Source organism: Nocardia sp. NPDC058705 (genome assembly GCF_042749305.1).
Lineage (GTDB): Bacteria > Actinomycetota > Actinomycetes > Mycobacteriales > Mycobacteriaceae > Nocardia.
Window position 1 is genome coordinate 1 of sequence record NZ_JBHYRN010000030.1, and the last position, 55,049, is coordinate 55,049.

At 67.4% G+C, this 55,049-nt stretch carries 59 protein-coding genes and 1 riboswitch (1 of these 60 running past the window's edge); of the genes, 34 read left to right on the forward strand and 25 right to left on the reverse strand.

Features of this window, described 5'->3' with window-relative positions; translation table 11 throughout:
* On the forward strand, positions 1–583 hold a 583-nt coding region (locus tag ACFW6D_RS26695; protein ID WP_379332522.1), incomplete at its 5' end, for an SRPBCC domain-containing protein.
* Between the two features lie 30 nt (positions 584–613).
* Here the strand turns inward: ACFW6D_RS26695 and ACFW6D_RS26700 are convergent.
* The 3 genes from ACFW6D_RS26700 to ACFW6D_RS26710 form a co-directional block, all read right to left on the reverse strand.
* Positions 614–1,645: an ABC transporter substrate-binding protein gene (locus ACFW6D_RS26700; RefSeq protein ID WP_379332524.1), complete on the reverse strand. Its 1,032-nt coding sequence runs from the start codon at positions 1,643–1,645 to the stop codon at positions 614–616.
* Complete coding sequence (locus tag ACFW6D_RS26705) at positions 1,645–2,394, reverse strand: ABC transporter ATP-binding protein (RefSeq protein WP_379332526.1); 750 nt, start codon at positions 2,392–2,394, stop codon at positions 1,645–1,647. The genes ACFW6D_RS26700 and ACFW6D_RS26705 overlap by 1 nt, the downstream gene beginning before the upstream one ends.
* 71 nt (positions 2,395–2,465) lie before the next feature.
* Positions 2,466–3,497 (reverse strand): FecCD family ABC transporter permease, encoded by a 1,032-nt coding sequence (locus ACFW6D_RS26710; RefSeq protein ID WP_379332528.1) that lies wholly within the window; start codon positions 3,495–3,497, stop codon positions 2,466–2,468.
* 33 nt (positions 3,498–3,530) lie between these two features.
* A riboswitch (cobalamin riboswitch) is annotated at positions 3,531–3,653 on the reverse strand.
* Positions 3,654–3,738: 85 nt separating this feature from the next.
* On the opposite strand from ACFW6D_RS26710, the gene ACFW6D_RS26715 reads away from it, so the two are divergent.
* From ACFW6D_RS26715 to ACFW6D_RS26735, 5 genes are read left to right on the forward strand one after another with little or no spacing between them, the layout of a single operon-like run.
* Complete coding sequence (locus ACFW6D_RS26715) at positions 3,739–4,830, forward strand: ABC transporter substrate-binding protein (RefSeq protein ID WP_379332530.1); 1,092 nt, start codon at positions 3,739–3,741, stop codon at positions 4,828–4,830.
* Positions 4,830–5,690: an ABC transporter permease gene (locus ACFW6D_RS26720; RefSeq protein WP_379332532.1), complete on the forward strand. Its 861-nt coding sequence runs from the start codon at positions 4,830–4,832 to the stop codon at positions 5,688–5,690. Before ACFW6D_RS26715 ends, ACFW6D_RS26720 begins: the two co-directional genes overlap by 1 nt.
* Positions 5,666–6,430 carry an ABC transporter ATP-binding protein gene (locus ACFW6D_RS26725; protein ID WP_379332534.1) on the forward strand — a complete coding sequence of 255 codons (765 nt, stop codon included), beginning with the start codon at positions 5,666–5,668 and terminating at the stop codon, positions 6,428–6,430. Before ACFW6D_RS26720 ends, ACFW6D_RS26725 begins: the two co-directional genes overlap by 25 nt.
* Positions 6,427–7,776 (forward strand): LLM class flavin-dependent oxidoreductase, encoded by a 1,350-nt coding sequence (locus tag ACFW6D_RS26730; protein WP_379332536.1) that lies wholly within the window; start codon positions 6,427–6,429, stop codon positions 7,774–7,776. Before ACFW6D_RS26725 ends, ACFW6D_RS26730 begins: the two co-directional genes overlap by 4 nt.
* Before the next feature lie 55 nt (positions 7,777–7,831).
* Complete coding sequence (locus ACFW6D_RS26735) at positions 7,832–9,076, forward strand: MFS transporter (RefSeq protein ID WP_379332538.1); 1,245 nt, start codon at positions 7,832–7,834, stop codon at positions 9,074–9,076.
* A gap of 140 nt (positions 9,077–9,216) precedes the next feature.
* Here ACFW6D_RS26735 and ACFW6D_RS26740 read toward each other — a convergent pair whose 3' ends face one another.
* Positions 9,217–9,798, reverse strand: coding sequence for a TIGR03086 family metal-binding protein (locus ACFW6D_RS26740; RefSeq protein ID WP_379332540.1), 582 nt, complete (start codon positions 9,796–9,798; stop codon positions 9,217–9,219).
* 61 nt (positions 9,799–9,859) lie between these two features.
* On the opposite strand from ACFW6D_RS26740, the gene ACFW6D_RS26745 reads away from it, so the two are divergent.
* Positions 9,860–10,612, forward strand: coding sequence for a helix-turn-helix domain-containing protein (locus tag ACFW6D_RS26745; protein ID WP_379332542.1), 753 nt, complete (start codon positions 9,860–9,862; stop codon positions 10,610–10,612).
* An 83-nt stretch (positions 10,613–10,695) separates the two neighbouring features.
* Positions 10,696–11,841: an alpha/beta fold hydrolase gene (locus ACFW6D_RS26750; RefSeq protein ID WP_379332544.1), complete on the forward strand. Its 1,146-nt coding sequence runs from the start codon at positions 10,696–10,698 to the stop codon at positions 11,839–11,841.
* Here ACFW6D_RS26750 and ACFW6D_RS26755 read toward each other — a convergent pair whose 3' ends face one another.
* Complete coding sequence (locus ACFW6D_RS26755; protein ID WP_379332546.1) at positions 11,842–12,426, reverse strand: TetR/AcrR family transcriptional regulator C-terminal domain-containing protein; 585 nt, start codon at positions 12,424–12,426, stop codon at positions 11,842–11,844.
* 151 nt (positions 12,427–12,577) lie between these two features.
* On the opposite strand from ACFW6D_RS26755, the gene bioB reads away from it, so the two are divergent.
* From bioB to ACFW6D_RS26785, 6 genes are all read left to right on the forward strand, one after another.
* A complete protein-coding gene (bioB, locus tag ACFW6D_RS26760; protein WP_379332548.1) occupies positions 12,578–13,591 on the forward strand; it encodes a biotin synthase BioB in 1,014 nt (337 codons plus the stop codon).
* 81 nt (positions 13,592–13,672) lie between these two features.
* Positions 13,673–13,903 (forward strand): hypothetical protein, encoded by a 231-nt coding sequence (locus tag ACFW6D_RS26765; protein WP_379332550.1) that lies wholly within the window; start codon positions 13,673–13,675, stop codon positions 13,901–13,903.
* Positions 13,904–13,929: 26 nt separating this feature from the next.
* The gene (locus ACFW6D_RS26770; protein WP_379332551.1) at positions 13,930–14,550 is read left to right on the forward strand and encodes a DUF2567 domain-containing protein; all 621 of its coding nucleotides are present in this window, start codon (positions 13,930–13,932) and stop codon (positions 14,548–14,550) included.
* 70 nt (positions 14,551–14,620) lie between these two features.
* Positions 14,621–15,154, forward strand: a complete 534-nt coding sequence (locus ACFW6D_RS26775; protein ID WP_379332553.1) for a DUF1353 domain-containing protein — start codon at positions 14,621–14,623, stop codon at positions 15,152–15,154.
* A 61-nt stretch (positions 15,155–15,215) separates the two neighbouring features.
* Positions 15,216–16,328, forward strand: a complete 1,113-nt coding sequence (locus tag ACFW6D_RS26780; RefSeq protein WP_379332554.1) for an AI-2E family transporter — start codon at positions 15,216–15,218, stop codon at positions 16,326–16,328.
* Positions 16,329–16,413: 85 nt separating this feature from the next.
* Entirely contained in the window at positions 16,414–16,581 is a 168-nt protein-coding gene (locus tag ACFW6D_RS26785) for a hypothetical protein (RefSeq protein ID WP_379332556.1), read from the forward strand.
* Between the two features lie 4 nt (positions 16,582–16,585).
* Here the strand turns inward: ACFW6D_RS26785 and ACFW6D_RS26790 are convergent, their stop codons facing one another.
* Both ACFW6D_RS26790 and ACFW6D_RS26795 read right to left on the reverse strand, forming a co-directional pair.
* Positions 16,586–17,395, reverse strand: a complete 810-nt coding sequence (locus ACFW6D_RS26790; RefSeq protein ID WP_379332558.1) for an ABC transporter permease — start codon at positions 17,393–17,395, stop codon at positions 16,586–16,588.
* Positions 17,392–18,378 (reverse strand): ATP-binding cassette domain-containing protein, encoded by a 987-nt coding sequence (locus tag ACFW6D_RS26795; protein ID WP_379332560.1) that lies wholly within the window; start codon positions 18,376–18,378, stop codon positions 17,392–17,394. The genes ACFW6D_RS26790 and ACFW6D_RS26795 overlap by 4 nt, the downstream gene beginning before the upstream one ends.
* A gap of 96 nt (positions 18,379–18,474) precedes the next feature.
* Here ACFW6D_RS26795 and ACFW6D_RS26800 point away from each other — a divergent pair, with 96 nt between their 5' ends.
* Positions 18,475–19,158, forward strand: coding sequence for a TetR/AcrR family transcriptional regulator (locus tag ACFW6D_RS26800; RefSeq protein WP_379332562.1), 684 nt, complete (start codon positions 18,475–18,477; stop codon positions 19,156–19,158).
* Between the two features lie 70 nt (positions 19,159–19,228).
* Here the strand turns inward: ACFW6D_RS26800 and ACFW6D_RS26805 are convergent, their stop codons facing one another.
* The 4 genes from ACFW6D_RS26805 to ACFW6D_RS26820 are packed head-to-tail and all read right to left on the reverse strand — an operon-like array spanning position 19,229 to position 21,757.
* A complete protein-coding gene (locus ACFW6D_RS26805; protein ID WP_379332564.1) occupies positions 19,229–19,717 on the reverse strand; it encodes a nitroreductase/quinone reductase family protein in 489 nt (162 codons plus the stop codon).
* A 39-nt stretch (positions 19,718–19,756) separates the two neighbouring features.
* On the reverse strand, positions 19,757–20,146 hold the full coding sequence (locus tag ACFW6D_RS26810) for a hypothetical protein (protein ID WP_379332566.1): 390 nt from the start codon (positions 20,144–20,146) through the stop codon (positions 19,757–19,759).
* A 43-nt stretch (positions 20,147–20,189) separates the two neighbouring features.
* Positions 20,190–20,981, reverse strand: coding sequence for an alpha/beta hydrolase family protein (locus tag ACFW6D_RS26815; protein WP_379332568.1), 792 nt, complete (start codon positions 20,979–20,981; stop codon positions 20,190–20,192).
* A gap of 59 nt (positions 20,982–21,040) precedes the next feature.
* The gene (locus tag ACFW6D_RS26820) at positions 21,041–21,757 is read right to left on the reverse strand and encodes an NUDIX domain-containing protein (protein ID WP_379332570.1); all 717 of its coding nucleotides are present in this window, start codon (positions 21,755–21,757) and stop codon (positions 21,041–21,043) included.
* Between the two features lie 78 nt (positions 21,758–21,835).
* Here ACFW6D_RS26820 and nadA point away from each other — a divergent pair, with 78 nt between their 5' ends.
* The 4 genes from nadA to ACFW6D_RS26840 all read left to right on the forward strand — a co-directional run bounded on the left by nadA (position 21,836) and on the right by ACFW6D_RS26840 (position 26,811).
* Positions 21,836–22,873, forward strand: coding sequence for a quinolinate synthase NadA (nadA, locus tag ACFW6D_RS26825; RefSeq protein WP_379332572.1), 1,038 nt, complete (start codon positions 21,836–21,838; stop codon positions 22,871–22,873).
* 32 nt (positions 22,874–22,905) lie between these two features.
* Positions 22,906–24,576 (forward strand): L-aspartate oxidase, encoded by a 1,671-nt coding sequence (locus ACFW6D_RS26830; protein WP_379332574.1) that lies wholly within the window; start codon positions 22,906–22,908, stop codon positions 24,574–24,576.
* Positions 24,577–24,735: 159 nt separating this feature from the next.
* Positions 24,736–25,596, forward strand: a complete 861-nt coding sequence (nadC, locus tag ACFW6D_RS26835) for a carboxylating nicotinate-nucleotide diphosphorylase (RefSeq protein ID WP_379332576.1) — start codon at positions 24,736–24,738, stop codon at positions 25,594–25,596.
* 81 nt (positions 25,597–25,677) lie between these two features.
* Positions 25,678–26,811: a hypothetical protein gene (locus ACFW6D_RS26840; protein WP_379332578.1), complete on the forward strand. Its 1,134-nt coding sequence runs from the start codon at positions 25,678–25,680 to the stop codon at positions 26,809–26,811.
* Positions 26,812–26,828: 17 nt separating this feature from the next.
* On the opposite strand, the gene ACFW6D_RS26845 is transcribed toward ACFW6D_RS26840, so the two are convergent.
* The 5 genes from ACFW6D_RS26845 to ACFW6D_RS26865 form a co-directional block, all read right to left on the reverse strand.
* Entirely contained in the window at positions 26,829–27,026 is a 198-nt protein-coding gene (locus ACFW6D_RS26845) for a hypothetical protein (protein WP_379235062.1), read from the reverse strand.
* 175 nt (positions 27,027–27,201) lie between these two features.
* Complete coding sequence (locus tag ACFW6D_RS26850; RefSeq protein WP_379332580.1) at positions 27,202–28,395, reverse strand: type II toxin-antitoxin system HipA family toxin; 1,194 nt, start codon at positions 28,393–28,395, stop codon at positions 27,202–27,204.
* A complete protein-coding gene (locus ACFW6D_RS26855) occupies positions 28,392–28,664 on the reverse strand; it encodes a helix-turn-helix transcriptional regulator (protein WP_379332582.1) in 273 nt (90 codons plus the stop codon). The genes ACFW6D_RS26850 and ACFW6D_RS26855 overlap by 4 nt, the downstream gene beginning before the upstream one ends.
* A 538-nt stretch (positions 28,665–29,202) precedes the next feature.
* Positions 29,203–30,381, reverse strand: coding sequence for a winged helix DNA-binding domain-containing protein (locus ACFW6D_RS26860; protein ID WP_379332584.1), 1,179 nt, complete (start codon positions 30,379–30,381; stop codon positions 29,203–29,205).
* A 52-nt stretch (positions 30,382–30,433) separates the two neighbouring features.
* Positions 30,434–30,958 (reverse strand): hypothetical protein, encoded by a 525-nt coding sequence (locus tag ACFW6D_RS26865; RefSeq protein WP_379332586.1) that lies wholly within the window; start codon positions 30,956–30,958, stop codon positions 30,434–30,436.
* A gap of 125 nt (positions 30,959–31,083) precedes the next feature.
* On the opposite strand from ACFW6D_RS26865, the gene ACFW6D_RS26870 reads away from it, so the two are divergent.
* The 11 genes from ACFW6D_RS26870 to hisH all read left to right on the forward strand — a co-directional run bounded on the left by ACFW6D_RS26870 (position 31,084) and on the right by hisH (position 44,951).
* Entirely contained in the window at positions 31,084–33,300 is a 2,217-nt protein-coding gene (locus tag ACFW6D_RS26870; RefSeq protein WP_379332588.1) for a TRAP transporter permease, read from the forward strand.
* A 44-nt stretch (positions 33,301–33,344) separates the two neighbouring features.
* Entirely contained in the window at positions 33,345–34,325 is a 981-nt protein-coding gene (locus ACFW6D_RS26875; protein ID WP_379332590.1) for a TAXI family TRAP transporter solute-binding subunit, read from the forward strand.
* Positions 34,326–34,476: 151 nt separating this feature from the next.
* The gene (locus ACFW6D_RS26880) at positions 34,477–34,845 is read left to right on the forward strand and encodes an arylamine N-acetyltransferase (protein ID WP_379332592.1); all 369 of its coding nucleotides are present in this window, start codon (positions 34,477–34,479) and stop codon (positions 34,843–34,845) included.
* Positions 34,794–35,321 carry an arylamine N-acetyltransferase gene (locus tag ACFW6D_RS26885; protein WP_379332594.1) on the forward strand — a complete coding sequence of 176 codons (528 nt, stop codon included), beginning with the start codon at positions 34,794–34,796 and terminating at the stop codon, positions 35,319–35,321. Before ACFW6D_RS26880 ends, ACFW6D_RS26885 begins: the two co-directional genes overlap by 52 nt.
* A gap of 150 nt (positions 35,322–35,471) precedes the next feature.
* Entirely contained in the window at positions 35,472–37,490 is a 2,019-nt protein-coding gene (locus tag ACFW6D_RS26890) for an acyltransferase family protein (protein WP_379332670.1), read from the forward strand.
* Positions 37,491–37,558: 68 nt separating this feature from the next.
* On the forward strand, positions 37,559–39,301 hold the full coding sequence (locus ACFW6D_RS26895; RefSeq protein ID WP_379332596.1) for a penicillin-binding transpeptidase domain-containing protein: 1,743 nt from the start codon (positions 37,559–37,561) through the stop codon (positions 39,299–39,301).
* Between the two features lie 88 nt (positions 39,302–39,389).
* The gene (locus ACFW6D_RS26900; RefSeq protein ID WP_379332598.1) at positions 39,390–40,997 is read left to right on the forward strand and encodes a serine/threonine-protein kinase; all 1,608 of its coding nucleotides are present in this window, start codon (positions 39,390–39,392) and stop codon (positions 40,995–40,997) included.
* Between the two features lie 151 nt (positions 40,998–41,148).
* Positions 41,149–42,486: a histidinol dehydrogenase gene (hisD, locus tag ACFW6D_RS26905; protein ID WP_379332600.1), complete on the forward strand. Its 1,338-nt coding sequence runs from the start codon at positions 41,149–41,151 to the stop codon at positions 42,484–42,486.
* A gap of 73 nt (positions 42,487–42,559) precedes the next feature.
* Positions 42,560–43,687: a histidinol-phosphate transaminase gene (locus ACFW6D_RS26910; protein ID WP_379332602.1), complete on the forward strand. Its 1,128-nt coding sequence runs from the start codon at positions 42,560–42,562 to the stop codon at positions 43,685–43,687.
* Between the two features lie 23 nt (positions 43,688–43,710).
* Positions 43,711–44,325: an imidazoleglycerol-phosphate dehydratase HisB gene (gene hisB, locus ACFW6D_RS26915; RefSeq protein WP_379332604.1), complete on the forward strand. Its 615-nt coding sequence runs from the start codon at positions 43,711–43,713 to the stop codon at positions 44,323–44,325.
* Positions 44,322–44,951, forward strand: coding sequence for an imidazole glycerol phosphate synthase subunit HisH (hisH, locus tag ACFW6D_RS26920; RefSeq protein WP_379244423.1), 630 nt, complete (start codon positions 44,322–44,324; stop codon positions 44,949–44,951). The genes hisB and hisH overlap by 4 nt, the downstream gene beginning before the upstream one ends.
* Position 44,952: 1 nt before the next feature.
* Here hisH and ACFW6D_RS26925 read toward each other — a convergent pair whose 3' ends face one another.
* From ACFW6D_RS26925 to ACFW6D_RS26935, 3 genes are read right to left on the reverse strand one after another with little or no spacing between them, the layout of a single operon-like run.
* Positions 44,953–45,306: a cupin domain-containing protein gene (locus tag ACFW6D_RS26925; RefSeq protein ID WP_379332606.1), complete on the reverse strand. Its 354-nt coding sequence runs from the start codon at positions 45,304–45,306 to the stop codon at positions 44,953–44,955.
* Positions 45,299–46,255: an alpha/beta fold hydrolase gene (locus ACFW6D_RS26930; RefSeq protein WP_379332608.1), complete on the reverse strand. Its 957-nt coding sequence runs from the start codon at positions 46,253–46,255 to the stop codon at positions 45,299–45,301. Before ACFW6D_RS26930 ends, ACFW6D_RS26925 begins: the two co-directional genes overlap by 8 nt.
* Positions 46,256–46,307: 52 nt before the next feature.
* Entirely contained in the window at positions 46,308–46,973 is a 666-nt protein-coding gene (locus tag ACFW6D_RS26935; protein ID WP_379332610.1) for a helix-turn-helix domain-containing protein, read from the reverse strand.
* A gap of 216 nt (positions 46,974–47,189) precedes the next feature.
* Here ACFW6D_RS26935 and ACFW6D_RS26940 point away from each other — a divergent pair, with 216 nt between their 5' ends.
* Both ACFW6D_RS26940 and ACFW6D_RS26945 read left to right on the forward strand, forming a co-directional pair.
* Positions 47,190–47,807 carry a TetR/AcrR family transcriptional regulator gene (locus ACFW6D_RS26940; protein ID WP_379332611.1) on the forward strand — a complete coding sequence of 206 codons (618 nt, stop codon included), beginning with the start codon at positions 47,190–47,192 and terminating at the stop codon, positions 47,805–47,807.
* Positions 47,804–48,634, forward strand: a complete 831-nt coding sequence (locus tag ACFW6D_RS26945; protein ID WP_379332613.1) for an SDR family oxidoreductase — start codon at positions 47,804–47,806, stop codon at positions 48,632–48,634. Before ACFW6D_RS26940 ends, ACFW6D_RS26945 begins: the two co-directional genes overlap by 4 nt.
* Before the next feature lie 37 nt (positions 48,635–48,671).
* On the opposite strand, the gene ACFW6D_RS26950 is transcribed toward ACFW6D_RS26945, so the two are convergent.
* Together ACFW6D_RS26950 and ACFW6D_RS26955 are read right to left on the reverse strand one after the other, a co-directional pair.
* Entirely contained in the window at positions 48,672–49,256 is a 585-nt protein-coding gene (locus ACFW6D_RS26950; protein ID WP_379332615.1) for a Uma2 family endonuclease, read from the reverse strand.
* 107 nt (positions 49,257–49,363) lie between these two features.
* Positions 49,364–50,596, reverse strand: a complete 1,233-nt coding sequence (locus tag ACFW6D_RS26955; protein WP_379332617.1) for a DUF2786 domain-containing protein — start codon at positions 50,594–50,596, stop codon at positions 49,364–49,366.
* A 233-nt stretch (positions 50,597–50,829) separates the two neighbouring features.
* Between ACFW6D_RS26955 and ACFW6D_RS26960 the strand changes: the two genes are divergently transcribed.
* Positions 50,830–51,432, forward strand: coding sequence for a maleylpyruvate isomerase family mycothiol-dependent enzyme (locus tag ACFW6D_RS26960; protein WP_379332619.1), 603 nt, complete (start codon positions 50,830–50,832; stop codon positions 51,430–51,432).
* Here ACFW6D_RS26960 and ACFW6D_RS26965 read toward each other — a convergent pair.
* Together ACFW6D_RS26965 and ACFW6D_RS26970 are read right to left on the reverse strand one after the other, a co-directional pair.
* A complete protein-coding gene (locus tag ACFW6D_RS26965; RefSeq protein WP_379332621.1) occupies positions 51,425–52,078 on the reverse strand; it encodes a class I SAM-dependent methyltransferase in 654 nt (217 codons plus the stop codon). The two genes, ACFW6D_RS26960 and ACFW6D_RS26965, sit on opposite strands and share 8 nt — an antisense overlap.
* Positions 52,079–52,097: 19 nt before the next feature.
* Positions 52,098–52,991, reverse strand: coding sequence for an RNA polymerase sigma-70 factor (locus ACFW6D_RS26970; RefSeq protein WP_379332623.1), 894 nt, complete (start codon positions 52,989–52,991; stop codon positions 52,098–52,100).
* 166 nt (positions 52,992–53,157) lie between these two features.
* Here ACFW6D_RS26970 and ACFW6D_RS26975 point away from each other — a divergent pair, with 166 nt between their 5' ends.
* On the forward strand, positions 53,158–53,643 hold the full coding sequence (locus ACFW6D_RS26975; protein WP_379332625.1) for a carboxymuconolactone decarboxylase family protein: 486 nt from the start codon (positions 53,158–53,160) through the stop codon (positions 53,641–53,643).
* Between the two features lie 40 nt (positions 53,644–53,683).
* Here ACFW6D_RS26975 and ACFW6D_RS26980 read toward each other — a convergent pair whose 3' ends face one another.
* Together ACFW6D_RS26980 and ACFW6D_RS26985 are read right to left on the reverse strand one after the other, a co-directional pair.
* The gene (locus ACFW6D_RS26980) at positions 53,684–54,616 is read right to left on the reverse strand and encodes a LysR family transcriptional regulator (protein ID WP_379332626.1); all 933 of its coding nucleotides are present in this window, start codon (positions 54,614–54,616) and stop codon (positions 53,684–53,686) included.
* Positions 54,613–55,049, reverse strand: the 3' end of a protein-coding gene (locus ACFW6D_RS26985; protein ID WP_379332629.1) for a LysR family transcriptional regulator. The gene runs 457 nt beyond the window's last position; only the last 437 of its 894 coding nucleotides appear in the window; its start codon lies beyond the right edge, outside the window; its stop codon occupies positions 54,613–54,615. Before ACFW6D_RS26985 ends, ACFW6D_RS26980 begins: the two co-directional genes overlap by 4 nt.

Genomic DNA, 55,049 nt, shown 5'->3' on the forward strand with positions numbered 1-55,049 from the left:
CGATGGTACTGCACTCGACAGGGTGTGGGAGAGTAGGACACTGCCGGAACATCATTGCGAAAGGCCCCCAGCATTGCTGGGGGCCTTTTTGCGTTCCCTGTACTGTGAATCCATGGCGACGACCAAGATCGGTACGCATATCAACGCGCCTCGTTCGACCGTCTATCGGCTCTTGCTGGACGGCGACGCGGTGGCCGCTTGGATGCCACCACCCGGGATCACGGCCGAAGTGCACCGGTTCGAGCCGAAAGAGGGTGGATCGTTCTCGATCACCCTCGCCTATGACGAGCCGACGGAATCGGGCGATACGCAGCCGATACAGCGCAGCGCCTGCTTCGGAACGTTCCGCACACTGGTGCCGGACGAACAGATCGTCGAGGTGCTGGAATGGGTCACCGTGCAGCCGGAGATGACCGGTGCGCAAACTCTCACGTACACGCTGACCGACGCCGACGGCGGCACCCAGCTCGATATTCTGCACGAGAATCTCCCGCAGGCACTGAGCCTGGCTGACAACGAAAGAACCTGGTACCAGTCGCTGGCGAATCTGGCGGCACTGGCCGAGCGAGAATCCGCCAGCTGACTATCGCCCCCGCTGATCGGTGTACCCAGGTCAGCGCACGGCGTCGTCCGCACGGGGCGTGATTTCCGACGCGGGCACAAGGGCCCACGTTTCGAGCTGCTTGCGGATCTGTTCCGCAGCGTCGATATTGAGCGGCCCGCTCGTCCACAGTGCGTAGGGCAGGTTGAAGAATCGGCTGTCGCGGACTGCGCGCAGACCGTTGATGCCGGGCTTGGAACGCAGCAGCTCGACCTTCTGGGTGTAGCTCTGGCCGGGGTAGTCGACGAACATGATTGCGTCCGGGTCCGCTGCCGCGAGACGTTCCCACGAGACCTTGGTCCAGGTGTCGTCGACATCGTCAAGGATGTTGCGGGCACCTGCGGCTTCTAGGATCGCTTGGGGCGCACCGAATTTGCCGCTGGAGAAGATGGTGTCGGTGCCGCTGTCGAACAGGAAGACGGTCGGGGTTTTCGCCGGCTTCGGTGCGGCGGTCAAGGCGGCGAGTCTGCGGTCGAGGTCGGCGGTGACCTCGGTGGCGCGGTCGGGGTGGCCGGTGATCGTGCCGAGGTCGGTCAGGTCGGTGCGCAACGCGGTCCACGGTTCGACGGTGCCGCGGGCGGCCGCGCCGTCGAGTTGGCGGCAGCTCTCGGTGAGGACGTAGGCGGCGATGCCGTCCTTGTGCAGTGATGCGGGGGTGAGGTTGCTCGCTTCGTCGTAGCCGTAGCTCCAGCCGGCGACCATGACGTCCGGGCGGTTGGCGAGCACCGTTTCGCGCGAGGGGTATTCGGGGGCAACGTCGTTCAAGCCGTCGACGATGTCGGCGCCGTAGTGTGCGCGCAGGGTGGCCGCGTCGCGCTGGATGCTCGAGACTGCGGCGACCTGGTCTTGTGCGCCGAGGGCGAGCACCATCGAGATGAGGTTGCCGTCGTTGACGAACAGCCGCTGTGCGGGGGCGGGGAACTGGGATTCCTTGCCGCAGTTGCGGATCGGGATTGTCGTCGCGGCGGGTGTGGTGGTGCCGGTGCATGCCGCCAGGGTGACGGCGAGGGCGGTGGTGGCCAGGATTCGGCCGGGGTTGTTCATTATCGTGCCTCTCGCGGGGTGATCAACAGGTGGTCGTCGCCGGTGACGGGATGTCGGACGCGGGTCGCGTCGACACCGAATACCTCGGCGATGACCTCGGGTGCCAAGGTCTCTGCGGGCGGCCGCGTGGAACCGTTGTGCAGCACAATGATTCGGTCGCAGTAGCGGTCGGCCAGCGCGAGATCGTGCAGGGCGGCGACGACGGTGCGGTTCAGGGTCCGCATCAGGGTGAGCAGTTCGAGTTGATGGGTGACGTCGAGATGGTTCGTCGGCTCGTCGAGCAGCAGGACCGGGGTGTCCTGGAGCAGCGCCCGAGCCAGCAGCACCCGCTGCCGCTCGCCGCCGGACAGTTGATGCACCTGCCTGCCCGCGAAACCGGCCAGATCGACGGCGTCCAGAGCCTGCGCCACCTGCTGTTGTTCACGCGGGGCGCCGAGACCCCATGGCGGTAGATAGGGCGTCAGACCGAGGGCGACCACTTCGCCGACCAGCATGTCGGCGGGCGGACTCTCGTCCTGCGCCACGAGCGCCACCGCTGCTGCCCGGCGACGGGGCCGGAGCGCGTGCAGTACCTGCCCGTCCACGAGGACCTGGCCGTGTTTCGGCTTGTCGACCCCGGCCAGCACCCGTAGCAGCGTCGACTTGCCGCTGCCGTTGGGCCCGACGATGCCGACGATCTCGCCGGGTCTGATCGAGAAGTCCGCCTCGGCAACGATATTCCGGCGCCCGATCGCGCAGGTCAGGGCCACGGCCCGCAGTTCGCCTTGCGGCCTCGCGCTGTGCGAGGAACCAGGCTCGTGCGGTCGGCCGAATGCCCGAATCATGACGCGCCGAAGTGGTAGCGGCGTCTGCCCATCAGCAGGAGGAAGATCGGCGCGCCGATGAGGCCGGTGAGGACGCCGACGGGGATTTCGGTGGGGCGGACCAGGATTCGGGTCGCGGCGTCGGCGATCACCAGGAACAGGGCGCCGCCGACAGCGCAGGTGGGGAGTAGGTTGCGGTGGCGGGGGCCGACGATCATGCGTGCTGCGTGGGGGACCACGAGGCCGACGAAACCGATGCCGCCCGACACCGCGACGAGTACCCCGACGAGCACTGCGAGCAGTACGAACAGGCCGATGCGCAGGTGGCGCACCGGGACGCCGACCGACGACGCGGTGTCCGCGCCGAGGGTGAGCGCATCCAACCAGCCCGCGATCGCAAAGAGAATCGCGCCGCATGCCACGACGACCGTGCAGGGTAGGGCGAGGGTCGTCCAGTCGGCACCGGCGAGACTTCCGAGCAGCCAGAACAGCACCGACTCGGCGGCGGCGGGATCGGTGCTGCGGAAGACGAGGAAGCTGCTGAACCCGGCGAAGGCCGACCCGAGGACGGTGCCGGTGAGCACCAGCCGCAAGGGGGTGAGACCGCCTTGCGCCAGCGCGATCAGGAAGACCAGCGTCGCGGCGCCGAGCGCGCCGAGCAGTGCACCGCCGGACAGCGCCCAGATGCCCGCACCGGCGAACAGCCCGGAGGTGATGACCGCGGCCGCGCCGACACCGGCACCGGACGAGACGCCGAGCAGGAACGGATCAGCTAGGGGGTTGCGCACCAGCGTCTGCATTGCCGCGCCCGCCAGTGCCAGGCCGGCGCCGACCACCGCGGCCAGCAGGGTGCGTGGCACTCGGAGTTGCCAGACGATGGTGTCGATGCCGAGGTCGGCGGGTGTCGCGCCGGTGAGCCGGGCGAGGAGGGTGTCGAGCACCGCGGATACGGGCACGATCTCCGCGCCGAATCCGGTGGCTGCGATCATGGCAGCCAGCAACAGCGCCCCGAGCAGGGGTAATGCGAGCGAGACCCGCGCACGGGTCATCGCGAAATCTCCACAGGCAAGGCGCGGCCCTTTCAGAGGGTGTCCCGGCGAGGGAGGTCTGACTTTCGCCGCGAGGCGATCACAGTGGCGCGACCGTTCCGGAGTTACACCGGATTCCCGCACCCGCCGGGGATGACCCCGTGACTGTACAAGGCACGCGGTGCCAGGCCCGCCGCGAGCCCTTCGAATCACGGCAACGCTAAAGGTATTCGGCGCGGGGCGCTGTTGATTCAATCCCTGTATGTACCGACCGAACACCTTTCGACCCGGCCTGCGTGGCCGCGCCACCGCCGCGCTTCTCGCGGTGGCAACCGTTGCGACGCTCGGCCTGACCGGCTGTGCGCAGGGCAATGACGCACCGGTCGGCACCCCCGATACGCCGCTGCCGACCGAGGTGCCGGCGGGGACCACGCTCGTCGTCGCCGATCAGCAGGAACGTCTGCAATCGGCGCTGCGGCTGTCGGGTGAGCTGGACAAGCTGCCGTTCAAGATCGAGTTCGCGAACTTCGTCGGTGGCCCGGCCATCCTGGAGGCTTTCCGTGCCGGTGCGGCCGATGTCGGTCAGGTCGGTGATGTGCCGCCGATCCACGCGCTGGCGGCGGGGCAGGACGTGCCGATCGTCGGCTCGTATCAGACCAACCCGAAGGCGATGAAACTCGCTGCCGCACCGGGTCGTTCGATCACAAAGCTCACGGAACTGAAGGGTAAGAAGATCGCGTACGCCGAGGGCACCGCTCAGCAGGCGGCGGTGTTGAAGGCGCTCACCAAGGCCGGGCTGAAGCCCACCGATGTGGAGCTGGTCCGGCTGCAGCTGGCCGAGTTCCCCGACGCGGTGCGAACCGGTCAGGTCGATGTCGCGCCACTCATCGAACCCAATGTGACCCGGTTCCTGCGCACCCAGGGCGCCTCGCTGATCCCCGATTCGGAAACCACCGGCATCTACAGCGGTCTCGCCTACTTGTACGCGCGCCGCGCGGTGGTCCAGGATCCGGCGAAGGCCGCCGCTACCCGGGCCCTGGTCGGCGCGTTCGTGCGGGCATGGCAGTGGACCAACACCCATCGCGAGGAGTGGGCGACCAAGTACTACGTGGGGAGTCAGAAGGTCAGTGCCGAGGATGCCGGGCGGATCGTCGAATCGCTGGGCACCTACACGTTCCCGCACCTGGACCAGCAGTTGATCGCCCGACAGCAGACCACCATCGACGCGATCGACGCCGTGGGCGAGCTGCCCAAGAAGATCGAGGCCGTCGACGGTTTCGATCTGCGGTTCGACGCGGCGGTCACCGAGGCTGTCACGGCCAGTGGGGCGGCGTTCGCGCCGGCGGCGAGCTGATGGCCACCCTCGATGCCGGTGTGCTGCGCCGGATCAGGACGAGCACGGCCCCGGTCGAAGCCCTTGCACCGCGTGGGCGAGGCAGTCGCAGGCTGGGACCAGGCAAGCCGATTCCGTTCGGCTTCGCCCTCGGTCCGGTGCTGTTGATCGGCACCTGGGTGATCGGCTCGGCGATCGGCGCCATCGACCCGGAGACACTGCCCGCGCCGTGGACGGTCGCGCAGACAGCGGGTGAGCTGATCGCCGACGGGCAGTTGCAGTCCAATCTGCTGACCTCGTTGCAGCGTGCGGTGATCGGGCTCGTCCTCGGGGTGGTGATCGGTGTGGTGCTGGCGCTGGTCGCGGGGCTGAGCCGGATCGGCGAGGCGGTGGTCGACGGTCCGGTGCAGATCAAGCGGGCGATCCCCACACTGGCGCTGATCCCGCTGTTCATCGTCTGGTTCGGGATCGGCGAGCAGATGAAGCTGATCGTCATCACGACCAGCGTGCTCATTCCGGTCTACATCAATACTCACGCCTACCTGCGCAGTGTCGACGCGCGCTATGTGGAACTCGCCGAGACGGTCGGGCTGTCACGGTGGGGATTTCTGCGGCGGATCGCGCTGCCGGGATCGCTGCCCGGGTTCTTCCTGGGGCTGCGGCTGGCGGTGACCATCTCCTGGCTGGCGCTGGTGGTGGTCGAACAGGTCAACGCGACCAGCGGGATCGGCTACCTGATGACGCAGGCGCGCACCTACGGCCAGATCGACGTGATCGTCGTCGGCCTGGTGATCTACGGGCTGCTCGGACTGTTCGGCGACCTCGCCGTGCGGGCAACGGAACGAAAGGTGCTGGCATGGCGACAGACACTGGGCGACTGAGCTCCGACGAGCGGGTCGTCGTACGCACCCACGCGCTCACTCGCGGCTTCGGCACGCGAATCGTGTTGAACGGCATCGACATCGAGATCCGGCGCGGTGAGTTCGTGGCGCTGCTCGGGCGCAGCGGTTCTGGCAAGAGCACATTGCTGCGGGCGCTGGCCGAACTCGATTCCGAGGTGCCCGGTTCGGGCGAGCTGACGGTGCCGACCCAGCGGGCGGTGGTGTTCCAGGACTCGCGGTTGTTGCCGTGGGCGCGGGTGCTCGACAATGTGGTGCTCGGGTTGACCGGGCGCGATGCCGCGCGGCGGGGGCGCTCGGCGCTGGCCGAGGTCGGCTTGGCCGGGCGTGAGAAGGCTTGGCCGCGTGAGCTTTCCGGTGGTGAGCAGCAGCGGGTGGCGCTGGCGAGGTCGCTGGTGCGTGAGCCGGAGTTGCTGCTGGCCGACGAACCGTTCGGCGCACTCGACGCACTGACCAGGATCCGGATGCACGCCCTGCTGCAGGCGCTGTGTGAGCGGCACCGGCCCGCCGTGTTGTTGGTGACCCACGACGTGGACGAGGCCGTGCTGCTCGCCGATCGGGTGCTGGTGCTCGACGAGGGCGCGATCACGATCGATCAGCGCATCGAGACGCCGCGTCCGCGCAGGCACGCGCACCCGGAGTTCGTTCGGTTGCGCGAGACGCTGCTGGCCGGACTCGGCGTCGACACAACGGAATTCGAGAAAGTGAAGCAGGCGTCATGAGTGCACCCCGTCAACTGAGTCTCAACGCGTTCATCTACCCGTCGGGCCACCACGAGGCCGCCTGGCGCCATCCCGACAGCAGGCCCGACCGGATCTACGACGTTGCCTACTACCAGGAGATCGGACGCACCGCAGAGGCGGCGAAGCTGGACGCGGTGTTCTTCGCCGACGGTCCCGCTCTGCGCACGGACGTGCGACACAATGCCGCGCCCGGCCTCGAGCCGATCACCCTGCTCACCGCGATCGCTTCGGCTACAACACATCTGGGCCTGATCGCCACCGCGTCGACCACCTACTACGAGCCCTACAATTTGGCGCGACTGTTCTCCTCGCTCGACCACATCTCCGGTGGTCGCGCGGGTTGGAACATCGTCACCACCGGAACCGACCTGGCCGCGGCCAACTTCGGGCTCGACCGGCACCCGGATCACGCCGAACGTTATGCCCGCGCACGGGAATTCGTCGACGCGGTGGTCGGGCTGTGGGACAGCTGGGAAGACGATGCGATCGTGCTCGACCGGGCGGTCGGGGTGTACGCCGATCCGGACAAGATCCATCCGATCGACTTCGTCGGCGAACACCTCAGCGTGCGTGGACCGTTCAACTCGGCGCGCACACCGCAGGGGCGTCCGGTGTTGGTGCAGGCGGGGGCGTCGAACGAGGGTCGCGCCTTCGCGGGCAAGTACGCGGAGGCCATTTTCACCGCGCATCAACGGCTTTCGGACGCGCAGTCGTTCTACGCCGACATCAAGTCCAAGGCGGCCGAGTTCGGGCGCACCGCCGACGAGGTGAAGATTCTGCCGGGGATCAGCCCGTTCATCGCCGACACCGAGGCTGCCGCACTGCGTTTGGAGCGGGAGTTCAACGAGCTGACCGTGCCCGAATACGGGATCAAGCAGTTGGAGTCGATCACCGGAACGTCTTTGCGCACTCTCGCTTTGGATGAACCGGTGCCGGTGGAAGTATTCGCGGGGGCGGGCGATGTCACCGACAACGCGCGCAGCAGACTACAGGTGGTGGCGGGGATCGTCGAGCGGGAACGGCCGACGCTGCGCGGATTGCTGCACCGGCTGGCGGGCGCGCGGGGTCACAGAGTATTCGCGGGGACACCCGAGCAGGTGGCTGACACGATCGAGGAGTGGTTCACCCAGGGCGCGGCAGACGGATTCAATGTGATGCCGCCGTATTACCCCGGTGGACTCGAGGTGTTCGCCGAGACGGTGGTGCCGATCCTGCAGGAGCGTGGGCTTTTTCGCACCGAGTACAGCGGGACCACGCTGCGCGATCACTTCGGTCTCGCTCGTCCGCAGAGTCGGTTCGCGCAGACGCCCGTTGCCGTCGGATGAGGGCTGATTCCGACGGAAGTTGTTGTCCCGGTCGAGGTAACCGCGGCGGGCGGCGGTGAGTGCGGTCACGGTCGACACCGAACCGCTGCAGTTGCGTTCACTGGTGTGGCCGGTGTTCGCGCCGATGGCGTTGTACGGCACCGGTGCCGGGGCCGCCGCGCCCATGTATGCCTGGCGCGCACTGGATCTCGGGGCATCGGCGGGTACGGCGGGGCTGATCGTGGCGCTCGGCGGGCTCGGGATGGTGCTCGCCGATCTGCCTGCGGGGCGGATCGTCGCCAGGATCGGGGAGCGGGCGGCGATCGGGGTCGGCAGTGTATTGGGCACGGTCGGGGTGCTCGCGGCGATCTTCGCGCCGAATCTTGTTGTGCTGGCGGTGGGTTTGCTGCTCAACGGTGCGGCGGGCGCGGTGTGGGGGTTGGCGCGGCAGACGTATCTGGTGTCGGTGGTCGCGCCCGAGCAGCGCGGGCGAGCGATGTCGGCGCTGGCGGGTTCGCACCGGCTCGGGTTCTTCTGCGGGCCGTTCCTCGGCGCGGCACTGGTGCACGGGATGGGGCCGGTCGGTGCGCTGTGGTTGCAGTTGGTCACCATGCTGGCGGCCGCGGTGGCGATGGTGGCGATCCGCTCGAGCGAGATCAGCGATCCGTCGTCGTTGCGGCCGGTGCACACGGTGCTGTCCGAAAACCGCAGGGTGCTGGGCACTCTCGGCCTCGCCTCCGTCGCCGTCGGTGCCGCACGCGCGTCCCGCACGGCCCTGCTGCCGCTGTGGGCCGCCCACCTCGGCATCGACCCCGCCGCCACCAGTGTGCTGTTCGGCCTGGCCGGTGCGGTCGACGTACTCATGTCCTACCCGGCAGGCGTATGGCTGGACCGCGCGGGCAGCCGCGTCACCGGCACCGCGTGCGGAATCTGCTTCGCGCTCGGTTACGCGGCATTGCCGTTCACCACCTCGGTGCTCACCATGGGCGCGGCGACCATGCTCCTCGGCCTGGCCAACGGCCTGAGCAACGGCTTGATCATGACCGTCGGCGCCTACGCCGCACCTCCTGACCGCCGCGCGGAATTCCTCGGTGCTTGGCGCCTGACCCACGATGTCGGCGCGTTCGCGGGGCCGGTCGCGGTCGGTCTCGTCGGCGCGCTGGCGGGGCTCGCCGCCGCGGGCGGGCTGATGGCATTCAGCGTCGGCCTCGGCGCGTTCGCGATGTATCGCTGGTTTCCCGGACATGTGAGATCGGCCCGAGAGGCGTTGGGCGGCAACGAGGTCGGCGCGAATGAACCCGAGCGGGTTCGGCGCCGATGAGGACGTAGTGCCCGCCCCTGGACCGGTGATGGTGCTCCGTCGGCGTCGGTGGGACGGATGACCGCCCCGGCCTCGGCGGACCGGTTGCGGTTGCCCGATCGCCGCGATCGGATACGGAGAAACCGTGAGCGTCGACGCCGTCAGAGCGCCGAACTACAGGTCCAAGCGGGGTTGCGTCCGGTGAGCCCGAGGATGCGGTCGAGCAGCGGTGCGCCGGTGTCGATGGGAATCTCCGGGCCGTAGATGCCCAGCTCGCGGCCCTGTTCGGCAGTGGCGGCGGTGTCGTTGTAGGTCTCGCGCAGCAGGTCGTCGTCCCAGTGCACGGTGGTGCCGACGGCGCGGGCGAGGTCCCAGCCGTGCACGATCAGCTCGCCGACGACCATGCCGCCGACCAGCGGCGCGGGCAGCTCCATCGGGCCACCCATCCGGGTGACGCCCTGCCAGGCGTCGGGCCGGCCCCAGGCGGCGGCGAGGTCGGTGAGCTGGGTGTCGAGGGCGGCGGCCCAGTCGCCTGTGGTCAGATCGACCTCAGGCCCGGGGGCGATTTCGCCTTTGCGTGCCGCGCCGATCAATGACGGACCCCAGTGCAGCAGGTGGTTGAGCAGGGCTCGGACATCGAAATCGGCGCACGGTGTCGGGTCGGCGAGCCGGTCCGACGTGATGGTGCGGAGGATCTTCGACAGCGGTTCGGCGGCGCGGGCCACCCGTTCGTTTTCGGACATACACCGAGGTAACCACCGCAGCTGGGCGTTGTCTTGAACAAACGCGACATACACTCGCCGCGTGGAGCGCGATCCGCGGGAACTCGGCGGCGCCTGGCGCGCGTCGCAACGCCATGCGTTCGCCGCGCCGACCGGGGAGCTGACGCGTTACGTCGCGCGGTATTGGACGGTCACCTGGGACTACGAGCAGCCGTACCGGCAGCTGGTGGTGCCGTTGCCGAACGTCCACCTGAGCTTTCGCGAGGGCCGGGGCGAACTGCACGGGCCGTCGTCGTCACACGTCTACCGGGAGCTGTCCGGCGTCGGGACGGTGTTCGGTGTCGCGTTCAGACCGGGTATGTTCCGGCCGTTTCTCGATGGGTCGGTAGCGGGGTTGCGGGATCGGATAGTCGATGCCGCAACAGTTTTCACCGGCGAACTGCCCGCGCCTGTCGGTGTCGAATCGGTCGAGCGGTTTCTTGTCGGTCACCTTCCGACGCCTGATCCGCAGGCCGACCTCGCCGCGCGGATCGTGGCGACGATCGCCGAGGATATCGCCGTGACCAGGGTCGATGTGCTCGCGCAGCGGTTCGGGCTGAGCGTGCGGGGGTTGCAGCGGTTGTTCGCCGAGTATGTCGGCATCGGGCCGAAATGGGTGGTGCGGCGGTATCGGCTGCACGAGGTCACCGAGCGGCTCGCCGAGGGCGTCGAGATCGACTGGGCGGTGCTCGCCGCCGAGCTGGGTTACGCCGATCAGGCGCATCTGAGTCGTGAGTTCCGCACGATTTTCGGGGAACCGCCGACCCGGTACGCGCAGCGCTATGAGCAGGGGTGACGCCACGGGAGGTTGTGGGCGGGTGCGGCCGCGGGCCGCGATGGTGACCGGCGGGGGCTGATCGACGCCCCTATGGTGGAGTTATGTCGTCATTCGATCGGCATCCGTCCACCGTCGCGGACTTCGACGATGCGCGTCGGCGGGAACGGTTGCGCGAAACCCGGTTGGGCCACGCGTGGGGCCGCCTGCGCCGGACGCGGCTGGCGGTGTTACGAATTCTCGGGGTGCTGCTGGTCGCGATGATCGTGTTCGGGCAGTACTGGGTGCACGATGTGGTTCCAGAACGCGAGCGACTGGCCCAGACCACGCCGGAGTTGCTGCCTGCGAATCTGCCTGCGGATTCCCGGGATTGGGATACAGCGGTGGTCGATATGGTGGGGCTCGGGGGAGTCAACGCAGTGCCGACCGCCAAGGCACTGCCCGCGCTGAGTCACCTCGGGGTGGTGTGGGCGGTGCGCTACGACAACGCGGGTATCGACACCAAGGTCATCGCCGACATGATCGTGCGGGCCGCCAGGTACGGCAATGTGCGCAACATCGTGCTGGTCGGGCACAGCATGGGCGGGATCGTCGCGCTCGAAGTGGCGCGGCATATCCACCTCGGCAGTGACCGGCGACTTGTGGCCGTGGTGCTGGACTGCACGCCGATGGACCTGGACGCGGTGCGCCCCGAAAGCCGCAGTCGCGGTGCTGATCTGGTGCGCTGGGTGGGCTGGTTGCCGGGTGCGCGGGAGAGCAGGCTGCTGCGCTTCGCGGTCGAGATGTCGGTTCGGCGTGAACGTTTCGCGCAGCCGAGCGGCCTGTTCTTCGATGTCGATTTCAACGCTTTCGGGAAGGCGGCCTCGGAAGTGTTGCGTGACAAGATCTTCTCCCGTGACGCCGCGAGCAACGGGTTGATCGAGGCTCAGTTCCTGGCGATCGTCGCGGGCGGCGGTACGGCGGATCTGCGGGCGCTCGGCAAGCCGCATCCGGACAAGCGGAACCCGGCCATCGTGTTCATCCGACCCCGCGATGCCTCCCGTGACGGCGTGGTGGACGTGGCGTATTCGCACGAGGTACTCATCGAACACGCCGGTGGCGTGAACGGCACGCTGTCGGTGGTGCGGCCGCGTCAGACCGAGCACGCGAATCCGATTCAGCGACCCGGCGAATACAACGAGGTCATCCAGGGGCAGGTGCTGCCGGTCGTGCGCCGCTTCCAGGAAGCCAATCGCAACGATCCGCCCTGATCAGCGCACTCGGGTACCGAGAATGGTGCGCACGCCCGCGATGAACAGTTGCAGGCCGAAGTCGAATCGAGCTGTGGGGTCAGGGGTTTCGAGCAGGGGCGTGTTGTCTTCGGGGAGGGCGCCGACGGAGTCCATCTGCATGCGCGACTGCTCGTCGACGGTCTGGCCGAGCACGTAGTAGAGCAGGGTGTAGGCCGTGAGATCGGCTTCCTCCCTGGTCATGCCCGCACGAATGACGATGCCCGCCAGACGTTCCCGCGCCTTGCTCGTGGTCAGCCGCGAGGCGTAGGTGGCCGATACCAGTTCGGCGCCGTCGCGGTAGGCGAGCAAGCAATCACGCAGGCGATGGGCCAACTCGGTGAGTTGTTCGGGCCATTCGGTGGCGGTGATCGGCTCGTCCATCGGAGCGAGAATCCGATCGGCCACCGCGCCGAGCAGGCTCTGCTTGTCCTTGACGTGCCAGTACAGCGCCCCCGGCTGCACCTGCAGTGAGCCGGCCAGCCGGCGCATCGTCAGGTCGGCGAGGCCGTACTGATCGAGAATCGCGACGGCGGCGTCGACCACATCCGTCTTCCGCAGTTGCACGCGTGTCCTTCCGTGGTGATTTTTCGACCCGAGTGTCGTGACTCACTCGCAGCCGCTACCCTATCCTGAACACCGTTCAAGTTGCACGGCCACGCCGGGTGGATCACACCCACGGTTCGTGCGCACACCCCCGTCGAAGGGACATCACGTCGTGACACAGGCACCCGTCCAGACCGATATTCTGGCCATCGCCCGTGAGCAGGTGCTCGAGCGCGGCGAAGGCCTCACCGAGCAGCAGGCCGTCGAGGTCCTCCGTCTGGGTGACGATCGCCTGGAAGTGCTGCTCGAACTCGCCCACGACGTGCGGATGAAATGGTGCGGTCCCGAGGTCGAGGTCGAGGGCATCATCAGCCTCAAGACCGGCGGCTGCCCCGAGGACTGCCACTTCTGCTCGCAGTCGGGCCTGTTCCAGTCGCCCGTGCGCGCGGCCTGGCTCGACATCCCCAGCCTGGTCGAAGCGGCCAAGCAGACCGCCAAGACCGGCGCCACCGAGTTCTGCATCGTCGCCGCCGTGCGCGGGCCGGACGAGCGCCTGATGGCGCAGGTCGCCGCCGGTGTGGAGGCCATTCGCAACGAGGTCGACATCCAGGTCGCCTGCTCGCTGGGCATGCTCAACCAGGAACAGGTCGACCAGCTCGCCGCGATGGGCGTGCACCGCTACAACCACAACCTCGAAACCGCCAAGTCGCACTTCCCGAAGGTGGTCACCACCCACTCCTACGAGGAGCGTTTCGAGACGCTGCGGATGGTGCGCGAAGCCGGTATGGAGGTGTGCTGCGGTGGCATCCTCGGCATGGGCGAGACCATCGAGCAGCGTGCCGAGTTCGCCACGCAGCTGGCCGCGCTGAGCCCCGACGAGGTTCCGCTGAACTTCCTCAACCCGCGCCCCGGCACTCCCTTCGGTGACCTCGAGGTGCTGCCCGCCGCCGACGCGCTGCGTGCGATCGCCACCTTCCGGCTCGCGATGCCGCGCACCATCCTGCGCTTCGCCGGTGGTCGCGAGATCACCCTCGGTGACCTGGGTGCCAAGCAGGGCATGCTCGGCGGCATCAACGCGGTCATCGTCGGCAACTACCTCACCACCCTCGGGCGTCCCGCGGAGTCGGATCTGGATCTGCTCGGTGAGCTGAGCATGCCGATCAAGGCGTTCAACGAAACGCTGTAAAACGCTGTGTACGATCGAGAATCGACCCAGGTCGAGGGACTGGCGGCCGTCGGGTCGCATTTCACAGAGGCGGTAACTGCGATGGACGAGCACGACACCGCGTTCGCGGAGCGCTATAACCCGTTCACGGGCAAGCGGATCGTGGCGGGGATCGACGACGCGATGCCCGCGTCGGCCGCGCTCGGTCTCGAGCCGCCGCGGTTCTGCGAGCAGTGCGGCCGACGGATGATCGTGCAGATCAGCCCGGACGGCTGGTGGGCCAAGTGCTCGCGGCACGGCGTCATCGAATCGGCACAGCTGGAACGCCGGTAGTGCTCGGCCGCGGGGAGCGCCCGGAAGTGTTGCGGCGCGAGGTCATCGGCGTCGGCGTCGTCATGGCGGCGGTGCTGGTGGCGAGCGCGGCCGCCGGGGTTGTGTGGGGTCTGCTCGCGCCGACCGAACGGCTGCGGGTGACCCAGCCCGGTCGCGCCGCCGTGCTCACCGGCGAGAGCCTGCATCTGTTCGACGCGGTCGGGATGTTTCTGTGCATCGGTGCGGTGGTCGCGGTGTTGAGTGCGGCCGGTGCCTGGCGGGTGCGGGTCGCGCGGGGGCCCGCGCTGGTGCTCGGGGTACTTGCTGCCTCGGGACTCGGCGCGACGCTGATGATGTGGATCGGCGAAGGGGTTGCGGGCGTTCGTCATCCGCGTCCCGACGATCCGGCGGTCGGTCAGATCGTCGCGCTGCCCGCCGAAGTCGGCACCGATCTGGCGCTGCTGGTGCAACCGTTCCTCGCCGCCCTGGTGCTGCTGTTCCTCGCCGCGCTGCACCCGGCCGCCGATCTCAATTCCGGCGCCGCCGGACTGCTGGGTGATCTGCGCCCGGCCGACTTCGACGACGACGACGATTACCGTCTGCCCTACGGCACCGAACAGTATCGGCCGAGCGGCGATTTCGATCCGAGTTCGCAACCCCGCGGCTGAGAGTCCATATCGCGATACCATTTTCGCATAACAGCAGGTAGAAACCGGCTGTGAGGCGAGGGGAGCGGTCGTGGCATTCATCGGTGGTGGTCCGGTCGTCGAGGAGCTCGACGCGAAATTCTGGCGGCTCACCGAACCGCTCACCTATCAGGGCGCGGTCGAAACCTTCACAGTGCCTGCCGGATTCCGCACCGACTTCGCCTCGGTACCGCGCTCGCTCGTCTGGCTGATCCCGCGCTACGGCGCCTACACCCGAGCCGCGATTCTGCACGACTATCTGTGTCGCACAGGCGAAGTCGGGCCCGCCGATGCCGACGGGATATTCCGGCGCAGCCTGCACGAGGCCGGGGTTTCGGTGCCGCGACGCTGGATGATGTGGACGGCGGTTCGGCTCGGCAGCCGGTTGCGTGGGGCGCGGGTGGTGGATGTGCTCGGCTGGTTGCTGATCGCGGTGCCGTCGGTGGTGTTTCTCGCGGTGCCCGTGGTGGTGGTGACGATTGCGCTGCTGGTGTTCTGGGTGGTCGAGTTGGTGTTCTGGGCAGCAGGCAGGGTCACCCGCCGCACCGTGGCGCCCCCACCGAAGCCGCAGATGAAGACCGCCTGAGCACCGATCTCACCCGGAACGGGGGAGGTGGCGGCGTCTTCGCGTGGCTAGCGTTCGGCGCATGTCCGAGCCGAGTATCGAAACCGCAGCCCCGGCCCCCGTCGAATGGTCGATTCCGCGCGGGCTGATCGTGCTGTTGTCGCTGGCGGCCGCCGTGGTCACCATCGCCGGTCTGAAAGCCTTCTCCAGCGTTGTCGGCCCGGTCTTCCTGGCCCTCATGCTGACCATCGCGGTGCAGCCGATCCAGAGTTGGGCGCACCGCAAGGGCTGGCCCGCCTGGCTGGGAATGGCGGCCGCGCTGGTGTCGGTGGTCGCGATTCTGTTCGGCATCGGTGGCGCGCTGGCGCTGTCGGCGGTGCAGCTGGCCTCGTTGCTGCCCCAGTACGCCGACCAACTCAACGATCTGCTCGACCACGGGCGCGGCTGGCTGTCGGATCTCGGGGTGAGTTCCGATCAGATCCACAAGGCGCTCAGCGGGATCGATGTGGGTAAGGCCGCGGGTGTCATCGAACAGATACTCGGCGGCGTGCTCGGCGTCTTCTCCAATCTGTTCTTCGTCCTGGCGCTGCTGCTGTTCATGGCCGTCGACGGGATGACGATGGACCGCCGGATGGCGATCGTGGCTCGCGAGCGGCCCGCGATCGCGCAGGCACTGAGCAATTTCGTCATCGGGACCCGCCAGTACCTGATCGTGTCCACGGTGTTCGGCGCCATCGTGGCGGTGATCGATGGTGGGGCGCTGTGGGCGATGGGGGTGCCGCTGCCGATCCTGTGGGGGTTGCTGTCGTTCATCACCAACTACATCCCGAACATCGGGTTCGTCATCGGCGTCATCCCGCCGGCGCTGCTCGCGCTGCTCGACAGTGGGCCGGTGCTGATGATCTGGGTGATCGTGGTCTATTCGGTGATCAACTTCGTGATCCAGTCGATCATTCAACCCAAGTTCGTCGGTGATGCGGTCGGTCTCGGGGTGACCATCACGTTCGTGTCGCTGGTGTTCTGGGCGTGGGTGATCGGTGCGCTCGGTGCGCTGCTGGCGATTCCGTTGACGTTGCTGGTGAAGGCGCTGTTGCTCGATATCGACCCGACGACGCGATGGGCGGATGTGTTGATCGGTGCGCCGATGGAGAAGAAGAAGCAGGCCAGGGCCGAGACCGCGGTGGACAGGGAATAGCGGTCGGTGCGGATCGGTTCACCAGGAAAACCGGTGGACCTGCTCCTTATCCTGGAGACATCGTATTTCGGGGGAGGACCTGACCATGAAGACCCAGCACGAACAGGCGGCTGCGCAGCCCGCCGAGCGACCCGACCTGGTCGCCTGGCGCCGCCGCCACGCCCTGCGCAGCTCGTCGGCCGCCACCGCGGTACCCAGCGGGCGCACCTACCGACGCTCGCCCAAACACCGCGACCGCCGCTACGTCAGTTGAGCGCTCAGGCCTCTGCCGCGTAGCGGCGGATCGCGATCGGGACCGCGAACGCGAACAGCACGGCGATCCAAACGATCGCCGCCGTGACCGGATGCTGCGTTGGCCACGTTCCACCGGCCCCGCCGGGAAGGTCGGCGCCGAGCAACTCGCGCAGCGCGCCCACGACGGCGCTCACCGGATTCCACTCCGCGATCGCCGCCACCACCGGCGGCATGGTCGCGGTCGGCACGAAGACATTCGAGAACATGATGGTCCCGAAGATCAACGGCGCGATCTGCTGGAGCATCTGCTCGTCACGGATCGCCGCGCCCAACGCGATGCCAAGCCACGACAGCGCGCAACGGAAGGCGAGCAGCAGCCCGATCGCCACCGCCGCCTCGCCGAGTGTGGCGTCGACCCGCCAGCCCAGCAGGAACCCGATGCCGGACATCAGCGCGAGCGCGACGACACCGACCACCGTTTCGGCCAGGGCGAATCCGGCGGGCGCGGCCGCGGGCGAGAGCGCAAGTGCGCGAAGGCGATCGGTGAAGCCGCTGCGCAGGTCGGCATTCACGGTCGACGCGGTCGACGTCAGACCCATGGCCGCGACCAGGACCAGCACTCCCGGCACCAGGTACGCGCGGTAGGCCGCGGCATCGCTCCCGCCGGACAGCGCGCCGCCGAAGACGAAACCGAACAGCAGCATCATGCCCAGCGGAGCGGCCAGGGTGATCGCGAACAGGCCGGGGGAGTTGCGGTAGTTCTGCAGTACGCGCCCGAACAGCACCGCCGCACCGGTGAACACGGACACTGAACGGGTGTCGGTGGCGTTCATGCTCGCACCTCGCTACCGTTCGCTTTCGACGCGACGTCGACCCGATCGCGACCGGTGAGCGCGAGGAAGGCATCGTCGAGAGTCGTTGCGCGGGTGCCGATGTCACGCACGGTGATCTCGGCGGCATCGAGCGAGCGCAGCACCTCGAGCAGGCCGGGCGCGGTCCCGGCGAAGGTGAACGACAGCTCCATCGGCGAATGTCGCTGTGTTGGTGGCGGATCGGGGGGTGAGCCGCCGAATCCGGCCAGCACGGCGACAACCTCGTCGTAGCGGCACGGATCGTCGACGACCAGGTCGAGCCCGGCGGGCACGGTCGCCAGGATCTGCTCCGGCGTCCCGGCCGCGACGACCCGGCCCGCTTCCAGGATCGTGATCGCGTCGGCCAGGCGCTGCGCCTCGTCGAGATACTGGGTGGTGAGCAGCACGGTGGTCCCCTGGGTGACGAAATCGCGGACGTAGCGGTAGATCTCGTTGCGGCTGTGCGGGTCGAGTCCGGTGGTCGGCTCGTCGAGGAACAGCACGGCGGGGCGCACGATCATGCCCGCGACGATGTCGAGCCTGCGCCGCATGCCGCCCGAATAGGTGCGGACCACGCGATCGGCAGCCTCGGCCAGTTCGAACCGGTCGAGCAACTCGCCCGAGTGCCGTCTGGCCGCAGCGGCGCGAAAGCCGTTGAGACGGGCCAGCAACACCAGATTCTGCCGTCCGGTCAGCCGCGAGTCGACGGCGTGGAACTGACCGACCAGGCCGAGCTGGCGCTTCGCGCTGTCGGCCTGGCGGACGGTGTCGCAACCGCGGATCGCGGCGCGGCCCGAAGTGGGTCGCGTCAGGGTCGCCAGCATGCGCACGGTGGTGGTCTTGCCCGAGCCGTTAGGGCCGAGCAGGGCGTGCACCTGCCCGACCGGAACCCGTAGGTCCACCCCGTCCACCACGGTGTTCTTGCCATAGGTCCTGGTCAGTGCAGCGGCTTCGATGGCGTACACGGCAATCTCCCTTCAATTGAGAACAGTGTTCGCAATTGCACGATACGCATCTGCTAACGATGTTCGCAACTAGGAATCTGGGGCATGCTGACAGGTATGACGCACACCGGATCCTCGTTGTGGTCGCGCGGCGCGACGCCGCGCCCGGGGCCGCGCCCTGCGTACACGCTCGATCAGCTCGCTGATGCGTGTGTTCGGCGCGCCGACGCGGGCGGGCTGCGGGCCGTTTCGATGCGCGGGGTGGCCGATGAACTGGGTACCGCGGCCGCCTCGTTGTATCGCTACGTCGACGGCAAGGACGACTTGATCGCCCTGATGGTGGACCGGGTGGCGGGGGAGTACCGGTATGCGGACTCGACCGGCGACGTCCGCGCCGATGTCCTGGCGCTGGCCGAGCAGTCCCGCGCGCTGCACCGGGCACACCCGTGGCTGGTCTCTGCGACGCCGTCGAGCATGGGCCCGAATTCGGTGCGCTACATGGACCGGATGGCGGGCGCGCTGGCGCCGACCGGACTCGACGCGAGTGCCATCATGATGGGTGTCGCGATGCTGTCGAGCTGGGGCGCGAACTTCGCCGCGCAGGAGAGCGCGGGCCTGTCCGCCGGAGATCTGGGTGGCGCGCTGGCGGCTTCGGCCGGCGATTCGGCGCGCGACTACCCGAACCTGACCATGCTGTTCGGTTCCGCCGCATCGGCCGGCGCGGGCGCGGCGATCGACAACGACACGGTGTTCGTCGCGGGTATCGATGCGCTGCTGTTCGGCATTCTGCCGCGCTCGTAAGCCGTTTCGCGACAGGTGAAGTCAGGGTAGCCGACCCGTCGGAGGGGACGCGGGTGTCGGCCGCGTGGGATTACAGCACGCGGCGCAGCACCACCAGCGGCAACGGCTTGTCGACCTTGGTCTGGTATTCGGCCAGCAAGGAATTCTCCGTCAGTGCCCACGCCGCGAACTCGTCGTACCGCTCGCCGGTGAGCACATCGGCCATCGCCGCGAACTTCTCGCCCCCCAACTCGATCGTGACCCGGGGATCGGCCTTGGCGTTGTGGTACCAGGCCGGGTACCTGTCCTCGATGAACGAGCTCACATACATCACGTCGCCGCGATACAACGCCCCCAACGGAACCACATGCGGCTTACCGCTTTTGGCGCCCGTCGTCGTCAACAACAGCAACGTGGCCCCCGCGTAATCACCCCCGACTTTCCCGCCGTTCTCCCTGAACTCCGTGATCACCCCATCGTTCCAGCCCGCCATCTCCTCCTCGGAGAACTCTTTGTTCCATGGCGCGTCAGGGTCGTCGTAGGAGATGGTGTCTTTCGCGTCCGCTGCGTTGTCGTCCATGCCAGCAGTGTGACACCGACCACCGACAACTTTCGGCTCTCAGAACTCGGGGGTCTGCACGGTGATGCGGTAGCTGAGGGTCATTCCTTTGGGGTTGAAAACGGCGCCGCCGAGGTGGAGCCATCGTGCCGGGCCGCCGCGGGGATCGGGTAGGTATGTGGCGCGTACGTGGTCGACGCCGGAGGGGTACCCGCTGGCGGGGGCGGACGTGGTGCACATGACGTGCGCTTCCGCCCATATTCGCGGTTCGGCCGCAGTGTCGAGCAAGGGGGCGACGTCGGGTACGAAGATGCCGAACTCGTCGGCCGGTGCTCGCAGGGATTGGAAGAACTTGCCGGTCGTGGTGAGCCGTACCGTCCCGGTGTGGATGATGCAGGACGGCGTCAGTTGCAACGGTGGGGCGGGCTGGATGTCGCACTGCAGGGCCATGTGCTGACTGTACGGACCTTGCTGATCATCTGCCGCGGAGGTTTCAGGCCGGCAGGTGGTGCTGGAACCAGGTGGTCAGGGCGAAGTCGACCTCGGCGGCTGATGGCAGTTGGGGTGCGGGTTCGATGCCTGGTTCTTCGGCGAGTGGATGCGCCAGATCGGGGATCGTCTGCAGTTCTGCCCTGTCGCCCCATGCGTCGACGAGGTCGCGGGCGTCTGCGCGCAGAGCGGGGTGATCCAGTTCGCCACTGACGACCAGCAGGGGAGGTCGGGAGGTGAGGGCATCTACCTTGGCGACGAAATCCAGTGCGTCGACTGCCTTTTCGGAGTCCGCGTCGTACAAGTAGTCGCCCGGGAACATGTCGACGACGGAACGCATTCGGACAGCGGCGTTGACGAGGGCGCCCGCGAAGATCGGGATCTCGGCATCGGTCAGAACCTGCAGCGCGACGGCACCACCCAACGAGCCGCCGAGCACCCCGATCGGCCCGTCGCCGACCGGCAATTGTTCGCGGATCGCTGCCAGCGCAGCCGGGAATTCCTCGGTCGCCTGCCGCACGAACGGGTGCAGGTACAGCATCAGCGGGTCTTTGTTGAACAACTCCACGATGGCATCGGTACTGCCGTCGACCATGCGCTCCCCGCACATCGGCATCCCGAGATGCACCCGCCACGCGGGCAGCCCGTTCATCGGCAACGCGGCGGCGAAAGCGGCATTCGACCTCGGCGCGTCCAGCATGTGCCAGGTGACGATCAACGGTGCGGGACCGCCGCCTGCTGGTGGAAGAGCGGTGAAAGGTACCCCTGCGGCCGTTCCCGTGATCGGTGAGGACATCCGCCCACGATAGGCCCGCGTCGACATCGCCGGAATCGGTTGCTGCTGTGAGCGAAAAGTCAATTCGGGGGGCGGAGGGCGGCGAATTCGTCGGTGACGCGGAGGCCGGAGTCGGTGAAGCGGTAGAGGGCGGCGGGGCGGCCGCCTGCTCGGCCGGGGGGTGCGGTGGCGCCGGTGGGGGTGATCACCTTGCGGCGGGTGAGGACTCGTTGGAGGTTGGTGGTGTCTACGTCGTAGCCGAGTGCGGCGCAATAGATTTCGCGCAGGGTCGACATGGTGAAGGTGTCGGGGGCCAGGGCGTAGGCGATGTTGGTGTAGGAGAGTTTGGAGGCCAGGCGGGTGCGGGCGTGGTCGACGACGGTGCGGTGGTCGAAGGACATGTCGGGCAGGTTCGAGACCGGGTGCCAGGTGGTGTCGGAGGGGAGTTCGGGCTCGGTGGTGAGGGGGACCAGGCCGAGGTAGGCCGAGGCGATGCGGCGCGGGGCGGGGACCCGGTCGGGGTCGCTGAACACCGACAGCTGTTCGAGGTGGTGTAGGTCGCGCACGTCGACCTTCTCGGCGAGCTGGCGGCGGGCGGAGGTGTCGAGGTCCTCGTCGTCGCGAAGGCGGCCACCGGGTAGTGACCACGTGCCGATCTGCGGATCGAGCGCGCGTTCCCACAGCAGCACCGCCAGTTCCGGGTGCTTGGTGCTCCTACCTGCGGAAACGTCGACGGGAAAGCGGCGAACCTGGAACACCGCGGTGAGTGATTCGTGGATGGTGTTACTATGGGGCACGTTTTCGATTATAAGTCGAAAACCTGGTTTGGTGCGAATCGCGGCGATGGAGCCGCTCGCACGAGGAAGGGAGCCACCATGGCGACGACGACTGCACAGCAGACGCTGATGGACTCGATCTTCGATGGACCCGGCGGGTTCGCGGGTGTCGAAGCGACGCCGGAGTGGGCGCAGGAAGTGCGCCGCCTGGCGCGCGAACGCAATGCGACCATCCTCGCGCACAACTACCAGTTGCCCGAGATCCAGGACGTGGCCGACCACGTCGGCGACTCGCTGGCACTCTCACGCATCGCGGCCGAGGCCGAAGAGGACACGATCGTGTTCTGCGGCGTGCACTTCATGGCCGAGACCGCCAAGATCCTCAGCCCGGCCAAGACCGTGCTCATCCCGGATCAGCGCGCCGGTTGCTCGCTGGCGGATTCGATCTCAGCCGAGGAACTGCGTGCGTGGAAGGCCGAGCACCCCGACGCGATGGTGGTGTCGTATGTGAACACCACCGCCGAGGTGAAGGCGCTCACCGACATCTGCTGCACCTCCTCCAACGCCGTCGACGTGGTCGACTCGATCGACCCCGACCGTGAGGTGCTGTTCCTGCCCGACCAGTTCCTCGGTGCGCACGTGAAGCGCGAGACCGGCCGCGAGAACATGCACATCTGGGCGGGTGAGTGCCACGTGCACGCCGGCATCAACGGCGACGAGCTCACCGAGCAGGCCCGCACCCACCCCGACGCCGAGCTGTTCGTGCACCCGGAGTGCGGTTGCGCCACCTCGGCGCTGTACCTGGCCGGCGAGGGCGCCTTCCCGGCCGAGCGGGTGCACATCCTGTCGACCGGCGGGATGATCGACGCGGCGAAGGCGTCGACCTCGAACCAGGTGCTGGTGGCGACCGAGATCGGCATGCTGCACCAGCTGCGCAAGGCCGCGCCCGGGATCGACTTCCAGGCCGTCAACGATCGCGCGTCGTGCAAGTACATGAAGATGATCACCCCGGCCGCGCTGCTGCGGTGCCTGGTCGAGGGCGCCGACGAGGTGCACGTCGACCTGGCGATGGCCGAGGCCGGGCGGGCGTCCGTGCAGCGGATGATCGCGATCGGCAACTCCGGCGGTGGCGAGTGACCGGCGGCGTTCGGCCGAGTCGGTAGTCGACCATGATGGTTTCCTGGGAGGCCGAGGTCGACCTGGTGGTCATCGGCGGTGGCGTCGCGGGACTCACCGCGGCGCGCACGGCCTCGTTGCGTGGGCTGCGGGTGCTCATTCTGAGCAAGGGCGGTCCCACCGATACGTCGACGCAGTACGCCCAAGGTGGCATCGCAGTTGTTGCGCCCCAGCGTGATTCGGTCGACTCGCATGTACGTGACACGGTCGAGGCCGGTGCCGGGTTGTGCGAGGTCGACGCGGTGCGTTCGATCGTCGAGGGTGGTCAGGCGGCGGTTGCCGCGCTGACCGACCTCGGTGCGGTGTTCGATCTCGGTCGTGACGGGCAGATCTCGCGTACTCGTGAGGGCGGGCACAGCGCCCGGCGCATCATTCACGCCGGTGGGGACGCGACTGGCGCCGAGGTGCAGCGTGCACTCAATGCAGCCGGGTTGCCGGTGATATTCGGTGCCGCCGCATTGCGTGTGGTGACCGGTGCACAGGGTGTGCAGGGCGTTATCGCGGTGTCGGACAATGGTTTCGGTGTCGTGCACACGCCTGCCGTGCTGCTCGCAACCGGTGGGCTCGGGCAGCTCTACGCCCTGAGCACCAATCCGCCGGGAGCTACCGCCGACGGTGTGGCGTTGGCCTTGCGGGCCGGGGCGGCAGTGGCCGATCTCGAGTTCGTGCAGTTCCATCCGACGGTGCTCTATACGCCGGGCGGCGTGGGCCGCCGCCCGTTGATCAGCGAAGCCGTTCGCGGAGAAGGTGCGATACTCGTTGACTTCCAAGGGAACTCGGTAACCGCCGGAGTGCATCCGCGTGGCGATCTGGCGCCGCGGGATGTGGTGTCGCGGGCGATCGCGGAGCGGATGCGGGCGACGGGTACCGATCATGTGTTCCTGGACGCTCGGGCCATCGAGGGATTCGCCCAGCGTTTCCCGACGATCACCGCCTCGTGCCTGGCGACGGGTATCGACCCTGCGGCGCAACTGATTCCGGTCGCGCCCGCCGCGCACTACCAATGCGGTGGCGTGCTCACCGATACCCACGGGCGGACCGAAGTACCCGGTCTCTACGCGGCCGGAGAGGTCGCGCGGACCGGGCTCCACGGTGCCAACCGGCTGGCATCCAACAGTTTGCTCGAGGGGCTGGTAGTCGGTGAACGGGCTGGCGCGGCGGCTGCCGAGCGACTCGGTGTGCGGGCTCGGGTCGACGACATCGGTGCGGGGACAGTCGAATTCGCCGACCGTGCGATCGTGCAGCAAGCGATGACCGCGCACGCCTCTGTGGTGCGTGACGGTGGCGGACTCGCTGAGGCGCTGGAGCGGATCGAGGCGGCGACGTCGCTGCTCGATCCCATCGAGGGTTCGGGGTGCAGCCGTGTCGACGCCGGCAACTCGGTGGTAGCAGCAGGGTCGAAACCTACTGTGTCCGGTTCGGTAGCTGCCCGGCAGCTTCGACGTATCGAGGACTCGGCGCTCACGGTGACGGCGCGTGCGCTGTTGCTCGCGGCGGCGGCGCGCACCGAGAGCAGGGGCTGCCACACGCGTTCGGAGTATCCCGAGGCCGTCGACCGGCAGCGGCACAGCACCGCTGTTCGTCTCGGTAGGCACGGTGATCTCGAACTGTCCACCGTGGCAGTCGATTTCGAGCCGGTGTCGACGGGGCTGCGATGCGAGTAGTCGACGCGTCATCGGCCGGCCCGTCAACCGCATCATTCAGCTGACTGGGTGAGGGTTCCGCTGATGCCGAGACCGGTTGTTGTACAAGAAATTCCGCAGGAGACGAAGTCTTCGCCGATCGACGCGGCGCACAGTCGCGGCGAGAACAGGAGTGCAGTGATGGCTCTGGATGCCACCCTCGACCGTGATGAGCTGCTGACGCTGATCCGCACCGCCCTCGACGAGGACCTGCGATACGGCCCCGATGTCACCACGATCGCCACCGTCCCCGCGGACGCGGTGAGCAAGGCCTCGGTGGTCTCGCGTCAGCACGGTACCGTCGCGGGCCTGGACGTCGGGCTGCTCGTGCTCGACGAAGTGCTCGGCGCGGGCACCTACGAGATCACCGCGCGCGTCGCCGACGGCACCCGGGTGGAGCCCGGCACCTCGGTACTGAGCATCGTCGCCCCCACGCGCGGCCTGCTCACCGCCGAACGGACCATGCTCAACCTCGTCTGCCACCTGTCCGGGATCGCGACCGCGACCGCCGCGTGGGTCGACGCGGTCGAGGGCACCGACTGCAAAATCCGTGACAGCCGCAAAACCCTGCCGGGCCTGCGCGCCCTGCAGAAGTACGCGGTCCGGGTCGGCGGTGGCGTGAACCACCGGATGGGGCTCGGTGATGCCGCGCTGATCAAGGACAACCATGTCGTGGCGGCGGGTTCGGTCGTCAACGCCTTGCGCGCGGTCCGCGAACTGGCACCGGATATCGCCTGTGAGGTCGAGGTCGACAGCCTCGAACAACTCGATGCGGTGCTCGCCGAGAACGTCGAACTCGTGCTGCTGGACAACTTCCCGCTCTGGCAGACCCAAGCCGCTGTTCAGCGCCGCAATACCAACGCGCCCGACACGAAACTCGAGTCCTCCGGCGGACTTTCGCTCGATCAGGCCGCTGAGTACGCGGGCACCGGCGTCGACTACCTGGCCATCGGCGCGCTGACCCACTCGGTCCGTGTGCTCGATCTCGGCTTGGACATGTGAGCCGCTGACCTGCGGTGATCGGTGGTGGACATGCGGATCGGCTTCCGTGATCGGCCGACCGCCTGCCGGTAACCTCGCTGGATGAACCGCTGGAATCAGTACGGGCTACCGCTCCTTCTGGCGTTGTGTTCGACATTGCTGGTCACGGTGATGGGTCTGGTGGCCGAGGATCTGCTGCCCGCCGCACTGGCGCAGATCATCGTGTTCTTCGCTCTGCTGGCGTTGTTCCTGCTGGTGGCGTTGCTCCAGTTGCGGTATCTGTGGCGCAGGAACACTTCCGGGACGCTGTACTACCTGCGCGCCGACAGCAGTCGGGTGCCGTCACTGCACGGGGCCGCCATCTCGGCCGCAGCGGAGCAGACCCAGGATCTGTGCGCGGTCCGGCGCACCTTTTCGACCGCCACGTCCGATGGAGCGGTGGATCTGCGCGGCATCGTCGGCGAGGTTCGAGCGATCTTCGACGCCGCGCTCAACGCCGACAGCAGCGACTCCGGCTACTCGGTGGTGCCCGACTTCGCCTGGCCGGTGGCGGTCTCGATCGGCTACGACTGGCTGCCCCGGCCCGGCACCTGGCTGGTGGCCGTCGACGAAGGCGGCCCACCGGCAGCCTTCTCCTACCCGGCGACCGGCACGCATTCGGCGGCACCGTTCGCGCCGTTGCCGCAACTGCGCCACGCCGCGATGGTGCACGGCGCCCCGGTCCTGTTGCCCGATGGGCCAACCGAAGATGCTGCCGCACAAAGGATCCGACTACTGATCGCAGTCTCCGAAGGTGACATGGCCGAGGTGGTCGCCGCGACATCATCGGCAGGACGTCGGCTGACCGCCACCGAACTGGCCGACACCGGCGGCCGCGCCCCCGTCTTCGCCGTCGGCTACGGCGCCACCGCCGACGAACCGACCCTCGACCTACGCGGTGACGGCAACGGCGGCCACGACCTGCGCGCCGCCGCCGACCAACTCACCCAAGCCATCCGGCTGTACCTCGACCGCTTCCCCAACGCCCACATCGAACTGGTCCTCGACGCCCCCGACATCCTGTCCCTCGCCATCGGCTGGCGCCTGGCCAACCCCGGCGACGCCGACATGCGCTCGCGCATCTGGGAATTCTGGGACCGAGTGGTGCCGCTATACGGCGACATCGGCCCCGACAGAGAGCCGCGCGTGGTCGCACTGTGGGTCCACCCGGCCCAAGCCGAACCGTCTTTGCGCTGAATCCCCGCAGCTCAGAGCTATGTGCGCTCAGCGGCAGCATGCCACCAAGCGGGTGGCGACGGGTGCATCGGCTGCGATTCCGGTTGGTCGGGGTGCAGGCCCAGCGGGTACAGGGCCTCGCCGCGGACCGCTACACCGACGACACAGCCGATGCGGCCGTCGGCATGCTGGGCACGCATGAGATCGAAGCGGATGTCTTCGGCGGAAAACGGCATCCAGTCGACTCCGCGGTCACGCAGTCAACCGCGCAGGGCACTGATCGGTCGCGGTGCGCCCTTGACGGCGTCATAGGCCAGCAGTCGAATCCATTCGGGCTGTTCGGTATTCATGTGAACACTATGACGGATGTGTCTGCGGATCGGGACTCCAACCGATATCGAGCCGGGGGTGCTACGAGTCGAGCGTCTGCTCCAACTCGCCGCGGCGCAAGCGCAGCTCACGACGAGTTCTGTTCAAGGGTGACCCGGTAAAGGGCAGCCGGTCGAGATCGACCGTCGCGGCCGCGCGGAGCGCAAGGCGTTGCGCGGATGTCGCGGCTTTGGACGGCAGGCCGATTTCTGCGGCGAAAGCGGACCAGTGCTTCGGCCGTAAACCCTTGGTGCGTCCGGCGATCGGCAGCGCCATCGAATCGTCGTCGTATATCAAGGTGCAGGGGATGTCGTAGATGGGTGCGGCATCCCAGCGCCCCTCGCTGTCCTGGAGGACGCCGACGTTCTTCCCGTGTAGGTCACCGTTGCCGGTCAACCACGCGAAGAGGAACTGCAAGTAGAGATTTCGTGCTGCGAGGACAGGGGCGCGAACCATCCCGGTGATCGCTGCGACAACATCGATCGTGTCGACGTTGTACTTCGCCGATGGCGGCAATCCGAGCAGTTGGGTTGCATCTTCGAATGCGAGACGACGCCACGCATCACCTTCGTGGACACGGTCGAAGCGGCGGACAAGCAAGCCTGGCTGCCCGGATTTGTCATGCACGAGATCCGAACCAGCGACCTCCAACTTCAATGCTCGCGCCGCGGCCAGGTGTGCGGCTTCGTTCTCGATCAGATGCGGGTATTCCGGCTGTGACAGCTTCAGGATGAATCGACCGAAGCCGGCTGCGATCGGCGTACTGATCATCGACGCGCTCGCCTTGTTCTGGATGCCTGGAATGGCCTGCCGGTCGACGTCGTCTATGAGCCGGTCGAATTCGAGCTCGTCCGCTGACATGCAGTCGACGAGCGCGGGAACGTCGACAGGGTCCGCACCGGCGGGAAAAACCTGAACATCACCGGGGACATCGGCACCGACGGCGAGGAGCAGGCTGAGTTCGTCGTCGGCGCTGGTCTTTACCGCACGACGAAGCACCGTCAAGCGGTGTCCCTCTGGCAGAAGTCCCGCGAAGAACGGCGGGACCGACCCTGATCCGCCGGTAACCGGTTCAGTGTCGAGGGGCAATGTCGATGCGATCGGATCGCCGGAATACTCAGGTATGTACCGGAATTCGGTACCACCATCGTCGGTTCTGCGGATGGAGGCAGCAAGATGGCCTGCCTTGTAGACATCAGCGCTGCTGACCCTGCGTAGCGCTTCGAAGTCCGTCACGGCGACACCGTCAGCGTCAGTCCCAGTGCGCCGGCCACCGCAGTGACCGTGCCGATGCTGGTCGAACCTCGACCCTGTTCGATATCGCGAACCGTGCGCGTGGAGGTATCCGCCACTTCGGCAAGCTGCTCTTGGGTCAGGTGGTGGCGGCGGCGCTCCACCCGGATCTTCGCCCCGATGTCTTTCAGTACATCCACGGTCCACCTCCGATCAGCAGAATATTGCCGAATTGATAGCTCTGCTTGTAGAGAGTACTCGAAATTGGACATAATCGGTAGTATTCTGCCGATCTCTTGTCTGGCGGGGTGTCTTCGTGGCCAGCAGCGACAAACCGGCAGAATGCTGCCGGAAGTCTGGCGACCGTTGGGCAGGTCCGGCGGGCAGCTCTGTTGATCCGTCGACATCAGCGCGGCCGGCCGGCCCGTCACCTGATGCCGGGCCCAGCTCGACAACTCCGCTCGTGCCGCAGTTCCCCGCCGCGACATCGCCACCCGCCACGCGGACACAGATCATCCAGCAAACGAACTGTGCTGGCGGAGCGGTGTGTTGGTGGCACCTGCCCGACTTCAAAGGATTATGGGACGAACAAGAGCACGGCGAGGTGCCCCCTAGCGCGCCAGAAAACTGCCTCGAGCTCGGTGTAGGCAGTCCCGGACCACTGACCGCGATGTCTGTGATGAACGGCAGCAATGTGGCGCAGACATTTCGGGAGAAGGGCGATTGTCGAGGGGAGTCGATCGTCGTCATGCCCGGGAAACAAGAGTCGAGGCTCGTGAAGTTTTCCCGAAAGCGGTCAGCGGATAGCTCTCAAGCGGTGAGTTCGCGTTGGAGGGGGGTGCGGAAGCGGGGGATGGCTCGGGTTTCCCCGAACCAGGTTGTGGTGCGGGCTGTTTCGGCTTCGATGAGTTTTCGGGTATCGGTGCCCACATCTTCGAGGAGGCGGGTTACTACTTCGCCGTCGGGGCGTTGGGCCCAGCCGCCGACTATGCGACCGTCGGCCCAGATGGAGGGGCCGATGTTGCCGTTGGTGTCGAAGAGGGCAGGGGCGTGGGGGCCGAGGAACCAGTCTCGGGATTGCCAGCCCATGGGGGTGGGGTCGAGGGCGGGGAGCAGGGCTGCCCAGGGTTCGGGGGTGGGGACGGGGGCGAGGTCGTCGGCGAGGAGTATGCCGGGGGTGCCGTCGAGGTCTACTTCTACTGTGTCCAGTTCCGCCAAGGCTTTTCGGACTTCGCTGAGGGTCCAGCCGGTCCACCATTTCAGGTCGGTGATCGGGGCCGGGCCGAAGGTGTACAGCCACTGACGGACCAGCTCGACGCGGGCCTCGGCGGCTGGGAGTGGTGAAAATCCTTCTGATAGCCAGGTTTCCACGGGCGCCCAGGTGTACTGGCTGCTGGTCCAGCTGCCGTTCGGGCGGCCGCGCACGATCCGGCCCTCGGCGCCGAGCACCACGAGCACCCAGGTGGTGATGCTGGTCGGTTTGGAATAGGACTTGCCGGGAGCGGTGTCGATCTGGGTGCGCAGGCGTGGCACGTCTTTGCTCAGCTGAGCGCCGGTCGCCGCGCCGCGGGACAGCAACGCCGCGTGGGTTTCTGATTCGACATCGGCCAGCCACGTTGCGATATCGCCGTCGATCACGCCGGCCTGCTCGATATAGCGGCCGTACGTACGGCGTTGCTTGTGGGCCAGCGCATCGCAGGTGGATGCCTGCAGCACCGGCAGCAGCTCGGTCGGCGCGACGAACATCGTGCGACGCATGGCGAGCATCCGAATCAGGGAACGGTCGTCGTACAACGCCTTCTCGACATCAGCCGGTGTCAGGTCCACGCCACGAGCGCCGACCGAAAGAAACACTGTCGCAGGGTCGGTGGCATGCAGGACCACCATCGAACGCGCGATGTCGACAGGGTCGGTCGAGCGGGCCGACGGCGCGAGACGATGCCTGACCGCCAGGCGGGCGCGACGCTGCGCGATATCGATCGAGAGCATGACCGGGATAGTAGGCGCGGGCACCGACAACCGGGCGCACCTCGAGGATCGATTACTGCGAAGGGGAGAGCCCACCGAGGAATGCGGCGGCCGCACGGTGTGAACCCAGCCGCACGAACGTGAGGTGCTGATACGCCGGATCCGATTGTGCGGCAAGGTAGCCGGATCGATTCTTCGCGTGGGTCGTCCACGCCCACATGATCACCGACCGTTGGGGATCGAGGGAGAGCATGTTCGCCAAGCGCTCGCGGTTGCCGTTCCAGAGCTCACGCCCGGTCAGGAACCGGCCCACGGTCCGGCGGACGATCTGGCGCATGACCAGCGACCGCGGCAGATCGAACCACGCCACCGTATCGGCGCGCTGCCACACGAGATCGCCGAGTTTGCCCCGATAGTTGCCGTCGACCACCCAGGCGTCCCCGGCGATCTGCTCGGCAACGGCGGCCTGGAAATCGGGCGCGGACATCGGAGTCCAGTTCGGTTGGTGATGGATCGCATCCAGTTCGATGTGTGGGATGTCGAGCTGGTGTGAGATCTGGCGGGCCAGCGTGGTCTTGCCGGATCCCGACGTTCCCATCAGAACAATTCGTCGCATCGCAGCCACGACAACATTATCCACCCCTTCGTAGTGTCCATTTTGTGCAGGCGGTGTGGTTGTCGGTTTCGCTCCCGGGGTGGGAATCTCGTTGCTATCGTCCGCTCATGAACGCAGCGCCACCGGTTGTTACTGCGGCTGAGCTGGGGGTGGATGACGAGGAGCGGCCTGCTCGGGTGCTCTCGGGGTTTACCGGGCGGCTGGTGGGGGTTGTTGCGCTCGGTCTGGCATTTTTGTCGGTGTGGCAGGTGTTTCGACCGTTGGCGCAGGGGAGTCAGTACTACCTGGTTGTTTTTCTGGCTGTCGCGTTGCCGTTGGTGTATTTGAGCTATCGGTCGTGGTGGGGGCCGCTGGACCGGGCTGACGGGCCTTCGGTGCTCGACTGGGTGTTGGCCGGGGTCACCCTGGTGGTGTGTTTGTATCCGGTGCTGCCGATTCGGATCGGTGACGCGGGTGGGGGATACGACGCGTTTCTCGACCGGCAGGGAATGCTGGCGCCGCTCGATGTGGTGATGGGTGGGTTGCTGCTGGTGCTCGTGCTCGAGGCGTGCAGGCGGACGACCGGGGTGATCTTGCCGATCGTGTGTCTGGTGTTTCTGGCGTACGGGTATTACGGCGGGCTGTTGCCGCAGGATTGGTCGATCGCCCACGCGGGGCTCGATGTCGATCAGATCGTCGACGCGCTGTACAACTCCGGCAGTGGGTTCTACGGCACTCCGTTGGATGTGGCAGCCAGTTACATCGTGTTGTTCACGCTGTACGGTGCGGTGCTCGAATTCTCCGGTGCCGCACGGTTCTTCGTCGAACTGTCCGTCTCGCTGTTCCGTCGCTCGCACAGTGCGGCGGGCCGTACGGCGGTGGCGTCGGGGTTTTTGCTCGGGACCGTTTCGGGGTCGGGGACCGCGACCGCGGTGAGTACCGGTGCGGTGACCTGGCCGATTCTGCGCAAGGCCGGATACCGGCCCGAGCAGGCGGGCGGGATGCTGGCCGCGGCCGGTGTCGGTGCGATTCTGTCGCCGCCGACGTTGGGTGTCGCGGCGTTCATCGTCGCCGAGTATCTCGATGTGTCGTATGTGACGGTGCTCGGGTGGGCGCTGATCCCGACGCTGCTGTATTACCTCGGGATTCTGCTGTCGGTCGAGATCGACGCGCGCCGCATCCACGCGGACGGGCGCGCACCGGCGGATCTGGCGGACGGGCCGCTGCCGACGCCGTGGTGGAAACTGCTGGGGCGCTTCGGGTATCACTTCTCGTCGCTGATCGTGATCGTTGTGCTGCTGTTGGTCGGGGTGAGTGCGACGCGAGCTGTCGTCTATGCGACCGTGCTGGCGCTGCTGCTGGCCATCCCGGATCGGATGCTGCGCGGATCCGACGAGGTGGATACCGGAGCCGCGACGGCCGCCATGGTGAAACGTGGTGCCGCACAGAATATCCGGGACGCAACGACGGCCGACCAGGCTCGCGACGATGCGCATACCCCAGCGGACGGCATGACCTCGACCAAGGAGGCGGCCACGCGGGACGGGCATCGCTGGACGCGAAAAACTGTGACGCAGTTCGCGATCGAGGCCTTGCGCGCACTCTCGCTCGGCATGCGTTCGGCACTGCCCGTGGTCGCGGTGTGTGCGGCAGCAGGTGTGATCACCGCGATGACCACCAAGACCGGACTCGGCGCGCAATTGGCCGCGCTGCTGGTCAAAGCCGGCTCCGCACTGTCGGATGATCCCGCGATCGTCCTGGCGACCACCGCTGTGCTGGCGGCGATCGCCTTGTCGCTGCTCGGTCTGGCGGTCCCGGTGACGGCGTCGTTCGTGATCGGCTGGGTGATCATCGGGCCCGCGCTGCTCGACCTGCACGTCGCCGCACCGGCCGCGGCCATGTTCGTCTTCTACTTCTCGGTGCTCTCGGAAGTGACCCCGCCGACCGCGCTGGCCGCCGTCGGTGCGGCGGCGGTGACCGGCGCGAAGGCGATGCCGACGATGTGGCACGCCCTGCGCTACGCCCTGCCTGCCTTCCTGGTGCCACTGATGTTCGTGCTCACCGACTCCGGGCAGCACCTGCTCGGGCGCGGCCCGTGGCTCGACGTGCTGTGGGTGAGCGCCGCCGCCTGCGTGGGTGTCGCGGCGCTGGCGGCGGCGACCGGCGGCTGGTTGTTCGGGATCGGCGCCATCGGACCGATCCCGCGCGGACTGGCCGCTGCGGCAGGCCTGACACTGCTGTACCCGAATCCGATCGCCACCGGGATCGGGCTCGGGTTGCTGGTCGTCGCCGCGGTGGCGGGGCTCGTCGATCGCACGCGGCGAACAGCCACGGACACACCGTAATTCACATCGAACCGGCGGCATCGCCGTCGACGAGAGGGGACCTGATGGTCAGAAGTATTGTCGCCGTGGTCGCGGCCGCGGCATTGCTCACCGGCTGTGGTGGCCGCCAGGACACCCCGACGGCCGACGCGGGCGGTGAGGTGACCTGTGAAGTGAAGCAGGACACCAGGATCGGTATCGCCACCGGCAACGCCACCGGTGTGTACTTCGCGCTCGGCAACGCCTACGCCGAACAGATCTCGACCGCCACCAACGGCACCGTCAAGGCCACCGCGGCCGAAACCGGCGCCTCGGTGCAGAACATCCAGCAGGTCGTCGGCGGCACCTACCAGGTCGGCTTCTCCCTCGCCGACTCCGCGGCCGACGCGGTCGCGGGCAAGGGCAGCTTCACCACCGCACAGCCGATCCGCGCGCTGGCCCGGCTCTACGACAACTACACCCAGGTCATCGTGCGCACCGACGCGGGCATCAACTCGCTGGCCGACCTGCGCGGCAAACGGGTCTCCACCGGCTCGCCCAAATCGGGCACCGAGGTGATCGCCCAGCGTGTGCTGCAGGCCGCCGGTCTCAACCCCGACAGTGACGTGTCCGCCCAGCGCCTTGACCTGACCAAGACCGTCGACGGCCTCAAGGACGGATCCATCGACGCCATGTTCTGGTCCGGTGGCCTGCCGACACCCGGCATCACCGACCTGTTCACCACAGCCAAGGACAAGGTGCGCTTCCTCGATATCACCGGAGTGCTGCCGAAACTGAAGGAGATCAACCCGGTCTACGAGACGGGCTCGATCCCCGCCGCCACCTACGGCCTGTCCGCCGATACCCCGACCATCGTGGTGCCCAACCTGCTCGTTGTCCGCGACGACCTCGACGCGAACCTTGCCTGCGTGCTGACCAAGACGCTGCTGGATCGCAAACCCCAACTGGAACAGGCGAACCCAGCCGCCAAGGGGATCAACGCCGACACCGCGAGCAAGACGGCGCCGGTGCAGTTGCACCGCGGGTCCGAGGTCGCGCTGCGCTGACGAACCGGCGTAATCGTACAAAACGCGGCTCGAAAATCAGATATCTGAATGAACGGCCGCGAATTGTACGATTACGCCGGGCCGAGTCCAGGGGAACAAACGTTCACCGGACCGTGGTTGTGCGAAAGACAACCAACGGAACGGGGACGCGATGACCGACGATCACGGCTGGCAGGGTGACGACCTCGATCTGGACGCCTACCTGGCCCGGATCGGCTACGACGGACCGCGCACCGCCTCGGTCGAAACCCTGCGCGCCCTGGTACGCGCCCACACCACCACCATCCCGTTCGAGAATCTCGAGATCATCCTCGGACGCGGCATCCCCCTTGACCTCGCTTCGCTGCAGGACAAGATGATCCGGCAGCGGCGCGGTGGGTACTGCTTCGAGAACGCCGCGCTCTTCGCCGCCGCGCTGGAGCGGCTCGGGTTCGGTGTCTCGGGACTCAGCGGCCGGGTCACCTACGGGTGGCCGACACCGGAGCGCTGCGACCCGCCACCCACGCCCTGCTGCGCGTGACCACTCCCGACGACGACCGCGTGTGGATCTGCGATGTCGGGTTCGGCTTCGGACCTCTCGAACCGTACGAATTGGTCGACAGCGCAGGCGAATTCGCCCTCGGTGAGTGGCGCTACCGGCTCGAACGTCGGGCCGACCAGTGGGTGATGTTCCAGTTCGGCCGCGACGGCTGGATCGACCGCTACACCTTCACCGAGAACCCGCAGTTCCGCATCGACTACGCGGTCGGCAACCACTTCGTGTCGACCTCACCGCGCTCGCCGTTCACCACCCGGCCCTTCCTCCAGCGCTTCCTGCCCGAGGTCCACTACGTGCTCGACGACCTGACGCTCATCACGGAATACCCGGACGGCACCGGCACTTCGCGTGATCTCGACCCCACCGAGCTCACCAAGATTCTGGGCGAAACCTTCGACATCGACCTCACCGAAACCGACGCCGCCACCCTCGCGACCACCCCCTGGCGACGCGGATAGCACCCCGCCCGCGCGGCACGGCGGTTTGCTTCCTGGATGGCGCTACGGCAAATTGATGGTTACTTGCCGGGAAACAATTCCTTTGTGGGGGCCGATTCTGTGGGTTCGATGGTGCCGAATGTCCGTAGTGCGTCGCGGGTCGATGGCGGTATGGCGGTCGGCGGCACCGTCGCACGACGACAGGATCTGGACGGCCTACGCGGGGTAGCGATCGCGCTCGTGGTGGCGTTCCACGTGTGGGCCGGGCGCGTATCCGGCGGTGTCGATGTCTTTCTGGTGCTGTCGGGGTTCTTCTTCACCGGCGCGGTGGTGCGCGCAGTGGAGCGGGCCGGTGGCGTTTCGGCGGGGGAGACCGCGCGCCGGACCGCGCGCCGACTGATGCCGTCGCTGGTGGTGGTGTTAGCGGCGGTTCTGCTCGCCACCGTGTTCTTGCGGCCGTACACCCAGCTGGGCGAGGCCACCGTGCAGACCTTGGCCTCGATGTTCTACAGCCAGAACTGGTACCTGGCGACCGCCGAACTCGACTACCTCTCGCCCGATCCGTCGGTGAGTCCGCTGCAGCACCTGTGGTCGATGTCGGTGCAGGGGCAGTTCTACCTGGCGATCTTCGCGCTCCTCGCGGGATGGGCCTGGTTGCGCCGACGCGGTGCGGCCGGGCGGGCCGCCCTGGTGATCGTGCTGGTCGGGCTCGGGTCGCTGTCGTTCTGGTACGCGGCGTCGGGGACCACACAGCACCAGGCGTGGACCTATTACGACAGTTTCGCGCGCGGCTGGGAACTGCTGGCCGGTGCGATTCTGGCCGTGGCGGCACCCTGGTTGCGGATGCCGAACCGGCTGCGTGGGCTCGCGGCGGCGATCGGGCTCGCCATGGTGGTCTCGTGCGGGCCGCTGTTCGACGGCGCGCATCAGTTCCCCGGCGTCGCGGCGCTGTGGCCGGTGCTCGCGGCCTGCCTGGTGATCGCGTCGGGGTTCGGCGCGACCGCGCGGGCGTGGCCGAACCGGGTGCTGGCCGGTCGGTTCTGCACCGAACTCGGCGCGATCGCCTACCCGCTGTACCTGTGGCACTGGCCGATCCTCATCTTCTATCTCGGTGAGACCGGGCGGGCCGAGGCCGGGGTCGTCGACGGGCTGGTGGTGATCGGCGCCTCGCTGGTGCTGGCCTACGCGACGACCCGGCTGATCGAGACGCCGCTGCGGATGCCCCCGCGCGGTCAGCGGGCCGACAACCGCAAGCCGACCGGCGCGCTGGTCACCGCGATGGCCGTGGCGGTGTTGATCGCCTCGGTGGGTTGGCAGGTGGTGCTGGTGGCGAACCCGGCCGTGCCGCCGCAGGCGCTGGACGCCCAGCGCTACCCGGGCGCCCAGGCGCTGCTGTCCGGTGCCGAGTACTCGCCGGAACCCATGCGCCCCACCGTCTTCGAAGGCCAGGCCGACACACCGTCGCCGACCACCGACGGCTGCATCACGCCCGACCGGGAGGTTCGCGTCTGCACCTACGGCGACCCCACGGCCGACCGCTCGATCGCGCTGGTCGGCGGCTCACACTCCGAGCACTGGCTGCCCGCGCTGGAAGTGCTCGGCGTCGAACACGGGTTCCGGGTGATCTCCTATCTCAAAGAGGGCTGCCCGGTGGTCCTCGCCGACGAGCCGTCCTACGCGGAGTGGCCGTTCCCCGAATGCCACGAGTGGTCCGTCGAGGTGCTCGACCGGCTGTCCGCCGAACCGCCGAACTGGGTGCTGACGCTGTCCACCCGCTACCGCATGAACGGCGTCGGCGACGAGGTGCCCGCCGAATACCTCGAGGTGTGGACGGCCATGCAGGATCGCGGATTCAACGTGCTCGCACTGCGGGATACCCCACGATTGCGCCGCGACGGCGTGCTCTACCGCGCCACCGATTGCCTGGCCTACCGCGGCGACCCCGACAGCTGCGGGCTCGACCGCGCCGAAGTCCTCGACCCGCACGATCCCGCCCAGGAACCGGCCGCCGGCTACCCGAACGTCCATCCGATCGATCTGTCCGACGCGGTGTGCCGACCGCAGCGCTGCCGGGTGGTGGAGGGCAATGTGCTCATCTATCGCGACGAACACCACCTGACCGCCAGTTACGCCCGCTCGCTCGCCCCCGAACTCGGCCGTCAGATCGGGGCGATCACGGGCTGGTGGTAGCCAGGCGGACTCCTCACCGCCGCAACAACAACCCCACCGGCACCACAGATCGGGCTACTCTCGGATCCGTGCGCATCCCACGGAAGGCATCGGTCCTGCTCGTCGCGCTCGCTGCGTTTCCCGTCGCCTGCTCGTCCGGGCCGGACCAACCCGAGACCGTTGTCGAGTCCTTCGCCGCCGCGCTGACCAGCGGAGACGCTGCCGCCGCCGCGGCATTGACCGACGCACCAGAGCAAGCGCGCCCGGTCCTGACCGCGCTGTTCGACAACCTCGGCCGCAACGACACGGTCCGGCTGACCTCGACCGACGGCAAGTCCTTCACGCTGGAATCCACCTGGAAGTTCGGCCCCGACGGGCGCAACGCGTGGACCTATTCGAGTGCCGGAACCACTACCGGCGCCGACGAGTGGAAGATCGCCTGGCAGCCGACCACGGTCGCGCCCGGTCTCGATCTCGGCCCGCTCAGCTACAGCCCGGTCGAAGCGAAACCGGCACGCGTCCTCGACGCCACGGGCGGTGACCTGATGACCCAGCAGGTGGTGACGCTGGTGAACGTCGCACCCGATGCGGACCTGGCCGCCACCGCGGCGCTGCTCGCGCCGCAGGGCGTCACCGAGGCCGGCTTGCAGGCGGATCTCGCTGCGGCACAGGGCAAACCGATTACCGCCGTCGCGCTGCGCGAGGCCGACATCGCGCCGGTGCAACAGGCATTGACGGGTGTGCGCGGGGTGACGCTCGCGCCGCAGACCCGGCTGCTCACCGTCGACAAAACCCTGGCAGGCCCCACGATCGGCGGCCTGGCCGAGATCTGGCAGGAACAGGCCGACACCGCCGCGGGCTGGGCGATCCGCGCGCAGACCGCCACGGGCACCCAGCGCATCGCCGGACCCGACGCGAAGCCCACCGCAGACATCGCCAGCACCCTCGACATCGACCTGCAGCACGCCGCCGAGGACGCACTGACCCCGATCGCCACCCCGGCCGCCATCGTCGCGCTGCGCCCCTCGACGGGCGAGGTCCTCGCGGTGGCGCAGAACGCGCCCGCCGACGCCCAGGGCCCGATCGCGCTCACCGGGCTCTACCCGCCGGGGTCCACGTTCAAGACCGTCACGGTCTCGGCCGCGCTGCAAGCGGGCGGCCTCACCCCCGACACGGTGCTGCCGTGCCCCGGTCGCGCCACCATCGAGGGACGAACGATTCCCAACGACAACGGCTTCGACCTGGGTATGGTGCCTCTGCACACCGCGTTCGCACGCTCGTGCAACACCACGATGGCCGAACTGGGAGTGAAATTGCCTGCCGACGGACTCACCGCGGCCGCCCGACAACTCGGTCTCGGGGTCGACTATGTGACACCCGGCTTGACGACTGTCACCGGGAAGGTTCCACCCGCCGAAACCCCGGCGCAACGGGTCGAATCGAGCATCGGGCAGGGCACGGTGACCGCCTCGCCGTTCGGTATGGCGCTCGTCGCGGCCTCTCTCGCGCACGGTTCCGCGCCCCCGCCGAGCATTATTCGCGGGCGCCCCGGCGCTCCGGATCGGACGTCGACGCCGGTGCCCCCAGCGGTGACGTCGCAGATAGAGGCCATGATGGGGGAGACGGTGAGCGCCGGTACCGCCACGGCGCTGCGTGACATCCCCGGCCTGCTCGGCAAGACCGGCACCGCCGAGTACCTCGACGACACCCACGCGCACGGCTGGTTCGTCGGAATCAAAGACGATCTGGCGTTCGCGGTGTTCGTTTCCGACGCCGGAAGCTCCGGACCGGCGGTCGAGGCAGCGCGACGGTTGCTGCGTGTGACACCATGAGTCATCTTTCCCTCCGCAGGCGAGCAATCCCCCCGCTGCCGCACGCGGTCATCACCCAGCCAGCTACACTCGTCGGCGGACCATATCCATGGTCAATACGCGGGATGTCACAATTTCGAGAAGGTTCGGAGTAGGCGCCATCGATACCGGTCAGAAGATCGCGGAGCATTACCGCCTGGTCGAGCGTATTGGTAGCGGCGGCACAGGCGTTGTATGGCGTGCTGTCGACGAACGCCTCCAACGCTCCGTGGCAGTGAAGCAGATCCACATCAAACCCAGCTTGCCCGAGGGCGAGCGGGATGTGTTGCGCCAGCGCGCGATTCGGGAAGCCCGCAACGCGGCACGCTTCCAGCATCCCAATGCCATCGTGGTCTTCGACATCACCGAGCACAACGGTGATCCGTGCCTGGTGATGGAGTACCTCAAGTCGGTCAGCCTCGCGGGAGAGCTGGGTCAGAAGGGCCCGCTGCCGCTGCTGGAGGTGGCCCGCATCGGTGAGAAGGTCGCCTCCTCGCTGATCGCCGCCCACCAGGCGGGCTTGGTGCACCGCGACGTGAAACCGGGCAATATCCTGCTCGGTGACCACGGTGAGGTGAAAATCACCGACTTCGGCATCTCCCGTGCCGCCGGTGACGTGACCCTCACCGAAACCGGGCTGATCTGCGGCACCGCCGCCTATCTGGCACCCGAGGTGGCGCGTGGCTCCGACCCGACCCCCGCCGCCGACGTATTCGCCCTCGGCGCAACGCTTTTCCACGCGCTGGAAGGCGAACCGCCCTACGGCGCCAACGCCAACCCGCTTGCCGTGCTCTACGCCGCCGCCAACGGGCAGGTGCGCGAGCCGCACAACGCGGGCCCGGCCACCGATTTCCTGCTCGACCTGCTCAGCCCGGACCCCCTCGATCGTCCGACGATGACCGAGGCCCGCGACGCGCTGGCGCATTTCGCCGAGGACGACAACGCGGTCCCCGCCGGATTCGTGCCTGCCAGTGAGGCTTTCGGCCGTCGCAATTCCGCGGCGACCACCCAGGTGATCCGGCAGTCGGGGCGTCGCGCCTCGCACGCCGGAGCGTCCACGGCGACGACCCGGCAGATCCGGTCGAACCCGCGCCCCCAGCAGGTCCGTCAGGACACCGCCGCGCATCCGCGCACCCAGGCCCAGCCCGCGCCCGTGCATCGCAAGCAGGCAGGCAAGGGGCGCGCGGTACTGATCGGGTCCGGTGTGGGTGCGGTTGTCGCGGCGGTCGCCGTCGCGATCAGCGCGTTCAGCGGTTCGGACTCGGATTCACCGCAGGTGCAGGCGGGTCCGCCGACCTCGATTCAGGCTTCGGCGACCCCCAAGCCCAGTGCGGCGCTTCCCCCGCTCGGACAGGCCAGCAACGTCGGCACCGTCGATATCGGTTCGGCCGGTCTGCTCGTCGAGAACTTCTACAGCAATCCGGCGGGCTCCTGGTCGCTGCTCACCCCGGCCGCGCAGAAGGTCTACGGCAGTGAGGCCGATTTCCGCGCGTACTGGAACGACCGCACTGTCCAGAGCTTCGCCAGCATCATGGCCGTGAGCGGTAACAATGCCGACGGATCCACGGACATGCGCCTGGCCAGCATCACGGTCGACGGCACCACCAAGGCGCTGGTCATGCGCGTGGTGAACGCCGGCGGTTCCCTGCGCATCGACGACGACACCCGCGTTCAGTAGCAGCCGGGCGAGCCGATCAGTGGCTCGCCCGTGCTGTCTCGGCGGACCGTTCGGTCTGGTCGCGCGGGACGTGCTGGAAAAGCGATGGCGGGCGGGCATTAGGCTGGTGGCTGACCTTCAGGCCCAGCACAGAACAGGACCGTAACCCGATATGACTTCCCGCATCGAGCTCGCCCGCGTCGATCTGCGCGGTCGTACTCCCTCCGCTGCCGAGCTGCGCACCGCGCTGCCGCGTGGAGGGGTCGACGTGGACTCGGTGCTGCATCATGTGCGGCCGGTCGTCGAGGACATTCGCGATCGGGGTGCTGAGGCCGCGCTGGATTACAGCGAGAAGTTCGACGGGGTGCGGCCCGCTGTGGTGCGGGTGCCTGCCGCCGAGCTGGCCAAGGCTCTCTCAGAATTGGATCCGGCTGTCCGGGCTGCCCTGGAAGTCGCGATCGAGCGGACCCGGAAGGTGCACGCTGATCAGCGGCGCACCGACACGGTGACCGAGGTCGTGCCCGGTGGGACGGTGACCGAGAAGTGGCTGCCGGTGGAGCGGGTCGGGCTGTATGTGCCCGGCGGTAATGCGGTGTACCCGTCGTCTGTGGTGATGAATGTGGTCCCCGCGCAGGCTGCGGGGGTCGAGTCGCTGGTGGTGGCTTCGCCGCCGCAGGCGCAGTTCGGTGGGCTGCCGCACCCGACGATCTTGGCTGCGGCCGCGATGCTGGGTGTCGACGAGGTGTGGGCTGTCGGTGGGGCGCAGGCGGTGGCTTTGCTGTCCTACGGCGGGACCGATACCGATGGTGGGGCGCTCGAGCCGGTCGATCTCATCACCGGGCCGGGCAATATCTACGTCACCGCGGCCAAGCGGCTGTGCCGTGGGCTGGTCGGCATCGATGCCGAGGCGGGGCCGACCGAGATCGCGGTGCTTGCCGATGAGACGGCCGATCCGGTGCACGTGGCCGCTGATCTGATCAGCCAGGCCGAGCACGATGTGCTGGCCGCGAGTGTGCTGGTGACTGATTCTCCCGCGCTGGCCGATGCGGTCGATACCGCGGTGAATGCGCAACTGGCGGTGGTGAAGCACAACGATCGGGTGCGAGAAGCCTTGTCGGGCAAGCAGTCCGGGATCGTGCTCGTCGACGACATCGCGCAGGGTCTGCTCGTTGTCAACGCCTACGCCGCCGAGCACCTCGAGATTCAGACCGTCGACGCGGCTGCGGTGGCGGGTCGGGTGCGCAGTGCCGGCGCGATCTTCGTCGGGCCGTGGGCTCCGGTCAGTCTCGGCGACTACTGCGCGGGCTCCAATCACGTGCTGCCGACCGCTGGTTGTGCGCGGCACTCCTCGGGGCTGAGCGTGCAGACGTTCCTGCGTGGCATCCACATCGTGGAGTACACCGAAGCGGCGTTGAAGGATGTCGCCGGACATGTTGTGGCCCTTGCCAATGCGGAGGATCTGCCCGCGCATGGTCAGGCTGTGCAGGCCCGATTCGAGGCACTGTCGTGAGCGAGCGTAGCGAGCGAATCATGTGCCAGCGCGCGGTGCGCATGCCGCAGCTGAGCGCCAGCGAGGCGGAGGCATGAGCACTCCGACCGTGCCCGGTGCTTCGGCGACGCTGGATCAGCTGCCGCTGCGCGATAACCTGCGGGGCAAATCTCCTTATGGCGCACCGCAATTGACGGTGCCGGTGCAGCTCAACACCAACGAGAACCCGCACCCGCCGAGCAAGGCGCTGATCGACGATGTCGCGGAATCTGTGCGGGCGGCAGCGGCTGATCTGCACCGGTACCCGGATCGGGACGCGGTGTCTCTGCGTGCGGACCTCGCGGAATACCTGACTCGTCAGACCGGCGTCGCTGTCGATACCGCCAATGTGTGGGCGGCCAACGGGTCCAACGAGATTCTGCAGCAGCTTTTGCAGGCTTTCGGTGGGCCCGGCCGTAGCGCATTGGGTTTCGTGCCGTCGTACTCGATGCACCCGATCATCTCCGAGGGCATCGATACCGAGTGGGTCGAGGCGCAGCGCAGCGGTGATTTCTCGCTCGACATCGACTATGCCGTAGCGCAGATTGTCGAACGTCGGCCCGATGTGGTGTTCGTGACGAGTCCGAACAACCCGACCGGACACAGCATTCCGATCGACGAGCTCGAGCGGATCCTCGATGTCGCGCCCGGGATCGTTGTCGTGGACGAAGCCTATGGTGAGTTCTCGGCGGCACCCAGCGCGATCACGCTGATCGACCGGTTCCCGACCAAGCTCGTCGTCACCCGGACCATGAGCAAGGCATTCGCCTTCGCGGGTGGGCGCCTGGGTTACCTGGCTGCCTCGCCCGCGGTGATCGACGCGATTCTGCTGGTGCGGTTGCCGTATCACCTGTCGGTGGTCACCCAGGCCGCCGCACGCGCGGCACTGCGGCACGCTGACGAAACCCTCGGCAGCGTCGCGGCATTGGCGGCTCAGCGCGATCGGGTCGCCGCTGCTTTGGTCTCGCTCGGCTTCGACGTGATTCCCAGCGACGCCAACTTCGTGCTGTTCGGCCGGTTCACCGACGCCGGGCAGACCTGGCAGCACTACCTCGACGCGGGCGTGCTGATCCGCGACGTCGGCATCCCCGGCTACCTGCGCGCCACCATCGGCCTGGCTGCCGAGAACGACGAATTCCTGCGTGTGAGCGGCGATATCGCGGGCACCGACCTTACTCACTGAATCCACCTGTGGAGGAGCACATCATGAGCAGAACAGCGCGGGTGGAACGCGTCACCAAGGAATCCTCGATCCTGGTGGAGCTGAACCTCGACGGCACCGGGAAGACCGAGATCTCCACCGGTGTGCCGTTCTACGACCACATGCTGACCGCCCTCGGCGCGCACGCCGGGTTCGACCTGGTCGTGCGGGCCGAAGGTGACATCGAGATCGAAGCGCACCACACGGTCGAGGACACCGCGATCGTGATCGGCCAGGCCTTGGGCGAGGCGCTGGGCGACAAGAAGGGCATCCGCCGCTTCGGTGACGCCTTCATCCCGATGGACGAGACCCTCGCCCACGCCGCCGTCGACGTGTCCGGTCGGCCGTACTGCGTGTTCACCGGCGAGCCGGAACACCTGGTGCACACCATCATTCCGAGTGCGGGCCCCGGCGCCTCGTACTCGACTGTGCTCAACAAGCACGTGTTCGAGTCGATCGCGCAGAACGCCCGCATCGCGTTGCATGTGCGGGTGCTCTACGGGCGCGATCAGCACCACATCACCGAGGCCGAATTCAAGGCTGTCGCACGGGCTTTGCGTGCCGCCGTCGAGATCGACCCGCGGGTCCGCGGTGTGCCGTCCACGAAGGGTGTGCTGTGAAAACCGTTGTGCTGCTGGACTATGGCTCCGGCAACCTGCATTCGGCCGAACGTGCGCTGGTGCGGGCGGGTGCGCAGGTGGAGGTCACCGCCGATCCCACCGCCGCGTTGGCCGCCGATGGACTCGTCGTCCCCGGTGTCGGTGCGTACGCGGCGTGTATGGCCGGGCTGCTCGAGGTGCGCGGTGACCGGATCATCGGTCAGCGTCTCGCCGGTGGGCGTCCGGTGCTCGGCATCTGCGTCGGCATGCAGATCATGTTCGACCGTGGGGTCGAGTTCGGTGTGGAGACCGAAGGGTGCGGTGAATGGCCGGGCGTCGTCGCCGGACTCGACGCGCCCGTCCTGCCGCACATGGGTTGGAACACGGTGAAGGCTCCCGCCGACAGCACCTTGTTCGCCGGCATGGACGCCGACACGCGCTTCTACTTCGTCCACTCCTACGCCGCCCAGCAGTGGGAGCTCCCCGAGAACGAGCACATCGCGCCGCCGAAACTCACCTGGGCCGAGCACGGTGTGCCGTTCCTCGCTGCCGTCGAGAACGGGCCGTTGTCGGCTACCCAGTTCCACCCGGAGAAGTCCGGTGACGCGGGTGCGCAGCTGCTGCGGAACTGGATCGGGTCGCTGTAGTTCAGGCGGTGCGCGGGTCGTCGGCCGTCGACTCGACGGTCTCGCCCGGGGTGTAGAACATCTCCACGACATTGTCGATGTCGAGATGTCGATGCCAGTGGCCCTTGGGCACGATGGCGAATTGTCCTGCGGTGAGCGGGATTCGGTGACGGTCGGTGTCGGTGAGGATCTCGACCGTCACGCTGCCTTTCAGGACCATCAGCAACTCGTCGGTGTCGGGGTGCAGTTCCCAGTCCGAGGACTCGAGTTCGTCGCCGAAGTACATGCAGAACGCGCCGTCGTTGAATGTGGCGAGTTCGCGGAAGTCGAACGGATCGAGATTCGCCGCGAGGGCGATGGGGTCGTGGTTAAGCATGGTTGGTTCCTTCTTCGGTCATGGCGCGGGCCGGGTCGTCGGCGAGGAAGTCACGGACCAGCGCTGCGCAACGGGACGCATCGTCGAACCAAGGGGCGTGGCCGCCCGCAACGGTGACCAGGTGCGCGCCGGGGATCTTCGCTATGGAAGGTCGTGCCTGGTCGGGTGCGCACATGACGTCGTTTTCGCCCCAGACGAACAGCGGCGCGGTGGTGATCCGGGCGAGTTCGTTGTCGGTGAGGATGTTCTCGGGGCGTGCGGTCGCGCCGTCGATCAGGCGGCGCAGCAGGGCCCGGTAGGACGCGGCTTGCCCTGGAAGGCGTAGGGGTAGGCGGTGCAGGTCGAGCATGTCGGCCGACATCGCGCGTGCCGCGTTCGCGCCGATGGCCTCGGTGAGGGCGAAACGAGCGATGAACGGTGGGGACGGTAGTTGCATCAGGCTCTGTTCGAGTCGGCCCCGGATCGGGGAGGTCAGGGATTCGAACTCGGCGATGACGCGGGTGCCGGGCAAGGCGGTGGCGGGTGTCGCGACGATCGCCGCTCGCGAAACTCGGTCGGGGGCATCGAGCATGGTCCAGAGGGAGAACAGGCCGCCAAGGGAGCTGCCGACGAAGGCGGCCTGTTCTATGCCGAGCGCGTCGAGAGTTCCGGTGACCACGTCGACCGCCAGTTCGCGGACCGGTCGACCCTGCCAGGTGTAGGGCGGGGCGAGACTGTGGCCGGGCAGGTCGATCAGAATGTGGCGGAAGCCGGGTAGGCCGGCGATCAGGGGTGCCATGCCCATGGCGGGTGCCGAGATGCCGTTCATGTGGATCAGCGGTTCACCCTCGCCGGTGGTCAGGACACGAACCGCGGGGTTGCTTTGTGCCAGTGGGTGTTCGGTGATCGTCAGTCCGTAGGTGGCGGCGACACGCTGTTCGGCGGCGCGAATCCGTTGCTCGAGTCTCATGCAACTACTGTCCGGCTCGCGGCGGGCGGCGTCTTGGACGAATGTTCGCCGATCAGATCGTCGTTAGTGCGCCAGGGGTGATTCCGGCGAAGGCCGACATGTCGCGGTGGAGGTGAGATTGATCCGAATAACCGCATGCCGCAGCGACTTCGGCGGGGGATCGGCCCGCCGCCAGCAGGTCGAATGCGCGGCGGAACCGCACCACCATCGCCGCACGCTTGGGCGTCACGCCGACCTGCGCGGTGAACCTCGACCACACGCGTTGCCGACTCCACCCGGTCAGCTCGGCCAGCTCCCTGACCTGCACGGCCCCCTTGTCCGCGACGATCCGCTCCCAGCACGCGACGACTTCGGAATCAGCTGTCCTGGTTGTTTCCCTGGCGGCGAGAAACTTCGTGGTCACCGCGAATCGTTCTGCCCACGTTGCGGTTTCGGACAACTGCTCACGCAACAGTGCTGCCCCCGAACCCCAGATATCCGCTAGCCCGGCCACCGTGCCGTCCAGGTCGGCCGGACCGACACCGAGCAGGCGGTAGGCGGCGATCGGCGACATCCGCAACTCGACGCACTCGACGCGCTCGGCACGGACATGACGAATACCGGGGACGAGACCAGCGACCAACCCATCGAATACAGGCTGGTCAGGGCCTTCCACGGTCAACGGGCTGTTCCCGAACTGGATCACCACAGTGACCTCCGGCCGAGCGAAAATCCGCATATCGCACCCCACGGACCCCCGATCACGAAACCCGTCCATCGAGACGCCAGCCATCGTCATCGCTGTCGACCTCGCCAGGTCCCAGCCGCCATCCAACTCCCGTTCGGACATGATCGGCCGCACATACCGAGCGTACGAGCGAAGTTGCGGGCCTGGCAACAAGCCCCAGCCGCCGAAATTCCGTATCCTCCTACCGTATGGTGATACGGTAAGAGGATGACGATAGCTGCAGAGGGATCGCGTCGCCGTCGTGCTGGTGGTGAAAGGCGGCAGCGCGTGCTCGACACCGTGGTCGACATTGTCGTTGCGCGCGGGTTCGCGAATACCAGGTTCAGCGATGTCTCCGAGGCGAGCGGCGTCGCCGTGAGCACCCTGCAGGGTTACTTCGGTTCTCGTGAGGACATGCTGGTCGAGGCATTGCGTCGATCGACAGCCCTGGAAGTAGCGGAGATGGAATCGATGACCGCGGGCCTGGACAACGATCCATGGGCACGGTTGGTGGCGTTGACCGAGCGTGGGCTCGGCACTCCGGTGCCGGTCTGGCGGATGCTGATGGAGTTCTGGACGGCGGCGGCACACGACGACGAGCTGCGCGAGCATGCCGCCGGGCTGGCCGCGCTCTATCGACGGCCATTCGACGAAGCGGTCGCCGACGGCATCGCCGGTGGCATGTTCCACTGCCGCAGAAGCGCCACCGCGATAGTCGACGTTGCAGTCGGTGCGATGGACGGACTGTTGTACCCGCGTGTGCTCGGGCACATGCGTACGGAGCCGCAGGAGTACACGGAAGTGGTGTTGGACCAGCTCGCGGCTTGTCTTGGGGTGACCCGTTGACGATCTTGGTCACCGGCGCCACGGGCAAGGTCGGCCGCCACGTCCTCGCCCAACTGACCGAGTCGGGATACCCGACGCGGGCAGCATCGCGGCGGGCGCCTATCGGGTTCGACTGGACCGAACCCGACACGTGGGGGCGAGCGCTCGCCGGTGTCGAAAAGATCTTCACGGTCGTACCCGGCGGGGACGACGGACATCGATCCGTGCGCGGGCTCGGTGCACGCACCTGCGCTTTCCTGGATATGGCACAGGACGCCGGTGTCACCACCGTGGTGCTGATGACAGCGATGGGAATGCAGTACGCGCCGACATCCGTCGAACAGCGCGCCGTGGAACTCCACCTGCAGAACACCGATATGCGGTGGACGATCCTGCGACCCAACTGGTTCTTCCAGAACCTCACCGAGGGTCCGCTCCGCGACTTGGCGACTGCGGGAGACGGTGTGCTGCGGCTGCCCACCGGCGGCGCGAGGGTGAGTTTCATCGACGCCGAAGATATTGCGGCATGCGCTGTTACGGCCCTCGTCGGTGACCACAGTGCGCGCGAGTTCGACCTGACCGGCGCCGAAGCGTTGACGTTCTCCGAAGTCGCCGCGCTCACTGCCCGATCGCGAATCCCCCTCTCCGGCTACGAGGATTCGACTGTCCAGCAGTTTCACGCTCTCGCCTCGCGATTGGGCTGGCACCGCGAATACATCACCACCCTCGCCGGGCTGTTCGACGCCATCGCCTCCGGCGCCAACGCACCTGTTGTCCCGGACGCTTCCGACCTCCTGGGCCGACCGACCCGGCGACTGTCGCAGTTCGTCGCGGAAGCCACGCCATGATCCGCGCGCGGCAAATCGTTGAGCAAGTCGCGTGAGGTCAGTCGACCCAGTCGAGGAGTGGGGTGGTGTCGGCGGTGATATTGATCGGGTCAGGCAGGGGCACGGCGCGGCCGAAGGCGTATCGGCGGGTCTCCTGGTAGCGCCCGCCGTCCGGCTCGCTGTACAGGACGATTTCGGCGGTGTCCCGGTCGACGAGTAGATAGAGCGGGATGCCGGCCTCGGCATATGCCGTCGGCTTTTCCACCCGGTCTCGTTTGTTGGTGTCTGAATCGTGGGAGGTGACCTTGACGGCCATCACGGTGTCACGCGAGGGCGCCCACTCGCCGTGTCCGACGAAGGCGTCCAGCGGCGCGACCACCCCGTCCGGGCGGGCGCGGCTGTCACGGTATCCGTTGATCTTCAATCCCTGGCCCTGGTGCAGGAACAGGCCGGGAGCCAACGGCATGAGAAGCAGCAACAACCAGTTGATGATGCGGTTGTGATCACCGTCCGGCACGGTCTTGAACCCCAGCTTTCCGTCGATGTACTCGAGCTGCAGAGCATCTGTGGTTCGTGCGACCGCCGCGGCGATCGCTTCGAAATCCGTAGTGGTGACTGGATCGTGGTGTACCGCCGTCATCATCCACCTCCTGATTCGTAACACTACCTGGGCTGATGCTCGGGCGGACCCGGGATAAAACCAGCTCGGCGACAAGTCGGAGGTGAACGTGATCTGCGGGACGTGCAGGGTCAATTACTGCCGAAGCTGGCTTGATCGGCGGCTTCGGTGCCTGCGGTCCAGCCTTCGGCGCTGCGGATGGTGATGCCTCGGGAGCGGACGGTGGGGAAGTAGGTGTCGAAGGCTTTGTCCACTCGTTGTTGGTGGGAGGCGAGGACCGGGAGTAGTTGGGTGGGGGCGTCGGCGATGGTGGCTTCGGCGGCTTTGGTGAGGAGTTCGCCGATTCTGGTGGCGTAGGCGGTGAGGAAGGCTTTGCGGTAGTGGCGGGTGCGGGATTCTTCGGTGGTTGCGTTGTCGATCATCGCGCGGGTGGCTTGGACCAGAAGTGACGTGGACAGGATTTCTACCGCGTCGAGGTCGGCGTCGTCGCCGACAACGGTGACGAAACCCCACTCGGCTACGAAGATCGCGCGGGCGCGGTTGGCTCGGGTGACCATGTCGATCAGGAGGGCTTTGGCGTCGGTGTAGGGGGTTTCGAGCCAGATTCTGCGGGCTGCGGGGAGGTCGGGGTCGGTGTGCTGGGTGTGGAGCAGGGCGCGGTCGATGGCGTATTTGGTCATGAGTTCCTGTGCCTTCGCGGAGAGGGTTTCCGCTTCTTCGGCGAAAGAGGTGGACTCGGCTTTGGCCAGCAGGCCGCGGACTCGGCCGAGGGTTTTCTCGTCGACGTGGTGGTGGGTGGTGTGACGGCGGGTGCCGGGAAGTGGGGCGATCTGCTCGAGTTTCGGGAGTTGGATCAGCAGGGCGAAGGCGCTCAGGGCTGCGGTGAGAGCCTCTTCGGGGGTGAGTAGGGCCCGGTCGGCCCACTGGTCGAGGTGGGGGTGCGCGGGTGTCCACCACACGGCGGCGGCCAGTTCGGTCAGTTGTGACTGCCAGATCTCGTCGACGGATTCGGCGGGGAAATCGGCGCGGTGCTCGGCCATCAGGTCGGTCAGGTACGCGGTGGCGAACTCGTCGACCCGCCTGCGCGCGGCCTCGTGGATGTCGGTGGGGAGCCAGCCGAAGTCGAAGGCGCGGGCGATGATTCGCTGTCCGGCGAGCTGAACGCCGGCAGCCAACTCTGCGCCCGTCACCTGGTCGACGAATCGATCGATCGCGTTCTTGTCGCCCTGGGCAGCGAGGAAGGCGACGGTCGTGATGGCGTCGGCGACCTGTGCTCGGTCACCGGAAAGCGCTTCTTCGACCGGAAGTCCGGGAGCTGCTGCCGGTTTACGACCGGTGCGACGTCGACGATTCTGCTTGGCCAAGGGGTGCGGGGTCCTGTTCGTGGGGTGCTACCCGCGATGGGTGGCGGCGCGACGTTCGCGGCGTCCATTGTCGCGCATCGGCCTCGGTGGAGTCGCACGTCATGCACGCGATGTCGTCGCGCCGGTGCGGGTCAGTCGATCGCGCCGGATCGCGACGCTGTCATCGCTTCTGGGGCAAGGAAATCCGACTGTAGGCGGATTCGGTGCGTGGCCGTGGTGCCTAGAGTTGCGGTATGAGCTATCGGGGGATGTTGGACGCGGAACGGGCCGAGATGATCGAACTGCTGCGCGGGCTGACCGGTGAAGAATGGGAAACGCCGTCGCTGTGTGACGGCTGGCGAGTGCGTGATGTCGTCGGGCACCTGCTGACCGACACGGTCGGACCGATGCGGTACCTGGCCGCCGCGGTGAAGAACCGCGGATCGGTCGATCGCCTCAACAACGCGATCGCCGCCTCGTTCGCCGACCTGCCGACCAGCCAACTGGTGGACGAATTCGAGCACAACGCGGGCCGCCTGTCGAAATACTCCCCGCGACTGGCCCTGTCGGACCTGATGGTGCATCAGCAGGACATCCGCCGCCCACTCGGCCGCCCCCGAACAATCGCCGCCGATCGCCTCACCGCGGTTCTGTCCTACCCCGACCCCTTCGCTTTCCCCGGCAAATACACCAAGGGCCTGCGCTTCACGGCTACCGACGTCACATGGACCTCGGGGGTCGGCCCGGAAGTCCGCGGCCCGGGCGAGGCCATCGCCCTGGCCGTAGTCGGCCGCACCGCCGCCCTCGACGACCTCACCGGCGACGGGCTTCCCGAACTTCGCCGTCGAATCAGCTGAGACCGCTGGGCTTGTCGAAGATGAGGGTGTAGCGCCAGAACAGTCGACGGCGGATCCGGGAACCTGGGAGTTCCGCGGCTGCGGCGGCCCGGATTTCGGCCAAGGTTTCCGCCGGATCTGTGGTGGGTGCGGTCATGTGTAGAGGTGTCGATGTCGCGCGGGTCGGGTGTTTGATCATGCCCATGATGGGGTTGGCGACAACGGCGGGGAGTGTGGCGAGGGAATCGGCGGGGCTCGCTTCGCGGTAGCAGCCGACGATGACAAGTCGTCCTCCCGGCGTGAGGCTGTCACGCAGTTCGCGCAGCGTCGAAACCAGTGGCATGTGGTGCAGGACCGCGACCAGGGTGATCGCGTCCCAGCGCTGCTTCGGGTCGCGTCCGCCGAAATCCGTGCGACAGATGGTTACAGCGGGATCATCGGCGAAGCGATCGGCCGCCACCGCACAGGTCGCCGGATCGGGCTCGATTCCTGTCACAGTGACGGCATTGTCGCGCAGTCCGGCAACGAGATTGCCTGTCCCGCACCCGATATCGAGGACATCATGTGCTCCGGCGGCCGCGACGCGGTCGGCAACCCACCCGCCGTAGTGATCGTTGTGACTCCACGGATGCCGCTGGTTCAACGTCCTCAGCTGGGATACGAGCATGCCGACCATCGTGCCGGACTCAGCGCTGCAGGGTGGTCGCAGTCTCGGTTCTTGACAGCTTTTCGGGGTTGCGGACGGAGTAGAGGCCGGTGATCAGGCCGTGGTCGATGCGGACCGCGAAGATCGTGTCGATTGTGCCGTCGAGGCGCAGGATCAGGGCTGGGTGGCCGTTGAGGTGGGCTGGTTCGACGGTCATTTCGGCGCCGATCCTCGGAACGCTGGCGGTGAGTAAGGCGGCGACCAGGTCGGCGCCGACGATGGGGGTCAGGGCGGCTTGTTTGATGCCGCCGCCGTCGCCGAGGAAGACGACGTCCGGGGCCAGGAGGTCGAGGAGGTTCTGGAGGTCGCCGGTTTCGATCGCGTGTTGGAACGCGGCGAGCGCGTCGCGGGACTCGGTCGCGGAGACGGGTCCGCGGGGGCGGCGGGCGGCGACGTGGGCGCGGGCTCGATAGGCCAGTTGGCGGACGGCGGCGGGGGTTTTGTCGACGGCCTCGGCGATCTCGTCGTAGTCGAGGTCGAATACTTCGCGGAGTACGAAGACCGCTCGTTCGATCGGGGCGAGGGTTTCCAGGACCAACAGCATCGCGATCGAAACGCTCTCGGCCAGTTCGACATCGTCGGCTACGCCGGGTGTGGTCAGCAGTGGTTCGGGGAGCCACGGGCCGACATAGGACTCCTTGCGTCGGCCGAGCGTGCGCAGGCGGTCAAGGGACTGGCGGGTGGTGATCCTGACCAGGTAGGCGCGCTGGTCGAGCACCGTATCGAGGTCGACGCGCGTCCATCGCAGCCAGGTTTCCTGCAGGACGTCCTCGGCGTCGGCGGCCGAACCGAGCATCTCGTAGGCGACCGTGAACAGCAGGTTGCGGTGGGCGACGAACATCTCAGTGGCCGGGTCCGGTGCTTTGTCGGCCATGGGTAGCTCCTTGTCCGCTCGGGTGTGGTGCCCACTAGACGCTGACCGCTGCCGCTCCGTAACACCGATTCACAGTGGCTTGGATCACATCGAGGAGGTGTTACGCGGGGCCGGTCGCCGTCGTCTCATGGTCGTCCGATCCAGCACTACCAGTGAGGAACACGTCATGGAACCCCGATTCAACCTCTTCGGCACCGAGGTCGGCGCCAAGTTCAGCAAGCGATTCGGCAACGCCAGCATGGTGCCGCTGCAGTCGAGCCTGCCGAAAGCCACCCAGGATCTGGTGATGTTGCGCGTGAGCCAGATCAACGGGTGCGGCTACTGCACCGACGTGCACAGCCAGGACCTCGCGCATGCTGGAGAGTCGGCGACGCGGATCAATCTTGTTGCCGCATGGCGTGAGTCGACCGTGTTCACCGACGCCGAACGCGCGGCGCTGGCGCTGGCCGAGGAAGGCACCCGTATCGCCGACGCCGCCGTTGGCGTGTCCGAGGAGACCTGGGCTCGGGTGCGCGACCACTACGACGACGAGCAACTCGCGGCTCTGGTCGCGGTGGTCGTCCAGATCAATGCGGCGAACCGGCTCGGCGTCATCCTGCGGCAACCGGGCGGCACCTACGAGCCCGGCATGTTCGAGGTCGCGACCAACTGATCGAGGCCCGTGACGGCCTGGCTCATCGGAGCCGGGCCTGTCACAAAAGGTCGGCATGACCTGCGACAGGTCGGCCACCGCCGTCGAGTAGCGGTGTCACGACCTCGGTGAGAACGTCGGCGAAGGCGGCTCCCGGGGCGGGTAAGCCCGATGCTCGCCAGACGAGGCCGTATTCGACGGGTGGTTGGTCGGTGAACGGGAGGCAGATCAGGTTCGGGCGGGGGTAGTAGTGCTCGGCCTGTTCGGCGGCGACGGCCACGCCGTTGCCCGCTCCTATCTGGAGCTGGACCTCTTGCCAATAGAGCATGGTCATCGTGCGGTGGATCGGGTGTCCCGATGCGGTGTGCGCGGGCAGGTGGTGGTCGACGAAGTAGTCTTCCAAACCGCCTGGGAAGAAAAGGGTTTCGCCGGCGAGGTCGTCTGCGCACACCGTGTCACGGTCGGCGAGACGGTGGGTGCGGGCCAGCACGAGGACTTTTCGATTGCGTAGCAGTACCGGACCGTGGATCAGATCGGGTTCCTCGGCGGGGAACTCGAGGAAGACCAGATCCAGTTCGTCGCGGCGGAGCGGTCCGAAGCGGTCCGACAGGTGCACTTCGCGGATCTCCACCGCGCACCCTGGATGGCGGGTCCGGAACAGTGCGCTCGCCGAGGTCAGCAGTTCGGCGCCTAGCGGGTGGGTGAAGCCGACCCGCAGTACCCCGCTGATGCCCCGTGCGTTGTCGGCGGCCCTGGCTACGGCGGCGAGGATCCCGTGGTGGTGAGGTCCGAGGGTGTCGCGCAGTTGAGTTCCCAAAGGGGTCAACGTCACTCGGCGGCTGGTGCGTTCGAACAGTGGTGCTCCGATGCGACGTTCCATCACCTGGATCATTTGACTCACCCGCGCGCGTGACACCGCGAGCCGGTCGGCAGCCCGCCCGAAGTGCAGTTCTTCGGCGAGCGTGAGGAACGCCTCGTGTTCCTGCCAGTTCATCGCCCACCGACCGGCGTGGTCTCGACGGCGGCGCGGACGAAGGCGGACGCCAGTGTCGACATGCCCGACGCGCGCCACTGCAGGCCGTAGCGGATCGGTGTGGCATCGGTGAACGGGACATAGGCCAGGTCGGGCCGTGGGTAGTAGTGGATGCCCTGCGCAGCGGTGACCGTGACCCCGGCGTCGGCCGCGACGTGCGCGAGCAGTTCCTGCCAGGACGCCGTGGTCGCCGACCGGTGGATCGGCGCACCACCCGGGGTGTGGGCGGGAATCACCTCGTCGAGGAAATAGCCGGGCACGCCGCCGATGAACAGCACCGTCTCGCCGACGAGGTCATCGATGGTGACCGCGTCGCGGGTCGAGAGTGGATTGCGGGTGGAGACCGCGAGCACCCTGGGATCGCGCAGCAGCACCGGGCCGCACACCAAATCCG

Bases quoted from the DNA above. Each gene is read 5' to 3' on its own strand.
- ACFW6D_RS26700 (WP_379332524.1), bottom strand. From the start codon at position 1,645: ATGAACAACCCCGGCCGAATCCTGGCCACCACCGCCCTCGCCGTCACC.
- ACFW6D_RS26710 (WP_379332528.1), bottom strand. From the start codon at position 3,497: ATGACCCGTGCGCGGGTCTCGCTCGCATTACCCCTGCTCGGGGCGCTG.
- ACFW6D_RS26715 (WP_379332530.1), top strand. From the start codon at position 3,739: ATGTACCGACCGAACACCTTTCGACCCGGCCTGCGTGGCCGCGCCACC.
- ACFW6D_RS26720 (WP_379332532.1), top strand. From the start codon at position 4,830: ATGGCCACCCTCGATGCCGGTGTGCTGCGCCGGATCAGGACGAGCACG.
- ACFW6D_RS26725 (WP_379332534.1), top strand. From the start codon at position 5,666: ATGGCGACAGACACTGGGCGACTGAGCTCCGACGAGCGGGTCGTCGTA.
- ACFW6D_RS26730 (WP_379332536.1), top strand. From the start codon at position 6,427: ATGAGTGCACCCCGTCAACTGAGTCTCAACGCGTTCATCTACCCGTCG.
- ACFW6D_RS26740 (WP_379332540.1), bottom strand. From the start codon at position 9,798: ATGTCCGAAAACGAACGGGTGGCCCGCGCCGCCGAACCGCTGTCGAAG.
- ACFW6D_RS26750 (WP_379332544.1), top strand. From the start codon at position 10,696: ATGTCGTCATTCGATCGGCATCCGTCCACCGTCGCGGACTTCGACGAT.
- ACFW6D_RS26765 (WP_379332550.1), top strand. From the start codon at position 13,673: ATGGACGAGCACGACACCGCGTTCGCGGAGCGCTATAACCCGTTCACG.
- ACFW6D_RS26780 (WP_379332554.1), top strand. From the start codon at position 15,216: ATGTCCGAGCCGAGTATCGAAACCGCAGCCCCGGCCCCCGTCGAATGG.
- ACFW6D_RS26785 (WP_379332556.1), top strand. From the start codon at position 16,414: ATGAAGACCCAGCACGAACAGGCGGCTGCGCAGCCCGCCGAGCGACCC.
- ACFW6D_RS26790 (WP_379332558.1), bottom strand. From the start codon at position 17,395: ATGAACGCCACCGACACCCGTTCAGTGTCCGTGTTCACCGGTGCGGCG.
- ACFW6D_RS26800 (WP_379332562.1), top strand. From the start codon at position 18,475: ATGACGCACACCGGATCCTCGTTGTGGTCGCGCGGCGCGACGCCGCGC.
- ACFW6D_RS26805 (WP_379332564.1), bottom strand. From the start codon at position 19,717: ATGGACGACAACGCAGCGGACGCGAAAGACACCATCTCCTACGACGAC.
- ACFW6D_RS26810 (WP_379332566.1), bottom strand. From the start codon at position 20,146: ATGGCCCTGCAGTGCGACATCCAGCCCGCCCCACCGTTGCAACTGACG.
- ACFW6D_RS26815 (WP_379332568.1), bottom strand. From the start codon at position 20,981: ATGTCCTCACCGATCACGGGAACGGCCGCAGGGGTACCTTTCACCGCT.
- nadA (WP_379332572.1), top strand. From the start codon at position 21,836: ATGGCGACGACGACTGCACAGCAGACGCTGATGGACTCGATCTTCGAT.
- ACFW6D_RS26830 (WP_379332574.1), top strand. From the start codon at position 22,906: ATGATGGTTTCCTGGGAGGCCGAGGTCGACCTGGTGGTCATCGGCGGT.
- nadC (WP_379332576.1), top strand. From the start codon at position 24,736: ATGGCTCTGGATGCCACCCTCGACCGTGATGAGCTGCTGACGCTGATC.
- ACFW6D_RS26840 (WP_379332578.1), top strand. From the start codon at position 25,678: ATGAACCGCTGGAATCAGTACGGGCTACCGCTCCTTCTGGCGTTGTGT.
- ACFW6D_RS26845 (WP_379235062.1), bottom strand. From the start codon at position 27,026: ATGCCGTTTTCCGCCGAAGACATCCGCTTCGATCTCATGCGTGCCCAG.
- ACFW6D_RS26855 (WP_379332582.1), bottom strand. From the start codon at position 28,664: ATGTCCAATTTCGAGTACTCTCTACAAGCAGAGCTATCAATTCGGCAA.
- ACFW6D_RS26860 (WP_379332584.1), bottom strand. From the start codon at position 30,381: ATGCTCTCGATCGATATCGCGCAGCGTCGCGCCCGCCTGGCGGTCAGG.
- ACFW6D_RS26865 (WP_379332586.1), bottom strand. From the start codon at position 30,958: ATGGGAACGTCGGGATCCGGCAAGACCACGCTGGCCCGCCAGATCTCA.
- ACFW6D_RS26870 (WP_379332588.1), top strand. From the start codon at position 31,084: ATGAACGCAGCGCCACCGGTTGTTACTGCGGCTGAGCTGGGGGTGGAT.
- ACFW6D_RS26875 (WP_379332590.1), top strand. From the start codon at position 33,345: ATGGTCAGAAGTATTGTCGCCGTGGTCGCGGCCGCGGCATTGCTCACC.
- ACFW6D_RS26880 (WP_379332592.1), top strand. From the start codon at position 34,477: ATGACCGACGATCACGGCTGGCAGGGTGACGACCTCGATCTGGACGCC.
- ACFW6D_RS26890 (WP_379332670.1), top strand. From the start codon at position 35,472: ATGGCGGTCGGCGGCACCGTCGCACGACGACAGGATCTGGACGGCCTA.
- ACFW6D_RS26900 (WP_379332598.1), top strand. From the start codon at position 39,390: ATGGTCAATACGCGGGATGTCACAATTTCGAGAAGGTTCGGAGTAGGC.
- hisD (WP_379332600.1), top strand. From the start codon at position 41,149: ATGACTTCCCGCATCGAGCTCGCCCGCGTCGATCTGCGCGGTCGTACT.
- ACFW6D_RS26910 (WP_379332602.1), top strand. From the start codon at position 42,560: ATGAGCACTCCGACCGTGCCCGGTGCTTCGGCGACGCTGGATCAGCTG.
- hisB (WP_379332604.1), top strand. From the start codon at position 43,711: ATGAGCAGAACAGCGCGGGTGGAACGCGTCACCAAGGAATCCTCGATC.
- ACFW6D_RS26925 (WP_379332606.1), bottom strand. From the start codon at position 45,306: ATGCTTAACCACGACCCCATCGCCCTCGCGGCGAATCTCGATCCGTTC.
- ACFW6D_RS26930 (WP_379332608.1), bottom strand. From the start codon at position 46,255: ATGAGACTCGAGCAACGGATTCGCGCCGCCGAACAGCGTGTCGCCGCC.
- ACFW6D_RS26935 (WP_379332610.1), bottom strand. From the start codon at position 46,973: ATGCGGATTTTCGCTCGGCCGGAGGTCACTGTGGTGATCCAGTTCGGG.
- ACFW6D_RS26940 (WP_379332611.1), top strand. From the start codon at position 47,190: ATGACGATAGCTGCAGAGGGATCGCGTCGCCGTCGTGCTGGTGGTGAA.
- ACFW6D_RS26950 (WP_379332615.1), bottom strand. From the start codon at position 49,256: ATGATGACGGCGGTACACCACGATCCAGTCACCACTACGGATTTCGAA.
- ACFW6D_RS26960 (WP_379332619.1), top strand. From the start codon at position 50,830: ATGAGCTATCGGGGGATGTTGGACGCGGAACGGGCCGAGATGATCGAA.
- ACFW6D_RS26965 (WP_379332621.1), bottom strand. From the start codon at position 52,078: ATGCTCGTATCCCAGCTGAGGACGTTGAACCAGCGGCATCCGTGGAGT.
- ACFW6D_RS26970 (WP_379332623.1), bottom strand. From the start codon at position 52,991: ATGGCCGACAAAGCACCGGACCCGGCCACTGAGATGTTCGTCGCCCAC.
- ACFW6D_RS26975 (WP_379332625.1), top strand. From the start codon at position 53,158: ATGGAACCCCGATTCAACCTCTTCGGCACCGAGGTCGGCGCCAAGTTC.
- ACFW6D_RS26980 (WP_379332626.1), bottom strand. From the start codon at position 54,616: ATGAACTGGCAGGAACACGAGGCGTTCCTCACGCTCGCCGAAGAACTG.